The organism is Roseateles sp. P1_C6, assembly GCF_056406315.1.
The window spans coordinates 1-51,961 of the sequence record NZ_JBFUAK010000004.1; the positions used below are offsets into that span (position 1 = coordinate 1).

The following is a 51,961-nucleotide window of genomic DNA, read 5'->3' on the forward strand; positions in this document are numbered from 1 at the left end:
ATGGCAAAAGGCAAGTTTGAACGGACCAAGCCGCACGTGAACGTGGGCACGATTGGCCACGTTGACCATGGCAAGACGACGCTGACGGCAGCGATCGCGACGGTGCTGTCCAAGAAGTTCGGCGGCGAGGCCAAGGCCTACGACCAGATCGACGCAGCGCCCGAAGAAAAGGCCCGCGGCATCACGATCAACACCGCCCACGTCGAGTACGAGACGGCCAACCGCCACTACGCGCACGTTGACTGCCCCGGCCACGCCGACTACGTCAAGAACATGATCACCGGTGCCGCCCAGATGGACGGCGCCATCCTGGTGTGCTCGGCCGCTGACGGCCCGATGCCCCAGACCCGCGAGCACATCCTGCTGGCTCGYCAGGTCGGCGTGAAGTACATCATCGTCTTCCTGAACAAGTGCGACATGGTCGACGACGCCGAGCTGCTCGAGCTGGTCGAAATGGAAGTGCGYGARCTGCTGTCCAAGTACGACTTCCCCGGCGACGACACCCCCATCGTCAAGGGCTCGGCCAAGCTGGCSCTGGAAGGCGACACGGGCGAYCTGGGCGAGCAAGCCATCATGCGCCTGGCYGACGCGCTGGACACCTACATCCCCCAGCCTGAGCGCGCCGTGGACGGCTCGTTCCTGATGCCGGTGGAAGACGTGTTCTCGATCTCGGGCCGCGGCACCGTCGTGACCGGTCGCGTCGAGCGCGGCGTGATCAAGGTCGGCGAAGAAGTCGAAATCGTCGGCATCCGCGACGTGCAAAAGACCACCGTCACCGGCGTGGAAATGTTCCGCAAGCTGCTGGACCAAGGTCAAGCGGGCGACAACTGCGGCATCCTGCTGCGCGGCACCAAGCGTGAAGACGTCGAGCGCGGCCAAGTGCTGGCCAAGCCCGGCACGATCAAGCCGCACACCCACTTCACGGCAGAAATCTACGTTCTGTCCAAGGAAGAGGGCGGCCGCCACACGCCGTTCTTCAACAACTACCGTCCCCAGTTCTACTTCCGCACGACGGACGTGACCGGTGCCGTGGAGCTGCCCAAGGACAAGGAAATGGTCATGCCCGGCGACAACGTCGGCATCACCGTGAAGCTGATTGCGCCGATCGCCATGGAGACGGGCCTGCGCTTCGCCATCCGTGAAGGCGGCCGCACCGTCGGCTCGGGCGTCGTCGCAACGATCATTGCCTAACCACTGCGTGACGTGCCGGGTGGCCCTGTCGCCCGGCGCTCTCCCCGCTCTTTAAGGAACCGTCATGCAAAAGCAAAAGATCCGCATCCGCCTGAAGGCGTTTGACTACAAGCTGATCGACCAGTCGGCCCTCGAAATCGTCGAGACCGCCAAGCGCACCGGCGCCATCGTCAAGGGCCCCGTGCCCCTGCCGACGCGCATGGAGCGTTTCGACATCCTGCGCTCGCCGCACGTCAACAAGACCAGCCGCGACCAGTTCGAGATCCGCACCCACCAGCGCCTGATGGACATCGTCGACCCGACCGACAAGACGGTTGACGCGCTGATGAAGCTCGACCTGCCTGCGGGCGTCGACGTCGAAATCAAGCTGCAGTAATTCGCCGGCTTCAGTGCCCGCGACCCCAAGGCCCCGGCCCTGTCTTGACAGGCCGGGGCCTTGTCTTTTGGACTGCTGCTGCCCAGAGGCTTGCATCAGGACAATCCCTCGCGCTATACTCGCCAGCTTTCCTGGGTTGGCCTATGCCTGCCCCGGAGGTTCGCGTGGCGATTCGCAAGCGTCGTCACACAAGTCAGCCCGGCCAATCGATGTCGGGTGTTCGCAATAGCTTCGGCAGCGTCAGCGGTCGGGGCTGGAGAAAAACATGAGTCTGAGCAACCGTCTCGGTTTGCTGGGCCGCAAGGTGGGCATGATGCGCATCTTCACGGACGATGGCGATGCCATCCCTGTGACGGTGCTGGACGTGTCCAACAACCGCGTGACCCAGGTCAAGACCGAACAGACCGACGGCTACAGCGCCATTCAAGTGGCGTTCGGTACGCGCAAAGCATCGCGCGTGACCAAGCCCGAAGCTGGCCACCTCGCCAAGGCAGGTGTCGAAGCAGGTCGAATCCTCAAGGAATTCCGCGTCGAAGCCGACGTCGCAGCCCAGTACCAAGCTGGCGCGACCGTGCCGGTGACGTTGTTCGCCGCCGGCCAGCTGGTCGACGTGCAGGGCACGTCCATCGGCAAGGGCTTCGCAGGCACCATCAAGCGCCACAACTTCAGCTCGCAGCGCGCGTCGCACGGTAACAGCCGTTCGCACAACGTGCCGGGCTCGATCTCGATGGCGCAGGACCCGGGCCGTGTGTTCCCGGGCAAGAAGATGACCGGCCACATGGGCGACGAAACCTGCACCACGCAGAACCTGGACATCGTGCGCGTTGACGAAGCTCGTCAACTGCTGCTGGTCCGCGGTGCGGTGCCGGGTTCCAAGAACGGCCACGTCGTCGTTCGTCCCGCCGTCAAGGTCAAAGTCAAGAAGGGAGCCAACTGATGCAGCTCGAGCTCCTGAACGAGCAGGGTCAGGCCACCGCCAAGGTGGACGCGCCTGACACCGTCTTCGCTCGCGACTACAACGAAGCCCTGGTGCACCAGGTGGTCGTGGCCTTCCAGGCCAACGCCCGCCAAGGCACCCGTGCCCAGAAGGACCGTGAACAGGTCCATCACTCGACCAAGAAGCCTTTCCGCCAGAAGGGCACCGGCCGCGCTCGCGCCGGTATGACCTCGTCGCCGCTGTGGCGCGGGGGCGGTCGCATCTTCCCGAACATGCCTGACGAGAACTTCTCGCACAAGCTGAACAAGAAGATGTACCGCGCCGGCATGGCTGCGATCCTGTCGCAGCTGGCCCGTGAAGGCCGCCTGGCCGTGGTGGACTCGATCTCGGTCGAAGCCCCCAAGACCAAGCTGTTGGCCGCCAAGTTCAAGGCCATGGGCCTGGACTCGGTGATGGTCATCTCCGACATCGTCGATGACAACCTGCTGCTGGCTTCGCGCAACCTGGCCAACGTGCTGGTCGTCGAGCCGCGCTACGCCGACCCGCTGTCCCTGGTCTTCTATAAGAAGATCCTGGTGACCAAGGCTGCGGTCGAGCAACTCAAGGAGATGCTGGCATGAGCGCCCCCAAGTATTCCGAAGGCCGTCTGGCCTCCGTGCTGCTCGCGCCCATCGTGTCCGAGAAGGCCACGCAAGTCGCCGAGAAGCACAACCAGGTCCTGTTCAAGGTCCTGCGCGACGCCACCAAGCCCGAGATCAAGGCCGCTGTTGAACTGATGTTCAAGGTCGAGGTCGAGTCGGTCAACGTCGTCCAGGTCAAGGGCAAGACGAAGCGCTTCGGTGGCCGTGCCGGCCGCCGTGACCACGTCAAGAAGGCCTACGTGGCCCTCAAGGCCGGTCAAGAGCTCAATTTCTCCGGGGAGGCCGCGTAAATGGCCATCGTCAAAGTCAAGCCTACCTCGCCCGGTCGCCGTGGCGTCGTCAAGGTGGTGCACAAGCACCTGCACAAGGGCGCGCCCCATGCAGCTTTGCTTGAGCCGCAAATCCAGAACTCGGGCCGTAACAACAACGGTCACATCACGATTCGCCACAAGGGCGGTGGTCACAAGCACCACTACCGCGTGGTCGACTTCAAGCGCAACAAGGACGGCATTCCGGCCAAGGTCGAGACCATCGAGTACGACCCGAACCGCACCGCCCACATCGCGCTGGTGGTGTATGCCGACGGCGAGCGCCGCTACGTGATCGCCCCGCGCGGTCTGGAAGTGGGCGCAACCCTGCTGAGCGGCGCCGAAGCCCCGATCAAGGCGGGCAACACGCTGCCGATCCGCAACATCCCGGTGGGTTCGACCATCCACTGCATCGAGCTGCTGCCCGGCAAGGGCGCCCAGATGATCCGTTCGGCCGGCGCTTCCGCTGTGCTGATGGCTCGTGAAGGCGTCTACGCCCAGGTGCGACTGCGCTCCGGCGAAGTTCGCCGCGTGCACATCGACTGCCGCGCCACCATCGGTGAAGTGAGCAACGAAGAGCACAGCCTGCGCCAGTACGGCAAGGCTGGCGCGATGCGCTGGAAGGGCATCCGCCCGACCGTTCGTGGTACCGCCATGAACCCGGTGGACCACCCGCACGGCGGCGGCGAAGGCCGCACCGGCGAGGGCCAGGCCCCTGTGTCGCCGTGGAACACCCTGACGAAGGGCTTCCGCACTCGCAACAACAAGCGCACGCAGACGTTCATCGTCTCGCGTCGCAAGAAGTAAGGGCTAGGCCATGACGCGTTCGCTGAAGAAAGGCCCCTTTGTTGACCACCACTTGCTGGCCAAGGTCGACAAGGCAGTTGCCATCAAAGACAAGAAGCCCATCAAGACCTGGTCGCGCCGCTCGACGATCCTGCCCGAGTTCATCGGTCTGACGATCGCCGTGCACAACGGCAAGCAACACGTGCCGGTCTATGTGTCTGACCAGATGGTCGGCCACAAGCTGGGTGAATTCGCACTGACCCGCACCTTCAAGGGCCACCCGGCCGACAAGAAGGCCGGGAAGAAGTAAGGATGCCAACGATGGAAACCAAAGCAATCGTTCGTGGCGTTCGCCTTTCGTGTGACAAGGGTCGCCTCGTGGCTGACCTGATCCGCGGCAAGAAGGTGGACCAAGCGCTGAACATCCTGGAATTCACCCAGAAGAAGGCGGCCCTGATCATCAAGAAGGCGCTGGAAAGCGCCATCGCCAACGCCGAGCACAACGACGGCGCTGACATCGATGAGCTCAAGGTCACCTCGATCTACGTCGAGCAAGGTGCCACGCTGAAGCGCTTCTCGGCCCGTGCAAAGGGTCGTGGCAATCGCATCAGCAAGCCCACTTGCCACATCTTCGTGGCCGTCGGCAACTAAGGCGTTAGGAAGAACATGGGACAGAAAATCCATCCGACCGGCTTCCGCCTGCCTGTCACCCGCAATTGGGCTTCGCGTTGGTACGCGAACAACCAGAACTTCGCCACGATGCTGGCCGAAGATCTGCAAGTTCGTGACTACCTGAAGACCAAGCTCAAGAATGCCGCCGTTTCGCGCATCCTGATCGAGCGCCCCGCCAAGAACGCCCGCATCACGATCTTCTCGGCACGTCCGGGCGTCGTTATCGGCAAGAAGGGCGAGGACATCGAAGCGCTGAAGGCTGAGCTGACCAAGCGTCTGGGCGTGCCCGTCGCCGTCAACATCGAAGAAGTGCGCAAGCCCGAAGTCGATGCTCAGCTGATCGCCGATTCGATCACCCAGCAGCTCGAGAAGCGCATCATGTTCCGCCGTGCGATGAAGCGCGCGATGCAGAACGCGATGCGTCTCGGTGCCCAGGGCATCAAGATCATGTCTGCCGGCCGTCTGAACGGTATCGAAATCGCTCGTACCGAGTGGTATCGCGAAGGTCGTGTGCCCCTGCACACCCTGAAGGCGGACATCGACTACGGCTTCTCCGAGGCCAAGACCACCTACGGCGTCATCGGCGTCAAGGTGTGGGTCTACCGCGGTGACCGTCTTGCCAATGGCGAGGCCCCGGTCATCAACACCCCCGCAGGCGCCGAAGACGATCGTCGCCCGCGCCGTAATGCGCGTCCGGGCGCTCCTGGTGGCCGTGGCCGCCCGGGTAGCGACCGTGGCCCGCGTGACGGAGCAGATCAGCCCGCTGCCGCCGCCCCCACGGGTGACGCAGCCAAGCCCGCCGCCAAGCGTGTGGTCCGCAAGGTCCCCGCCGCCGGTGAGGCCAAAGGAGAATAAACATGCTGCAACCCGCTCGTCGTAAATACCGCAAGGAGCAGAAGGGCCGCAACACTGGTGTTGCAACCCGTGGCGCCGCGGTGTCTTTCGGTGATTTCGGCCTCAAGGCCACCGAGCGCGGCCGTCTGACGGCCCGCCAGATCGAAGCGGCTCGCCGCGCGATCTCGCGCCACATCAAGCGCGGCGGTCGGATCTTCATCCGCGTGTTCCCGGACAAGCCCATCTCGCAAAAACCCGCCGAAGTTCGGATGGGTAACGGCAAGGGCAACCCGGAGTACTACGTGGCTGAAATTCAGCCCGGCAAGGTGATCTACGAGGTCAATGGCGTGCCGGAACTGCTGGCTCGTGAAGCGTTCACGCTGGCCGCTGCCAAGCTGCCGCTGCGTTGCACCTTCGTGGCCCGCCAGGTTGGCACCTGAACTGGAGGACACCCATGAAAGCATCTGAACTCCGCGCCAAGGACGTCGCTGCCCTCGAAAAGGAAGTGACCGACCTGCTCAAGGCCCACTTCGGCCTGCGCATGCAAAAGGCGACCCAGCAACTCACCAATCACACGGTGCTGGGCAACACCCGCCGCGACATCGCTCGCGCCAAGACCATCCTGGCCGAGAAGAAGAAGGAGGCCACGAAATGACTGAGGCCCAAGTCCAAGTGAAGAACACGCGCACCCTGGTGGGCCGCGTGGTCAGCGACAAGCGCGCCAAGACCGTCACGGTCCTGGTCGAGCGTCGCGCCAAGCACGAGCTCTACGGCAAGATCGTGGCCCGTTCCCGCAAGTACCACGCCCACGACGAAAAGGGCGAGTACAAGATGGGTGACGTCGTCGAGATCAGCGAAGGCCGTCCGATCTCCAAGACCAAGAGCTGGGTCGTGACCCGCCTGGTCGAGAAGGCCGAGATCGTCTAAAGACACCGGTCGCATGACCGCTGCACAAACCGGCGCGCTGGGCAACTGGCACGCCGGTTTTTTCACTTTCAAGAACCACCGAGGAGCGACACCATGATCAAAGTTGGCGACAAGCTGCCCGCAGGCAGCCTGCAGGAATTCATCGAAGTCGAGGGAGAGGGTTGCAGCCTGGGCCCCAACAGCTTCGACCTCGACAAGCTGACGGCCGCCAAGACCGTGGCCATCTTCGGCCTGCCCGGCGCGTACACGCCGACCTGCTCGGCCAAGCATGTGCCTGGCTACGTCGAAGCCGCCGAGGCGCTGAAAGCCGCCGGCGTCGACGAGATCTGGTGTGTGTCGGTCAACGATGCCTTCGTCATGGGCGCCTGGGGCCGGGATCAGAAGACGGCCGGCAAGGTGCGCATGATGGCCGACGGCAGCGCCCTGTTCGCACAGGCCACCGGCCTGACACTGGACCTGACCGCCAAGGGCATGGGCCTGCGCTCGCAGCGCTACTCGATGCTGGTCAAGGATGGCATCGTGCAGACGCTCAACGTCGAAGGCCCCGGCAAGTTCGAGGTCAGCGACGCGGCGACGATGCTCGCCCAAGCCAAGGCGGCCTGAGTTCTCGCCTGACCGAGTGGGCTGCTTGGCGGCCCGCTCGAACTTTCTCGCAAGAAGGCATTGACGGCCGATCAGTCGGCAATGCATAATGCGCAGCTTCGCCGAACGCCAGTGCACCTTGCTCCGCAAGTGCCCATGCTGGCTTCGGATCCGCCCTCAACCGTTGGGCAGCCCAGGCGCAACGCCTGAGCTGTTTGACTTACGGGCCCAAGACTGACCGACGCGCAGCTCGCTGCAACTCGGGGCAAGTTGGGGACAGACATGATTCAAATGCAATCGCGGCTTGATGTCGCGGATAACACTGGCGCGAAGTCCGTTCAGTGCATCAAGGTGCTGGGCGGCTCCAAGCGTCGCTATGCGCACATCGGCGACATCATCAAGGTCAGCATCAAAGAAGCTGCCCCGCGTGGTCGCGTGAAGAAGGGCGAGGTCTACAGCGCCGTGGTGGTTCGTACCGCCAAGGGCGTGCGCCGCCAAGACGGCTCGCTCGTCAAGTTCGACGGCAATGCCGCCGTGCTGCTCAACGCCAAGCTGGAGCCGATCGGCACCCGCATCTTCGGCCCGGTCACGCGCGAACTGCGCACCGAGCGCTTCATGAAGATCGTGTCGCTGGCGCCCGAGGTGCTTTGAGCCCCCACTGTCTGAGGTAAGCCATGAACAAGATTCGTACCGGCGACCAGGTCATTGTGCTGACCGGCCGCGACAAGGGTAAGCGCGGCACCGTGTCCGCCCGCACCGACGTTGACCACGTGGTCGTTGACGGCATCAATGTCGTCAAGAAGCACGTCAAGCCCAACCCCATGAAGGGCACCACCGGCGGCGTCGTCGACAAGACCATGCCCATCCATCAATCCAACGTGGCGATCTTCAACGCCGCCTCCGGCAAGGCCGATCGCGTGGGCGTCAAGCTCGTCGACGGCAAGCGGGTGCGCGTGTTCAAGTCGACCGGCGAAGAGATCAAGGCTTAAGAGGTCCCTCATGGCTCGTCTTCAAACGCATTACCGCGAAAAAATCGTGCCCGGCCTGGTCGAGAAGTTCGGCTACAAGTCGGTCATGGAGGTGCCTCGCATCACCAAGATCACGCTCAACATGGGCGTGAGCGAGGCCGTCGCCGACAAGAAGGTCATGGACCACGCCGTGGGCGACCTGACCAAGATCGCTGGCCAGAAGCCCGTGGTCACCAAGTCCAAGAAGGCCATCGCAGGCTTCAAGATCCGTGACAGCGTGCCGATCGGCGCAATGGTCACCCTGCGTGGCGTCCAGATGTATGAATTCCTGGACCGCTTCGTGACGATCGCTCTGCCCCGCGTGCGTGACTTCCGGGGTATCTCCGGTCGCTCGTTCGACGGCCGCGGCAACTACAACATCGGCGTCAAAGAACAGATCATCTTCCCCGAAATCGAATACGACAAGGTCGATGCTCTGCGTGGTCTGAACATCAGCATCACGACGACTGCCAAGACGGACGACGAAGCCAAGGCTCTCCTGGCTGCGTTCAAGTTCCCGTTCAAGAACTGAGGTGATCTGTGGCTAAAACTTCCATCAAGCAACGTGAACTGAAGCGCGAAGCACTCGTCGCCAAGTTCGCGAAGAAGTACGCAGAGCTGAAGGCCATCATCGACGACGGCAAGAAGTCGGATGAAGAGCGCTACGCCGCTCGCCTGGAGCTGCAGAAGCTGCCCCGCAACGCCTACCCGACCCGCCTGCGCAACCGCTGCGAGTTGACCGGTCGTCCGCGCGGCACGTTCCGCAAGTTCGGCCTGGCCCGTAACAAGATTCGTGAACTGGCCTTCAAGGGCGACATCCCCGGTGTCGTCAAGGCCAGCTGGTAATCGGCCGATAGGAGAAATCGCAAATGAGCATGAGTGATCCCATCGCCGATATGCTGACCCGGATTCGCAACGCGCAAATCGTTGAGAAGCCCAGTGTCGTCATGCCGTCGTCCAAGCTGAAAGTCGCGATCGCCAAAGTCCTGAAGGACGAAGGCTACATCGATGAATTCGCCGTCCGCGGCGACGCAGCCCGCCCCGAGCTGGAAATTTCGCTGAAGTACTACGCTGGCCGTCCGGTCATCGAACGTATCGAACGCGTCAGCCGCCCTGGCCTGCGTATCTACAAGGGCCGCCACGACATCCCTCAGGTCATGAATGGCCTGGGCGTCGCGATCGTCACGACTCCGCAAGGCGTCATGACCGACCGCAAGGCGCGCGCTGCCGGTATCGGCGGCGAAGTGCTCTGCTACGTCGCCTAAGCGAAGGAGAGACGAACAATGTCCCGCGTAGGAAAAATGCCGGTCGCCGTCCCGCAAGGCGTGGATGTGACCGTGTCCGCTGAGGCAATCAGCGTCAAGGGCTCGCTCGGCACGCTGGTGCGTCCGGCGAACAAGCTCGTCAGCGTCAAGAACGAAGCCGGCAAGCTGAACTTCGTCCCCGCCAACGAATCGGCCGAAGCCGATGCGATGAGCGGCACGATGCGCGCGCTGGTGGCCAACATGGTCAACGGCGTCAGCAAGGGCTTCGAGAAGAAGCTGAACCTGGTCGGTGTGGGTTTCCGCGCCCAGGCCCAGGGTCAGAAGCTCAACCTGCAGATCGGTTTCTCTCACCCCGTGGTGAAGGACATGCCGGCCGGCATCAAGGTCGAGTGCCCGACGCAGACCGAAATCATCATCAAGGGCGCTGACCGTCAGGTCGTCGGCCAGATCGCCGCCGAGGTGCGTGCCTTCCGTCCGCCCGAGCCCTACAAGGGCAAGGGCATCCGTTATTCGGATGAGAAGGTCTCCCTCAAAGAGACCAAGAAGAAGTAAGGAGCAGCGCCATGATGACCAAGAAAGAACAACGCCTGCGTCGTTCGCGCCAGACCCGCGCTCGCATTGCGATCCAGCGCGTGGCCCGTCTGACGGTGTTCCGCTCCAACCTGCACATCTACGCCCAAGTCGTGTCGGAAGACGGCGACAAGGTGCTGGCCGCTGCGTCCACCGCCGAGAAGTCGGTGCGCGAGCAGCTCGGCGCCGATGGCAAGGGTGGCAACGTCGCTGCCGCCACGCTGGTGGGCAAGCTGATCGCCGAAAAGGCCAAGGCTGCTGGCGTCGAGAAGGTCGCTTTCGACCGCTCGGGTTTCGCCTACCACGGCCGTGTCAAGGCACTGGCCGAGGCCGCTCGCGAAGCCGGCCTGCAGTTCTGACGCATCAAGGAATAAGAAATGGCAAAGTTTCAACCCCGCGCGCAGACCGAAGGCAATGACGACGGCCTGAAGGAAAAGATGATCGCGGTGAACCGCGTGACCAAGGTGGTGAAGGGCGGCCGTACGCTGTCCTTTGCAGCGCTGACCGTGGTCGGTGACGGCGATGGCCGCATCGGCATGGGCAAGGGCAAGGCCAAGGAAGTGCCGGTCGCCGTGCAGAAGGCCATGGAGTCGGCTCGCCGCAACATGGTCAAGGTCAGCCTGAAGAACGGCACCATCCACCACAACGTGGTGGGCGAGCACGGTGCGGCTCACGTCATCATGGCTCCGGCACCTGCCGGTACTGGCGTGATCGCCGGCGGCCCGATGCGCGCTGTCTTCGAAGTGATGGGCGTGACCGACATCGTGACCAAAAGCCACGGTTCGACCAACCCGTACAACATGGTCCGCGCCACGCTGGACGCTCTGAAGCGTTCGACGACGCCGGCCTCTGTCGCAGCCAAGCGCGGCAAGACGGTTGAAGAAATCTTCAACTGATCGCCACAGCGGAGCACAACATGTCTGACAAGAAAACCGTGACGGTCAAGCTGGTGCGTAGCCCCATCGGCTGCCGCGCCTCGCACCGCGCCACCGTGGTCGGCCTGGGTCTGCGTCGGCTGAACAGCCAAAGCACCCTGGAAGACACGCCCGCCGTGCGCGGCATGATCAACAAGATCGCCTATCTGGTGCAGGTGCTGTAAGCGCCGCGCACACCGAGGACAAGACGATGGAACTCAACACGATCAAGCCCGCAGAGGGCTCCAAGCATGCCAAGCGCCGTGTCGGCCGCGGCATCGGCTCGGGCCTGGGCAAGACCGCAGGTCGTGGCCACAAGGGCCAGAAGTCCCGCGCCGGTGGCTACCACAAGGTCGGCTTCGAAGGCGGCCAGATGCCGCTGCAGCGTCGCCTGCCCAAGCGTGGCTTCAAGTCGCTGACGCTGAAGTACAACGCCGAGATCACGCTGTCGGACCTGCAAGGTCTGGCCGGCGAAGAGATCGACGTGTCGACGCTGAAGGCCGTCGGCCTGGTGCCCCAGCTGGCCAAGTCGGTCAAGCTGATCCTGTCCGGCGCCATCGAGCGCAAGGTCACGCTGAAGGGCGTGAACGTCACGAAGGGCGCCAAGGCGGCCATCGAGGCGGCAGGCGGCTCGGTCGCTTAAATCCAGCGCACAAGGAACTGACTCAGCGTGGCTACCAACGCGAATCAGCTGGCCAAGAGCGGCAAGTTCGGCGACCTGCGTCGCCGGCTTGTGTTCTTGCTGCTGGCTCTGGTCGTGTACCGCATCGGGGCGCATATCCCCGTGCCCGGTATTGACCCGAACCAGCTCGCCCAATTCTTCAAGGGTCAGGCCGGTGGCATCCTGAGCCTGTTCAACATGTTCTCGGGCGGCGCGCTGTCGCGCTTCACCGTGTTCGCGTTGGGCATCACGCCGTACATCTCGGCTTCCATCGTCATCCAGCTGATGACCTACGTCGTGCCGACGCTGGAACAGCTGAAGAAGGAAGGCGAAGCGGGTCGTCGCAAGATCACCCAGTACACGCGCTACGGCACGCTGGGCCTGGCCTTGTTCCAGAGCCTGTCGATTGCGCTGGCACTGGAAGGCTCCGCAGGTCTGGTGATCAATCCGGGCTTCGGCTTCCGCCTGACCGCGGTGTCCAGCCTGGTGGCCGGCACGATGTTCCTGATGTGGCTGGGTGAGCAGATCACCGAGCGTGGTCTGGGCAACGGCATCTCCATCCTGATCTTCGGCGGTATCGCTGCGGGTCTGCCGGGTGCGATCGGTGGCCTGTTCGAACTGGTGCGTACCGGTGCGATGGGTTACGGCTCGGCGCTGGTCGTGATCTCGCTGGTCGTGCTGGTGACCTTCGCCGTCGTGTTCGTCGAACGTGGTCAGCGCAAGATCCTGGTGAACTACGCCAAGCGCCAGGTCGGCAACAAGGTCTACGGTGGCCAGTCGTCGCACCTGCCGCTGAAGCTGAACATGTCGGGCGTGATCCCGCCGATCTTCGCGTCGTCGATCATCCTGCTGCCGACGACGGTGGTGAGCTGGTTTGCGACCGGTGACGGCCTGCGCTGGTTGAAGGACCTGGCCGGCATGGTCAGCCCGGGCCAGCCGATCTATGTGTTGCTGTATGCGGCGGCCATCATCTTCTTCTGCTTCTTCTACACGGCGCTGGTGTTCAACAGCCGCGAGACCGCAGACAACCTGAAGAAGAGTGGCGCGTTCATCCCGGGCATTCGGCCGGGTGAGCAGACCGCCAAGCACATCGACAAGATCCTGTCGCGGCTGACGCTGGCTGGTGCGATCTACATCACGCTGGTCTGCCTGCTGCCCGAGTTCCTGACGCTGAAGTACAACGTTCCGTTCTACTTCGGTGGCACGTCCCTCTTGATCATCGTCGTCGTCACGATGGACTTCTGGGCCCAGGTGCAGAGCTACATCATGAGTCAGCAGTACGAATCACTGCTGAAGAAGGCCAGCTTCAAGCCCAATTGAGGGCCAAGCTGTACTAAGGAAATATTTGATTTAACCCACACGACACGTTGGCATGGCGAAAGACGACGTCATTCAGATGCAGGGTGAGATTGTTGAAAACTTGCCCAACGCAACGTTTCGTGTGAAGTTAGAAAACGGGCATGTCGTCCTCGGGCACATCTCCGGCAAGATGCGGATGCACTACATCCGTATCCTCCCCGGCGACAAAGTGACTGTGGAATTGACACCCTACGATTTGAGTCGTGCTCGCATCGTGTTCCGGGCGAAGTGAGCTGTTTGAACCCCCGGACGCGTGTGAGCGCAAAAGAAGTTAGGCCAAGGAGCAGACCATGAAAGTTTCGGCATCCGTGAAGCAGATGTGCCGCAATTGCAAGATCATCCGCCGCAAGGGCGTGGTGCGTGTGATCTGCACCGACCCGCGCCACAAGCAGCGCCAGGGCTGAGCCCCAGAGCACGCACGACAGGACTAGAGGACAACCATGGCACGTATTGCTGGTATCAACATTCCGCCGCAAAAGCACACTGAGATCGGTCTGACCTCGATCTACGGCATTGGCCGTACGACCGCCCAGAAGATCTGCACCACGTGCGGCATTCCGTTCGACAAGAAGGTCAAGGATCTGACCGACGGCGATCTCGAAAAGATCCGTGACGTCGTCAACCAGATGACCATCGAGGGCGATCTGCGCCGTGAGATGTCCATCAACATCAAGCGCCTGATGGACCTCGGCTGCTACCGCGGCTTCCGTCACCGCCGTGGCCTGCCGATGCGTGGTCAGCGTACCCGTACGAATGCCCGCACCCGCAAGGGTCCGCGCAAGTCGGCGGCGACCGGCAAGAAGTGATCGCTGCACCGAACTGAAAGAAGGTCAATATGGCAAAAGCACCCAATAATTCGGCTGCCCAGCGCGTCCGCAAGAAGGTCCGCAAGAACGTTGCCGACGGCATTGCGCACGTCCACGCCTCGTTCAACAACACCATCATCACCATCACCGACCGTCAAGGTGGCGCCCTGTCCTGGGCTTCGTCGGGTGGTCAAGGCTTCAAGGGCTCGCGCAAGTCGACCCCCTTCGCAGCCCAGGTGGCGGCTGAAGTGGCTGGCCGTGCAGCGCAAGAACAAGGCATCAAGAACCTCGACGTCAAGATCAAGGGCCCCGGCCCGGGTCGTGAGTCGTCGGTGCGTGCCCTGGCTGCCCTCGGCATCCGCATCAACTCGATCTCTGACGTGACGCCCGTGCCGCACAACGGCTGCCGTCCGCAGAAGCGCCGTCGCATCTAAGCTGGCTCGCCGCCAGTTGATGACAGGCCTATTGCAGAATCGGATGACGGTGCGATAATCGCGCGTTTTCCCGGAGCCGGCGGGCACTCATGTGCCGCGCCGGCTTCAGTCTTGAGTCCGCTTCATTTTGCGGCGGCTCACAAGCCCACCGTCCAAGCCCACAAAAACACCGGCTGGACTCGCGCCAGGCAGCGACGGCTGCAGGCGTCAGATTGAACAAGGACACGCAAAGTGGCACGTTACCTCGGCCCCAAGGGCAAACTTTCCCGCCGTGAAGGCACCGACCTGTACCTGAAGAGCGCCCGCCGCGCCATCAGCGACAAGGTCAAGTTCGACAGCAAGCCCGGCCAGCACGGCCGCACCTCTGGCCAGCGCACGTCCGATTTCGGTCTGCAGCTGCGTGAAAAGCAGAAGGTCAAGCGCATGTACGGCGTGCTGGAGCGTCAGTTCCGCCGCTACTTCGCCGAAGCCGAGCGCCGCAAGGGCTCGACCGGCGTGAACCTGCTGCAACTGCTGGAATCGCGCCTGGACAACGTCGTCTACCGCATGGGCTTCGGCTCCACCCGCGCAGAAGCCCGCCAGCTGGTTTCGCACAAGGGTGTGACGGTGAACGGCGAGGTCGTGAACATCGCTTCCTACTCGGTCAAGGCTGGTGACACCGTCGCCGTGCGCGACAAGGCCAAGAAGCAGCTGCGCGTCACCGAGTCGTTCAAGCTCGCCGACTCCATCGGCCTGCCGGCCTGGGTGACGGTCGACGGCACCAAGCTCGAAGGCGTGTTCAAGAAGGCTCCGGACCGCGACGAGTTCGGCGCCGAGATCAACGAATCGCTGATCGTCGAGTTGTACTCGCGTTAATGTTTTCCCCCGCCGATCACGCCCACTGCGGGCGCGGTCGGCGTTTCCTCGTCCGGGTTTCCGCCTCATCGGGGCCCTTCGAAGGCTCAACCCGGCTGGTCCTCAGCCTTATCGGTGTAACGAACCGAGGGTATTGAAAGAAAGACCTCATGCAAACCAACTTGCTCAAACCCAAGTCCATCAACGTGGAGCCCCTGGGCGGTCATCGCGCCAAGGTCACGCTGGAGCCGTTCGAACGCGGCTACGGTCACACCCTGGGCAACGCCCTGCGCCGTGTGCTGCTCTCGTCGATGGTGGGGTATGCGCCGACGGAAGTAACGATTGCCGGCGTGCTCCACGAGTACTCGGCCATCGACGGCGTGCAAGAGGACGTGGTTCACATCATGCTGAACCTCAAGGGCGTCGTCTTCCGCCTGCACAACCGTGAAGAAGTGACCCTCGTCCTGCGCAAGGAAGGCGAAGGCCCCGTCACCGCGGCCGACATCCAGACCCCGCACGACGTCGAGATCATCAATCCCGAGCACGTCATCGCCCACCTGTCGCAAGGCGGCAAGCTGGACATGCAGATCAAGGTCGAGAAGGGCCGTGGCTATGTGCCCGGCACGATGCGCCGCTTCGGCGACGAGCCGACCAAGAGCATCGGCCGCATCGTCCTCGACGCGTCGTTCGCACCGGTCAAGCGCGTCAGCTACGCCGTCGAGAACGCCCGCGTCGAGCAGCGCACCGACCTGGACAAGCTGGTCATGGAAATCGAGACCAACGGCGCCATCTCGCCCGAGGAAGCGATCCGTGCTTCGGCCAAGATCCTGGTCGAGCAGCTCGCCGTGTTCGCGCAGCTGCAGGGCACCGACCTGGTCGACGCCTTCGACCAGCCGGCCCAGCGCTCCAGCAGCTTCGACCCGATCCTGCTGCGCCCGGTCGACGAGCTCGAACTGACCGTGCGTTCGGCCAACTGCCTGAAGGCCGAAAACATCTACTACATCGGCGACCTGATCCAGCGCACCGAGACCGAGCTGCTGAAGACCCCCAACCTGGGTCGCAAGTCGCTCAACGAAATCAAGGAAGTGCTGGCTTCGCGCGGCCTGACTCTGGGCGCCCGCCTGGAAAACTGGCCGCCGCAAGGTCTGGACAAGCGCTGATCCAGCGCCGTGAATTGAAGGAATGGGTGGCGCGCTGACCAACGCCACCCGGTGCACCCCCCAGTACCTGATACGGCTGGGGGCATTAACGAAGTGAAAGGAATAGCACCATGCGTCACCGTAACGGCCTCCGTAAACTCAACCGCACCAGCGCCCATCGCCAGGCGATGCTGCGCAACATGTGCAACTCGCTGCTGCAGCACGAAGCCATCAAGACCACGGTCCCGAAGGCCAAGGAGCTGCGTCGCGTCGTCGAGCCGCTGATCACGCTCGCCAAGGAACCCACGCTGGCCAACCGCCGCCTGGCTTTCGACCGCCTGCGCGACCGCGACATCGTCACCAAGCTGTTCAACGTGCTGGGCCCGCGCTTCGCGGCTCGTCCGGGCGGCTACACCCGCATCCTGAAGATGGGCTTCCGCGTCGGCGACAACGCGCCCATGGCTTTCGTTGAACTGGTGGATCGCGCCGAAGGCGAGACCGCTGGCGAAGCCGTCGAATAAGTTCAGCCCGCGCTGAATTGCTAAGCCCGCCTTGTGCGGGCTTTTTTCATGGCCGAGTCGGCGCCGGCCTACGGCAGCGGGTCGCGCAGCCCGACGGCGGCAAAGCGCTTCGGGGCGCACATTGGGCGGACATCGCGCTGGACCCGGCGGGCGGGCCGCCCGGCCAGAGCGAGGAAGGAACTCCCATGCCCAAGACCCATGGCAATCGCGCCGGCCCGGTGGAACACAAGGTCAGCGATTTCGCGACCAGCAAGGCCACGCAAGGGCAGACGCTGACCAAGCAGGCCAAGGCCCCGGCCCGGCAGGACGACGGCACGGCGCGCGACGCGCCCAAGGGCCCGCCGCAGCACAAGATCTGAAGCGTGTGCTCGGCTGCTCAGCGGCCCCGTGGCAGCCAGTGCAGCTCGCCGTCACCCAGCACGGCAACCTCGGCGCGCTGCCGCGCCAAATCGCTGCGCCGCAAGGTCAGCGCCCCCGTCAGGCCGCCGAACGCCGGCAGCACCAGCGCGTGCGGGTAACGCACGAAGCAGGGCCGCCGCAGGCGGTCGCCCGCGCGGCTGCGGACGGTGACGGCGGGATGCCAGTGCCCGGCCAGCGTGAAGCCCGCCGTGCCTGGCGGTGGCGGCTCGTGCGCCGCGGTCAGCGGCCCTAACGACAAGGCCGTGCTGACCGCGCTCAGCGGCAGGTCCGGCGGATGGATGCGCCGGTCGTGGTTGCCCAGCACCAGCGTGGTGTCGACCCGCCGCGCGAACGCTGTCACCGCTGCCAGCAGCGATGGCGTCAGCCCCTGGGCGCCATGCCAAAAGTCCCCCAGCACGACGAGTCGCGCCGCGTCGTGCCGGGCGGCGAGCGCCTCCAGCCGTGCCAGCGTGCGTTCACTGTCACCGGCCGGTACCGGCTGGCCTTGCGCGCGGAACGCAGCGTCCTTGCCCAGATGCAGGTCCGCTGCGAACAGCGTGCGCCCGGCCGGCCACCAGGCGGCAGCTTCCGGCAGCAGCCACAGCGTCTCGCCCGCGGCATCCATGCACAGGCTCACCGGCGCCTCCGTCGCGGCCGGTGCGCTGCCTTCTGGCCGTCCTTCTCGAACGCCAGGCGTGCATCCAGGTCCGGCGGCACCTCGCCACCTGCCGCCGTCTCCAGCTCAGCCAGCATGCGCGCCAGCCGCTGCTTCAGCGACTCGGTCGACACGCGCTCGCGCAGCCGCTCCACCAGCAACGGGAAGGCCAGCGGCGGCGGGCGCACCGGGTGCTGCAGGTCCAGCTGCTGCGCGGCCAGGCGGGTCAGCGTGCGCGCCAGCGCATCCACATCCAGCTCCGCGGACAGCAGCTCGGCCTCGGCCTGGCGCAGCAGCTGGTTGCCGGGATCGTGCTGGCGGAACACGTCGAAATACAGCGACGCCGACGCCTGCAGCTGCCGCTGGCTGCGCGCTTCGCCGGGGTGGCTCTGGAAGATCAGGCCTGCGATGCGCGCGATCTGGCGGAAGCGCCGGCGCGCCAGTTCGCTGGCGTTCAGGCTCGCCAGCACCTCGTCGCGCAAGGTCTCGCGGTCGACCGGCGCGAGCAGGGCGGGCAGTTGTGCGGCCCAGTCGATCTCGGTCGCGCTGAGCAGTTCCAGCCCGTAGTCGTTCATGGCCATCGTGAACGTCGCCGGCGTGTCGCAGCCGATGCGCCAGGCCAGCAGCGACGCGAGGCCCAGGTGCACCGTGCGGCCCGCGAAGGGATAGAGGAACAGGTGATACCCGTCGGACGTCTGCAAGGCCTCGGCCAGCAGCCGCTGCGGCGCCGGCAGCGCCGACCACTCGGCCTGCAGCTTCAGCAGCGGCGCGATGAACCGCATCTCGGCATCGCCGTACCGGCCGTGCGCGGCCTCGTCGAAGCGTTCCAGCATCGCCCCGGCCAGCGTGTCCGAGATCGGGAACTGCCCGCCGTCCCAGCGCGGCAGCAGCGGCCTGCCGGTCTTGGCCACGCGAACGTAGGCGGTCAGCCCCTCCACGCGCACCAGCTCCAGCGCGCGGCCCCCCAGCAGGAAGACATCGCCGGTGCGCAGCCGCGCGATGAAGCTCTCCTCCACGGTGGCAATGCGGCCGCCGCCCAGGAACTGCACGCTCATCACCGCGTCCGACACGATGGTGCCGATGTTGCTGCGGTGGCGCCGCGCCAGCCGCGCATCGGGCACGCGCCAGACGCCGTCGTCATCGGGCACCACGCGTTGGAAGTCCGGGTAGGCGCGCAGGCTCTCGCCGCCGTGGCGCACGAAGGCCAGCGCCCATTGCCAGACCTCGTCGCTGAGCCGCCGGTAGCTCGGCGCGCTGCGCACCTCGGGCAGCAGCGCCTGCGGCCTGAATCCACCGCCCAGCGCGACCGTGACGAGGTGCTGCACCAACACGTCCAGCGGCGCTTCGGGTGGGCGGCGCGGCTCGATGTGGCCGGCATTCACGGCCGCGCGCAGGGCCGTGGCCTCGACGATCTCCAGGCTGTGCGTGGGCACCATCGTCACGCGCGAGCGCCGCCCCGGCGCGTGACCGCTGCGGCCCGCGCGCTGCAGCAGCCGCGCCACGCCCTTGGCCGAGCCGATCTGCAGCACCTGCTCCACGGGCAGGAAGTCCACGCCCAGGTCCAGGCTCGCCGTGCAAACGACGCACTTGAGCTGACCGGCCTTCATCGCCGCCTCCACCCAGCGGCGCATGTCCGCGTCCAGCGAGCCGTGGTGCAGCGCGATGAGACCGGCCCAGTCGGGGCGCGCCTCCAGCACGGCCTGGAACCAGCGCTCGCACTGCGAGCGCGTGTTCGTGAACACCAGCGTGCTGGCCGCGGCCTCGATGCGCGCGATGACGGCCGGCAGCATCGCCAGGCCCATGTGCCCCGCCCACGCAAAGCGCTCGATGCGCTCGGGCAGCAGCGTGTCGATGGCAATCTTCTTGTCCTGCGCGCCTTGCATCAGCACGGCACCGGGCGCGAGCGTGTCGCGCGCCTCGTCCAGGTTGCCGAGCGTGGCGGACAGGCCCCAGGTCATCAGGCCCGGGTGCCAGCGCCGCAGCCGCGCCAGTGCCAGTTGCACCTGCACGCCGCGCTTGCTGCCCAGCAACTCATGCCACTCGTCGACCACCACCAACCGCACGCGCTTGAGCACCTCGGGCGCATCGGCGCGCGACAGCATCAGGCTCAGCGATTCGGGCGTCGTGACGAGCGCGGTGGGCCAGCGGCGCTGCTGCGCGGCCCGTTCGCCGGAGGTGGTGTCGCCGGTGCGCGCGGCCAGCGTCCAGTTCGGCGCGAGCGTGGCAGCGGCGTCCTGCAGAGCCAGCAGCGTGTCGTGGCTGAGCGCGCGCATCGGCGTGATCCACAGCGCCGTCAGCGGCGCTTCGACATCGCCCAGCGCCTGCAGCGCGCCCAGCCAGACGGCCAGTGTCTTGCCCGAGCCGGTGGTCGCGTGCAGCAGGCCCGACTGGCCCGCGGCCATCGCGCGCCACACGGCGCGCTGGAAGGGGAAGGCCTTCCAGCCGCGTGCGGCCAGCCAGTCATTCGTCGGCGAGGTCTTCACCGGCATTCGGTCCGATCTCCATCAGCTCGCGCAGTGTGTCCAGCGTATCGGCCTCGTGCAGCGGTTTGTCGTCGCGGATGCGCAGCATGCGCGGGAAGCGCACGGCGATGCCGCTCTTGTGCCGCGTGCTGGCCTGGATGCCCTCGAAGCCCAGCTCGAACACCATGGACGGCCGCACGCGGCGCACCGGCCCGAACTTCTCCACCGTGGTCTTGCGGATCACGCGGTCCACACCCTTGATCTCCTCGTCCGTCAGTCCGGAGTAGGCCTTGGCAAACGGCACCAGTGTCAGCTCGCCGCCGGTCGCGTCGAGCGCGGCCTCGGCCTCGGCGGCATCCCGCGGCGCACGGCTCCACACGGCGAAGCTGTAGTCGGTGTACAGGTTGGCGCGCCGGCCGTGCCCGGCCTGGGCGTAGATCAGCACGGCGTCCACGCTCAGCGGCGCGACCTTCCATTTCCACCAAGCGCTGCCGGTGCGGCCGATGCCGTAGGGCGACTCGCGGTGCTTCAGCATCAGGCCCTCGACGCGCCGTTCGCGCGACTGCTCGCGAGCGTTGGCGAGGCCGGCCCAATCGCTGGCGTCCAGCAGTGGCGACGTCGCGATGCCCAGCCGCTCCAGCCGCGCGCGGCGCATCTGCATGGGCTCCTGCCGGCGGTCCGCGCCCTCGCTCTCCAGCAGGTCGTAGGCCAGCAGGCGCACCGGCGCTGCGGCCAGGATGGCCTTGGACAGCTTGGTGCGGCCGATGCGCTTTTGCAGCAGCGCGAAAGGGGCGGGCTCGGCCTCGTCGGGCAGCCAAGCCAGCAGCTCACCGTCAACGACCGTGCCGTCCGGCCACGTGCTCGCCGCTGCGTCCACCTCGGGGAAGCGCTCGGTCACCAGTTCCTCGCCGCGCGACCAGATCCACACCTGGCCGTCGCGCTTCACGACCTGCGCGCGGATGCCGTCGTACTTCCATTCCGCCAGCCAGTCGCCGCGCGCGCCCAAGGCCGCCGGCTCGCCCGGCAGCGCATGCGCCAGAAAGAAAGGGTAGGGCTGGCCGCCGCGCGTGCCGCTGGTGTCGTCGGCCAGCAGCGCGTGAAAGCGTGCCGCCGTCGGCGGCGTGTCGATGTCGGTGTAGCCCATCATGCGCTGCGCCACGCCCGCCGCATCTACCTTGGCCCACTCCGCGATCGCGCGCTGCACCAGCAGCTTGCTGACGCCGACGCGAAAGCCACCCCCCACGAGCTTGACGAACATGAAGCGCTCGTCCGCCGACAACCCCCGCCACGCGGCCAGCACCGCATCACGGCGCCCATTCGCATCCAGCGCACGCAGTGGCAGGATGCGCTGCTCCATCCAGGCGGCCAGCGGCTCGTCGAGCTTGTCCTCGGGGTCGGGCAGCACATAGGCGATGGCCTCGGCCAGGTCGCCGGTGACGGCATAGCCGGCCTCGAACAGCCACTGCGGCAGCCCCGCGGCCTCGCAGGCCAGCGCGCGCAGCTCGCTGGTGGGCACCGCGCGGCGCGGCCGGCCGCCGGCCAGCAGGTAGACGGCCCAGGCGGCGTCGCTCGCGGGTGCGTCGGCCAGGTAACGCTTCAGCGCCGCCACCTTGGCCAGCGTCGACGTGCTCGCATCCAGCGCGAGGTAGAGCGCCACGAAGCGCTTCATTCGGCCGCCTCCACGCCATGCGTCTCGTCGCCGTACTCGGTCGCGAACGCCTCCGCCTGCAGGCCCAGCTCACCGAGGTAGCGCACCAGCGTGCCCTCGTCGCCATGCGTGACGATGACGCGCTGCGCGCCGGTGGCGGCGATGGCGCCGAGCAGGCCTGGCCAGTCCGCGTGGTCGCTGAAGACGAAGCCGCGGTCAACGCCCCGGCGCCGGCGTGCGCCGCGCAGCCGCATCCAGCCGCTGGCAAAAGCGTCACTGTGCGGCCCCAGCGCCTTGGCCCAGCGGCTGCCCTGCACGGCGGGCGGCGCGATGACCAGCGCACCGCGCAGCGACTTGAAGTTCGTCTCCGGCGTCACCGTGGCCACGTCGGCCAGTGCCACACCGGCCTCCCGGTAGGCCGCGCTCAGCCGTGCCACGGCGCCGTGCGCCAGCACCGGTCCCGGCGCATCCGCAGTGGCCAGGCCGGCGATCAGCCGCTGCGCCTTGCCCAGGCTGTAGCCCATCAGCAGCGCGTGCCTGCCCTGCGCCGCGCAATCGACCCACCAGGCACGCATCTCGTCGAACACCTCGGTCTGCGGCGCCCAGCGGTAAATGGGCAGGCCGAAGGTGCTTTCGGTGACGAACACGTCGCAGCGCACCGGCTCGAACGGCGCGCAGGTGGTGTTGCAGTCGCCCGCGCCGCTGACGAAGTAGTCGCCCGCCACCACCCACACCTCGCCGCCGTGCTCGATGCGCAACTGCGCCGAGCCCAGCACGTGGCCGGCGGGGTGCAGGCTCAGCGTCACGTCACGGATGCGGCGCGTCTCGCCATAGGCCAGGCCTTCCAGCGGCGCGTCGTCCCCCAGCCGCGCGCGCATCAGGCCCAGCCCGTCGCGCTGCGCGAGGTAGGTGCCGTGGCCGGGCCGGCAATGGTCCGCATGCGCGTGCGTGATGACGGCGCGCTCCACCGGCAGCCAGGGATCGATGAAGAAGCCGCCTGGCTCGCAGTACAGGCCTTGCGGGCGGCGCGTGACCAGATCAGGCATGGCCGCAGTGTGCCCAAACGGGCGGCGGGCGCACGCGGATTGCGCCGCCCGCCGGCAGGGCATGAGGGGTGGGGATGACCGCGCGTGGCGTCGTTCGCCTACACGGGGCCCGCCGTGCGCGCTGCTTTGCGCATATCCATCTGCGCAAAGCAGCGTTCCCTCTTCGCGAGGCGCTGCCTAGAGTCGCGGGCAATGACTCGCCTGCTCACCTTCCCCGACTCCCAGCACCAGATCCTGTCGATCCGCGCCAAGGCGTTGGTGTTCGACGATCCGGCCTCGCGTGCGCTGCTGGCCCAGGCCGAGCGCGTCGCGGCGAGTGACGCGACCGTCCTCATCATCGGCGAGACCGGCACCGGCAAGGAGCTGATCGCGCGCCACATCCACAACAGCAGCGGCCGGCGTGGCCCCTTCCTGGCGGTGAACTGCGGCGCCTTCACGGAGCAGCTCGTCGAGGCGGAACTGTTCGGCCACGAGGCGGGCGCCTACACGGGGGCGACCAGCGCGCGCGCCGGCTGGTTCGAGGCCGCGGCCGATGGCACGTTGTTCCTCGACGAGGTCGGCGACCTGCCGCTGTCCGTGCAGGTGAAGCTGCTGCGGGTGCTGCAGGAGCGCCAGGTCGTGCGCATCGGCTCGCGCAAGCCCATCGACGTGCGCGTGCGCCTGGTGGCCGCCACCAACGTTCGGCTGGAGCAGGCCGTGGCCGCGGGCCACTTCCGCGCCGACCTCTACTACCGCCTCAGCGTCGCCACGCTGCAGCTGGCGCCTCTTGCGCAGCGGCCGGGCGACATCCTCGCGCTGGCCGAGCACTTCATCGGCGTCTACAGCCGTCGCCTGGGCCTCACCGACGTGCGGCTCAGCGGCGAGGCCAGCGACGCGCTGCTGGCCTATGCCTGGCCCGGCAACATCCGCGAGCTGGAAAACGTCATCCACTACGCGCTCATCATCTGCCGCGACGGCCGCATCGCACGGGAGGACCTGCAGCTGCATGCGGTCGCGCGGCCCAACCTAGCGCCGGTGGAATTGCCCGCGGCGGCGGGTGACGACGATGCGCTTGAGCGCGTGTTCGAACGCCTCTTCGACGAGCCGCCGCACGAGCTGCAGGCGCGCGTCGAGGCGGCGCTCATCCGCAGCGCCTACCGCCATTGCCACCACAACCAGGTGCACACGGCGGCGCTGTTGGGCATCACGCGCAACGTGCTGCGCACGCACCTGAAGCGCCTGGGCCTGCTGCCGTTGCCGCGGGCTGCGCTGCGCGCGCCGGTGCGCATCCACGCGGTCGCATGAGCTAAGACGAAAAGCTTCGTTCCGCACCGCACCGGGTGCTGCGCACACTGACCCGGTCCTCCAGATCACTGTCCATCAGCCATGAAAACATTCACCCGCGCCGTCGCACCGCTTGCCCTGCTTCTGATCGCCACGGCCGCCCAGGCGCAAGGCGACAACCCCTACGGCATCGGCTCCGTCTGGGAGAAGAGCGATGCCGTCACCAAGGCCGTGCTCTTCATCCTCGTCGCGATGAGCGCCGGCAGCTGGTACGTCATCATCACCAAGCTGCTGCAGCAGGCCAAGCTGGGCGCGCAGGCGCGCGCCGCGCAGAAGGACTTCTGGAACGCCGGCACCGTCAAGGCCGGTGCCGAGGCGCTGGCCGCCAACAGCCCCTTCCGCTACATCGCCGAAGCCAGCCTGGAGGCCACGCAGCGCCACCACGGCCTGCGCGCCAAGGTGGACTTCGCCGACTGGGTGGACCTGTCCCTGCACCGGGCCACCGAGCGCGCGCAACGCCAGCTGTCCACCGGCCTGAGCCTGCTCGCCACGGTCGGCTCCACGTCGCCCTTCGTCGGCCTGCTGGGCACGGTCTGGGGCATCTATCACGCGCTGACCGCCATCGGCGTGGCCGGCCAGGCGTCCATCGACAAGGTGGCCGGCCCGGTGGGGGAGGCGCTGATCATGACGGCCATCGGCCTCGCGGTCGCCGTGCCCGCCGTGCTGGGCTACAACGCACTGCTGCGCCGCAATGCCCTGGTGCTGGATGAGGTGCGCGACTTCTCCGGCGAACTGCACTCCGTGCTGCTGGGCTCGGGCCATGAAGAAGCCCCGGCCGCCGCCGCCGCGCAACAGCCGGTCGGCCTGAGCCCGGCGCTCGCCTGATCGCACCATGGCCATCCAGATCGCACAGGGCGCCGACGAGGCCGTCTCGTCCATCAACACGACGCCGCTCGTCGACGTCATGCTGGTGCTGCTCATCATTTTCCTGATCACCATCCCGGTGGTGAACTTCTCGGTGCCCGTGGACCTGCCGCAGCAGCGCAACGAGGTGCGCGAGAGCCAGCCGCAGGACATCGTCATCACGGTCGACAAGGCCGGCCGGCTGTTCTGGTTCGACGCCCCCGTGTCGGGCAGGCAAGCCTTGCTCGAACGCCTGAAGGCGGTCGCGCTGCAGCAGCCCCAGCCCGAGGTGCATGTACGCGGCGACGCCGGCAGCGACTACGCGCCGGTGGGTCGCGTGCTGCTGGCCGCCCAGCGTGCCGGCATCGCCAAGGTTGGCTTCATCACCGAGCCGCCGGCTCGTTCGCCATGACCGCCGGACCGCTGCGCAAGGCGGCCCGCGCGCGCCGCCAGATCACGTCGGCGCTGCCGGTGCCCGACATCAACACCACGCCGCTGATCGACGTGATGCTGGTGCTGCTGGTGATGCTCATCATCACCATCCCGGTCCAACTGCACAGCGTCAAGCTCAACCTGCCGATCGCGCCACCCCAGGAGGCGCCGCCCGCGCCGCCCGAGGTCGTGCGCATCGACGTCGACGCGACGAACGCCATCTTGTGGAACGGCAGCCCCATCGCCGACGAGGCCGCGCTGCGCGAGCGCCTCAATGCGGCGGGCCAGCAGGCCACGCAGCCCGAGGTGCATGTGCGCCCGCAGCCGGGTGCCAGGTACGACCGTTTCGCCGCCGTCATGACGGCCGCCCACCAGGCGGGGCTGACCAAGCTCGGCGTGACGGGCAGCGAGCAGTTCCTCGACGAGCAATAGCCAGTAGCTCCCCCAGGAGATTTCCATGAGTGCAGTTCTCTTGCCCGGCGGCCTGACGCTGGATGACGCCCGCCCCGCGCCGCGCCGCCTCGTGTCGCCCGCACCGCTGCCCGCGTCCACGCAGGCGCGCAGCCGGCTGCAGCCCCCGCCCACGGGCCACCGCGGCACTGGCATCGCGGTCGTCATCGGCCTGCACATCGTGCTGGGCTGGGGCTTGAGCACGGGCCTCGCCTCCAAGGCCATCGAGGCCATCAGAAAACCCATCGACATGGCCTTGCTGCCCGAGGTGGCGCCGCCGCCCCCGCCGCCCCCGCCCAAGGTCGTCAAGATCGAGCCGGTGCAGAAAGTCGTGCCGCCCCCGGCCTACGTGCCGCCGCCCGAGGTCGTGCCGCTGGTCGCACCGCCGCCGCCCATCCAGGTCGTGCAGGCCACGCCGCCCAAGGAGCCCGTGGTCATCGCGGCCGCGCCTGCACCGGTCGTGGCACCGCCCGCGCCGCCGCCGGCACCGGCCATCGTCAAGCGCGAGATCAGCCTCGCCTGCCCCGGCTACGAAGCCGTGCTGGCCTCGGCGCTGGAGGAAGCCATCGACCGCGTGGGCCTCAAGGGCACCGTGCAGACGTTGATCAAGATCCGCGGCAACCAGGTCGTCGACGTGCTGCCGCAATCCGGCCCCAAGGAGTACCACAAGTACGTGCAGGCCGCGGTCAAGCGCATGCGCTGCACGGCGGGCGGCGCCGATGAAGTCCAGGTCTCTCTCCCGGTCATCTTCTCCTGAATGAGCTCTCCTTCCCGACGCGACCTGCTGCAAGGCCTGGGCGCACTCGCGCTGCTGCCGGCCACCGCCCGCGCGGCCGATGCGCCGCCCAACATCCTTTTCATCCTGGCCGACGACATGGGGTACGCGGACCTCGGCGTCTACGGGCAGCGCGACTTCGCCACGCCCAACCTCGACCGACTGGCAGGCCAGGGCATGCGCTTCACGCAGGGCTATGCCAATTCGGCCGTCTGCTCGGCCACGCGCTTTGGCCTCATCACCGGGCGCTACCAGTACCGGCTGCGTGGTGGGCTGGAAGAGCCCATCGGTGGCAACGCGCTGGGCCTGCCGCCTGAGCACCCCACGCTGCCATCACAGCTGAAGGCGCGCGGTTACCGCACGGCACTGTTCGGCAAATGGCACCTGGGCGCGCTGCCCAAGTACGGTCCGTTGAAGAGCGGCTATGACGAGTTCTTCGGCAACACCGGCGGTGCGGTCGACTACTTCACGCACAAGGCCGGCGTCGGCAAAGATCTGCCCTCGGACCTGTTCGAAGGCGAGGTGCGTGTCGACAAGGCGGGCTACTACACCGACCTCATCGCCGAGTACGGCCAGGCCTTCCTGCGCAAGCAGACGGCCGCCCAGCCTTTCCTGCTGTCGCTGCACTTCACCGCGCCGCACTGGCCCTGGGAAGGCCCGGGCGACGAGCCCGTGTCGCGCGAGCTGAAGAACCTGAACCACAGCGACGGCGGCAGCCTGAAGAAGTACGGCGAGATCGTCGGCGCACTGGACGCGGCTGTGGGCCGCGTGCTGGCCACGCTGGAGGCGCAAGGCCTGGCACAGAACACCATCGTCGTCTTCACCAGCGACAACGGCGGCGAGCGCTTCTCCAACACCTGGCCCTTCAGCGGCCAGAAGTCCGAGCTGCTGGAAGGCGGCATCCGCGTGCCCACGCTGCTGCGCTGGCCCGCGCGCGTGAAGGCGGGCCAGGTCAGCGAGCAAGTCGTCATCAGCATGGACTGGCTGCCCACGCTGCTGGCCGCGGCCGGCACCGCGCCGGCGACCGACTACCCCAGCGACGGCGCCAACCTGCTGCCGCAGCTTCTCGGCCAGGCCAGGCCCGTGCAGCGCAAGCTCTACTGGCGCTACAAGTCGCTGGCCCAGCGGGCGCTGCGCGATGGCGACTGGAAGTACCTGCAGATCAACGGCAACGAGTTCCTGTTCAACCTGGCGCAGGACCAGCGCGAACGCGCCAACCTGGCGGAGCGCGAGCCCGAGCGACTGGCCAGGCTGCGCGACGACTGGGTCGCATGGAACGCGGGCATGCTGCCCATCACCGAAGAGGTGAGGAGTTATCGCATCAGCCCCAAGGTGCAGGCGGACCGGCCGGGCGGTTGATCCGCGCGGCGGACGCGCTTGAGGGCATCCCCTCGTGTGGCGGGCAAGGCGACTTCCTAAGATTCATCGCTTCCTTGTCCGACCGTTGGGGAATCTCATGCGCCGTGTCTTGACGATCGCTGTGGCCGGATTGGTATCCGGCGCGCTCGACATCCTGGCCGCGTTCGCGAGCTATGCCTCGCAGGGCGCCACGGTGCAAGGCATCTTGAAGTACATCGCCAGCGGGCTGCTCGGTGCCGCGGCGATGCAGGGTGGCATGGCGATGGTGTGGCTCGGGCTGGCGTGCCACTTCGCGCTGACGATGGCGATGGCGGCGGTCTTCCTGGCGGCGGCGCTCAAGCTTCGCGCCCTGACCGCCCGGCCCTGGTTCTGGGGCAGCGTCTACGGCGTGCTGACCTGGGTGGCCATGGTCTACGTCGTCGTGCCGCTGTCTGCCGTCACCGGCTGGAAGCTGCCTTCAGGGTGGAACATTGTCAGCGGCCTGCTGTCGCACATCTTCTACGTCGGGGTGCCGATTGCGCACATCACGCAATATGGCCTGCGCGGCCCGCAGCGATCGGCCTGACCCCTCGACGGCGCTGCGCGTTATCGCGGCGCTTGCGCTTGCGTCTGCCGGGTTGACCACAGGGGTTGTCGCGCCAGTTCCGCCGCGGTGACGTCGTCGGCGGTCACTGCATATTCGTTGCTGCTGCATTCCACGAAGTAGGCCGAGCGGTAGCGCTGCAAGAGCCCCCCGAGCGCCTTGCGGGCCTGGCTGGGAGGGCCGTTGAAGGTGAGAGTCAGCGTGGTCATGGTCGGTGCTTCCGTCAAAAAAGCCTGGCGATCGTTGCCGCCGGCCTTTCTTGAACGCCCGCGCGCGGGCGCGGTTGACCAGTGAAGTTGATACAGCTTGTGAGCGTCAGGCAGTGGGTCGCGATCCAGCAGGCATTCGGCGCAGGCCTGCTCAGGCTGCCAGCGACAGCAGCCGACGGTCCGCGCTCCTGAGGCTGCGCGGCGAACAGCCGAACTCGCGGCGGAAGGCCTTGTTGAAATTCGACAGATCGGCCCAGCCGGTCTCGTAGGCGACGTCGGTCACCGGCAGGCGGGTGTCGCGCAGCAGGCGCAGCGCATGCATCAGCCGCATGCGCATCAGGTACTGGTGCGGAGTCACACCGATGGACTGGCGAAACACCCGCAGCAGGTGGAAAGGGCTCAGGCCGGCGACCTGCGCCACCTCGTCCAGCGTCAACGCGTCGGCGCTGCGCGTCTCGATGCAATGCGCCGCTGCGCGGGCGCGATCGTCCTGCCGAGGCACTGCGGCCGGGGCCTCGCCATCGCCCAGCGCACGGCGCACCTGCGCCACGATCGCCAGGGTGGCCTCCTCGAGCGCGAAGCCGTCGCCATCGCCGGCGTCCAGCCCCTGAAAAAGGCCCGCCACGCGCGGCAGCGGTGGCAGGCAGGCGCGCGCGAAGCGGCCCGGCCAGGTGGCTGCGCCGAGGGCGCTCAGCGTCTCCTCAAGCAGCGGCGCCGACAGCGACAACACCGTGCAGTCGTCACCCGAGCCGTCGCTGTCCTCGTGCGAACAGGCATAGCCCTCGCCGACGTTGCCCAGCATCAGCCAGCCGGGGGCGAGCAAGGCGCCGCCGGCGCGCGTGCGGTACGTGAACTGGCCGCGCTCCACCAGCGTGATCGAGAAGGCCTGGTGCTCCTCGTCCACAGGCCGCTCGTGCCGGCCCGCGTGGCACTGGCAGCGCATCAAGCGCAGGCCGGCGCCGCGCTGCAGCGGGCGATAGCGGCGCTCGGCCTCGGCCTCGGTGCGGGCGGGCAGGGGTGTGGACATGGCGGCCATCGTAGGCAGGGCCGGCGCACGGGTCTGTCAGCAGGCATCGCAGTTTTTGCCAAGTTTTCTTCGCCCTGCTTCCCTAGGCTTCGCCCCATGAAACCTCTTCACACATCCCTGCGCCGCCTCTGCTGGCTGGCCGCCCTCGTCGCCGCGCCCGCGCTGGCCGCTGACCACCTGGACACGCCCACCGTCACGGCCGACCCGGCCGCCGACATCGGCGATCTCTTTGCCTGGACCTCGGCCGATGGCAAGCGACTCAACCTCGTCATGGACATCGTCGGCAAGCGCTTTTCCGACCAGGTCCAGTATGTTTTCAACGTCGACAGCGGCCAGCGCTTGGGCCACACGACGGCCAGCACGCGGCTGCTGTGCCAGTTCGACGCCGCGGGCGCCGCGCGCTGCTGGGCCGGGCACGAGCACCGGCTGCAGGGCGATGCCGGCACGCCCCAGGGGCTGGCCAGCCGCGGTGAGCGCGTGCGCGTCTTCGCCGGCTTGCGCGACGACCCCTATTTCAACAATGTGCGCGGCACCCGCAGCGCACTGAACGCCGCTGGCGACGCCGTCCGGGCCGCCCAGGCACCCGAGGACGCCAGCGGCTTCCGGCGCTTCGACGCTGCGACGCTCAAGCGCATCCCTGCGCTGTGGAGCCAGACCCAGGGCGGCCCCGCACGCAATTTCCTGGCCGGCTGGACGACCTCGGCCCTGGTCGTGTCGGTGGACCTCGACCTCGTCAATACCGGTGGGCCGCTGCTGGCGGTCTGGGGTCGCACGGAGCGCCGCCAGGCCATGCCTGCCGATCAAAGCCCGCCGCCGCCCGGCCCGCCCATCGACCGCATGGGCCGAGCACTCACCGGCAACGCCCTGCTGGCCACCGTCGGCACGGACGACATCGCCGATCTGCTGAAGGAGGCCTACAACCGGGCCGACCCGGCCGGCTGGCCCGGCTTCGCCACCGAGATCGGCCGCAACCTGGCCTTGTACGACAGCTTCGACGGCGTGGCCGGCAACCAGTGGCTGTCCGATGCCGGGGACGCGTCGCCCGCCCGCTACCGGCGCCTGGCCGAGCTGCTGGCAGACGATCGCCTCTGGGTGGACAGCCGCCAGACGCGCTGCCTGCATTACCTCGCCGTCGAGCGCAGTGCCTTCGGCGCCCCTTTGCCGGACTGTGGCGGTCGCACGCCGCTGCACAACGTCAACGCCGTGTTCCGCTCGCTGCTGATCCGTGGCACGCCGGACGTCGCCGATGACGGCGTCACGGGCGACGACCACGAGCACTCCACCGTCGACTTCCCCTTCCTGTCCGCGCCATGAAAACCTTGTCCGTGATCGTCATCACCGCCCTGCTGGCCGGCTGCGCCACGCCGCCATCGCCGGCCACGACGTTGAGCACCATCGCGCTGGCCAACCTCGACCAGCAGATCCAGCAGCAGGCCGACGACCCCGCTGCGCTGGACCTGTGGCTGCTGCGCCTGCAGTTGCTGGCCGACTACCGCATGCTGGACCGCACTGCAGCGCTGGCCGAAGCGAACGCCGACAGCGCCACCGACAGGTTGCGCCGCGCGCGTGCGCGCATGGCCGCCCATCGCTTCACGGCCGCCCAGGCGGACCTTGACGCCGCCCAGGCCACGCCCCTCCAGCGCGGCGCGCTGCTCGTCGCGACCGGCCGTGCCGCCGAAGCGCTGCCGGCCTTGCAGGCGGAGGTGGCGCGCAGGCCCGGCTTTGCCAGCCTGTGCGCCCTTGCCCGTGCCCAGGCTGCCGTGGGTCGGCTCGACGAGGCCGACCGGCGCTATGCCCAAGCCCTGCGCGAACTCGACACCACCTCACCTTTTCCGGCCGCTGCCATTGCCTTCGGGCGTGGGCTGATGTGGGCGGAGCAGGGCGGCGACGCGGCGCGAGGCGCGGCCTTCTACGCCGAGGCGCTGCGCCTGGTGCCCGGCTACGCGGCGGCTGGCATCCACCTGGCCGAACTGGATCTGGCCCGCGGCGACGAGGCCACCGCCGAGGCCAGGCTGCTGCAGGTCGTCATCCACACCGACGAGCCCGAAGCCATGGCCTTGCTCGGCGAGCTGCATGAACGCCAGGGCCAAGCAGCGCGGGGCCGGGACGAGATCGATGGCGCGCGCCGGCGCTACGAACTGCTGCTGAGCCGGCACCCCGAGGCCTTTGCCGACCACGCGGCCGAGTTCTACCTTGGCCCGGGCCGAAACCCGCAGCGCGCCTGGACCTGGGCGCTGGCCAACCTGCGCGAGCGCCCGACGCGGCGCGCCCACCAGCTGGCCATCCGCGCGGCCGAAGCCCTTGGCCACGTCGGCGAAGCGCGGGCGCTGCGCGAGCGCATGAACGCACTTCACGCGCCGCAGGCGGCCAGAGGGCCGCAGCCGACCAGGCCTAGTTGAAGAACGCCAGCAGGATGGGCGCCAGGACCTTCGGGCTGACATCATGGGCCTGGCCCTCGACCACCCGGCGCTGCGCACCCGGGATGGCCCGCGCCAGCTTGTCCGCCGTCGGCCGCATGAAGGGCATGGGCCCCAGGCTGGCGCTGCCGTCCATCACCAGGGTGGCGGCCTTCACCTGGGCCGCGACACCCATGGGAACGGATCTGTCGTCACCCAGGACCGCGTTGTCGTAGGCCAGCGTGGGCGCCATCGCCAGCATGCCCGGCCACGCGGGTGACGCCTTCATCTTCGCCACCGCTGCGTCAGGTGCACCGACGAATTTCATGAACTGCGTGATGGCGTCGGCGCGACGGTCAGCGGCAAGCAGACCATCCACCTCCGCCGTGAATGTTTTCCATGCCTGGGCGGCGCCTTCCGCCTCGCTGTAGGGCGGCTCGTAGAGGGCGAGCTTGCTGACCTTGCCGCCGAGCGCCGAGGCGGCCTGCAGCGCCAGGCCCGCGCCCGAAGATTTGCCATACACATAGGCCGAACCACCGGCGCTGTCGATGAGCGCCTCGATGTCTTCGACCTCGCGCTTGACCGAATAGGGCTTGGTGTCGGTGCTGCCGCCACGGCCGCGGCGGTCATAGCTGTAGACCGTCAAACGGGCGGCCAGGAGCTGCGCCAGTTCAGTGCTGCCCGCGCGGTCCGACAGCGCGCCATTGACCACGATGACTGCGGGGCCCTTGCCCCACTTGTCATACGTGATTTGGGTTCCGTCTCGCGACTTCACGACCTGCGTGGTCTTTGCGTTGCCGACACCGGCGGCCTCTGCTGCCGCCTGGCCGTTTGCAATGGCAGCCAGTGACAGCAGTGCGGCCACACCGGCCGATCGAAACAGCGTGAATGCGGTGCGTTGCGCACGAGGGGCGGTACTCATGTCAATTCTCCATTTCAAGTCCGTTCCACACGCCTGACCTTGGTCGGGCGCAACCGATGGGAATGTCACGAGAAATGCCGGCAATCCGCGTGCCGGTGGCGTTCGCTCGAAGTGCCTGAACGCTAGAGGTGCGCGGCCCGGCGCTGATGCTCAAGCCCCCAGTCCCCCATGGCATCGAGGACAGACACCAACCCTTGACCGTAGGCCGAGATCGCGTACTGCGACGTAATCACCTTGCCCAGCGGCACGACGGTGCGAGTGATGACGCCATGTGCTTCCAACTCACGCAAGCTGCGACTGAGCATGCGTTCGGACGCCGCGGTTGCGCGCTGCAGTTCGCCAAAGCCGGCGGCCTGTGAGCGCAGGTGCCAAAGGATGCGCGGCTTCCAGCGGCCTCCGATGACCTCCACCGTGGTCATGACGGGGCAGTCACGCATCTTGTCAATGTCAGGTTCGTCGGTCGACCTGCTTACATCGATGTCAGTCATTGAAGCGTTTGGGATCGACCCATATAGTTTTTTGACTCACTCACCGAAGGTCCTATGTCGAGCAAGTATCGTTGTTGGGTCGCCGTGCTGGCCACCGTGCTTCTGGATGGCTGCGCTGCGCCGGACGCGCCCTCCGCCACGAATGCGCTCACCGCGTTGATGGCGCGTTCGGACCTCGTCGATCTCACGCACACGTTGGACGCGGACTTTCCGTACATACCCGTCCCTGGCGTCACGTTCGGCTTCGCGCTCGAGCCCATTGCCACCATTGACAAGATGGGCGTGGCGGCGAATGCGTGGCGCATCCACGAGCACATTGGCACGCAGATCGACGCGCCCAACCACTTCAGCGCGGGTGGGCTGAGCTTGGAAGCGCTGCGCGCGCAGGCACTGGTTGCGCCGGTGGTGGTCATCGACTTCCGACGCGAGAGCGCGCTCGATCGCGACGCGGTGATCCTGCCGGAGCACATCCAGGCCTGGGAGCGTGCGCATGGCCGGATTCCGGCGGGCGCCGTGGTGGCGCTCTACACGGGCTGGGACCGCAAGATTCACGAGCCGTCCTTCATCGGCCTGGACGAGAAGCACGTGAAGCACTTTCCCGGATTCGGCCCTGACGCGATCCGCTTTCTCGTTGGTGAGCGCAGCGTCTGGGGCGTCGCCGTGGACACGATCTCATTTGACGTCGGCGTTGACGGCACCTACGCGGCGCATCGCGAATTGCTGGGCGCGGGCAAGTGGGCACTGGAGGCGCTGAAGAACCTGGACCAGCTGCCACCGCAAGGCGCGGTGCTGTTCATCGGCGCGCCAAAGGTCAGGGGCGCGACCGGTGGCCCGGTGCGTGTCATCGCCTTCACGCCCAAGGCGCCACCCCCACAACTGCCGCTTGGCGGCACCTGGCGCAGTGTCGGCATCGAGACCCTCCATGGGCCGCGACCCACGCACCTGAGCCGCGCCTTTCGATTTGACGGGGATCGGTGGGCGGTGGACTTCACCGTCTATGCCGATGCACAGGGCCAGGTGCCCCTGATGCGCGGTCGAAACGAAGGCTCATTCACGCTGGGCAGAGCGCTTGCGCTGGCCGATGCCGTTGAGGCCGACTTCGTGTTCGAGCGGCGATCGCTGACGCCATTGACTGAAGAGTTGGCTGCGGCCTTGTCGACGGCCAAGTGTGGCAACGGCGCCTGGCGGGTCGGGCAGTCGCAAGATGTCACCTCAGCCGGATGCGCCGCATTCCGAGTGCCAATGGCAAGCCAGTGCCCGCGTGAATTCGACGTGGTCAGCATCGATGCCGGCCACCTCCGCCTGGGCCCTCGTCCGCAGCAAGGCGATCTGTGCGCGCAGGAGCGGCGACCGGCCTACGCCGAAGGCGGATTGCCGCGCCGGCAATGAGTTCCGAGTCTCCTCGCCGCTGGCGCAAGTGCGCGCGGCAGCCACGCAAGCAGGCGCCAGCGCTGCGGATTTGGGCGACGTCAAGCCCGCGCCCGCTGCAGTTGCATGCCGATGCGCCGGATCTCGGCCTCACCCTGGATGAGCGTCGCCACACTGGTGTGTACCGAATAGCGACCCATGACCAGTTCATGCGGGTGCTTGACCGCGGAGCCCAACACGAACTGCGTGTCTCCCTGCGCCACGAAGTCGATGGCGCCATTCGACTCCTCGAACACCGCGAGCTCGCCGGCGTCGATCGTGCTGCCCAGATCCAGGCGGCCCGTGCTCACCGCGACCCATGCCACCGTGTGGCCTTCTGGCGGCGCGTAGCGCCAATGCTGTTGGTCACTCAAGTGCACTGCCAGGTAGTTGATGGGCGCGGGCGCCGTGATGGCGCTGCGGGCCTGGCCATAACGGCCCAACAGCACGCGTGCCGGCCCATGTTCGGGGATCTCCTCGGGCGCAAGGTACTGGCTTTGCGCCGGCGCATTTTCTGTCGCGGCGGGCAAGGCCACCCACAGTTGAAAGCCGCGCAACGGCGACCCTTCGATCGGCCCGCCCGTGTGCCAAACGCCATTGCCGGCGCGCATCCATTCCAAGCCGCGCGCCCGCAGCACGCCGCGCTGGCCCGTCGTGTCCTCGTATGAAGAATCGCCCTGCATCGGATAGGTCAGCGTGGCGATGCCTGAGTGGGGATGCATGCCAAAGCCTGACAAATCCGTCGCGCGATCGGCGACAAAGTGATCCAGGAACACGAAGGGCTTGATCAGTTGCCCCAGATCGCCCGGGCTCACGAGCCGGGTGATGGGGCCGTGGACGGTGCCGCGCGTGCGGTGGGCAATGGCACGCACCGGCATGGGCAGGGTCGGCGCCGCGGCTGCGTTCATGGCGGCGGCGCTCATGCAGATTGCCTCGCGGTCTTGAGCGCCTGGCCCCACCAGGACAACTCGTCCAGCAGTCCGTTGGCCGCCTGCAGCAGATGAGGAAAGTCTTCAAAGCGCTTGCCCTGTTGACGCACGCCCACGAACTCCACCATGCCGATGTGCACCGCGTTGCGCACCGGGGCCATCTGCATCTCGATGGCCACCAGGCGCAACTGCTCGACCGCGCGGGCGGCGCCGACTCCGCCATAGCCCACGAAGCCGATGGGCTTGCGGTTGAACTCCTTGTACGCGTAGTCGAAGGCGTTCTTGAGCACGGCCGGCGGCGCGTGGTTGTATTCGGGCGTGACAACGATCAGCCCGTCCAGCCCTGCGAGTTTGGCGGCCCAGGCTTGCGCGGCCTCGTTCTTCACGGGTGTCCAGGCCGGCGACGCCGGTTCGTCGAAGAACGGCAGAGGGTGGTCGCGCAGATCGATCAGTTCGACGTTCAGATCCGTGCGCTGACCGGCAATACCGTGGATCCATTGCGCGGGCGTGTCGCCAAAGCGGCCTTCACGGGTCGAGCCGATGACGATGCCGATGCGCGGGTTCGAAGATGCGGTCATGGTTGATTTCCTTTGGTGCATCAAATGGAAGCAGGACGGGAGAAAAGCGGGGGTCGGCCGGCCATCAGGCCGCTGCAGCCGGGCGGGCAGCAGGTCTCAGCCGCCAGGTCACGAAAGCCGCCAGAAGGCCCAGCACCAGCGCGGGCACGGCGCTGCCGCCGATGAGCACGAGATGTGTCAAGGCAGCGAACAGCATGGTGGTGGCAAGCAAGAGGCCGCCGAAGAAGCCGGTGGCAGGCACGAGCAGCAGCAGCGCGCCACCCACCTCGACCACACCGGTCACATAGCGGAACCACTGGCCGAAGCCGACGGCATCGAACACTTGCACCATCTGTGGCACACCGGCGAGCTTGGCGCCGCCTGCGGCGCCGAACGCCAGCGCGAGCAGGATGCGGATGCCCCACACCAACCGGCGCTGGGCGATGGAGGGGGCGGGCGACGGGTTGGCGGGAGCGGTCATTCGAGCGGCTTTCCGGGCATGGCCCTGGGGAGTGGAGGAACAAACGGGGCTTGAGTACCCGATGCATGCAAGGTTAGGGAGATCGTCATTGCTTGATAAGATGGCGCAATCTGATCTGACTAATCCATTTTTTGAAGGTATCTGGGCTTGTGCTGGACCTGAACGACATCGCCCTGTTTGTGCAAGTCGTGCGCTGCGGCAGCTTTGCGGAGGCTGCGCGGCGGCTGGGCCTGCCTTCCAACACCGTGAGCCGGCGCGTGCAGCAGCTCGAAGCGCAGCTGGGCACGCGGCTGCTGCAGCGCTCCACCCGCAAGCTCACGCTCACCAGCGCAGGCCAGGCATTCCACGAGCGCTGCGCAGGCGCCGTCGACGGCTTGGTGGAAGCAGGGCAAGAAGTGCTGACTGGCGCCGGGGAGCCGGCAGGCCTCGTGCGGGTCGCGATGCCGGCAGACTTTTTCGACTTCTTTCTTGTGGAATGGGTGGCCGACTTTCTGGCCGCGCACCCGCGCGTGCGGCTGGACTTCGTGCTGAGCGATGCCAAAGCCGATCTGATCGCGGAGCGCATCGACGTGGCGTTTCGAGGCGGGGACGTCGGCGATGTGGGCTACATCGGCCGCCAGCTGCTGCCGCCCCGTGGAGACGGCCTGATGGCCAGCCCAGCCTACCTGGCTGCGCGTGGGGTGCCTGGCACGCCTGCGGACTTGGCGGGCCACGATTGCGTCACCGTCGGGCACCCCAGCGGCCGCACGCCCTGGCGGCTGACGGGGCCGGACGGCCTGGCGCACGAGGTGCTGGTCACGGGCCGCTTCAACGCCAATACGGCCCAGGCGCTGCGCAAGGCCGCGGTCGCGGGCCTTGGCATCGTGCTGCTGCCATCGAACATGACCCGGCGGGATGTGCGGGACGGGCTGCTGGTGCCGGTGCTGCCTGGTTACCAGCGCATGGGCCAGGGCCTGACGGTGCTGTATCCGAGCCGTCGGCACCTGCCGCCGGCGGTGTCCGCCTTCATTGCCTTGATGACGGAAAAACTAGCTGACTTGGAGTCGGCAACCGCCGAGTAGCGGCGGTCGAACCGCGCGTGGCGACCGACTCAGCCCGGCGGCATCGCCAGTCTGACCGCGGCCTGCAGCACCATCGCCGCAGCCCGGTCGTCGCGCCCGCGCAGGATGGGACGCTGCAGATAGAACGCCAGCGTCGGTCCGGCCGGCGTGCTGGCGCAGACGTCGGTGAACAAGCCTGCGGCGGCGTCGACGCGGCTCTGCACGGCCGTCCAGGCTGGTGCAATGGCCGCGTCGGCCAGGCCGGCAGGCAGCCAGCCGCGCGAGCGGGCCAGCGTCAGCGCATTCAGCGCCATCGCGGTCACGGTCAGCTCGGCGGGCGCCGCGGGCTGATCCAGCACCTGCCGCCACGCGCCGTCCGCACCCTGCCGCGCCAGCAGCGCATGCAGATGAGCCTGCAGCCGTTGCAGCAACTGCGCAGCGACGGGCGAGGCTTGTGGGGGCAGTAGGCCTGCCAGCGCCTGCGCGAGGGCCAGCGCCGCAAATCCGTTGCCGCGGCCCCAGGCGACCGGCGAGCCGTCGGCGTGGTGGAACAGGCCGTCGGGCCGCTGCAAGGTCTCGGCGTGCGCCAGCAGCGCGGCGCCCAGCGCCTCGGCGGCGCGCTGCCGGTCGGCGGCGGGCAGCAGCGGCCCTGCGCGGTCCAGCAGCAGCGTGGCCATGAACATGTCATCGGTCCAGCGGCGCAGGCCGGTCAGGCGCGGGCCTTCGGGCGTGTCCGTGATGACGGCGGCGACAGCCTGCCGCGCGAGTTCGCGTGAGGCTGCGTCGCCCTCGGCGGTGGCGGCATCGGCAAACGCCGCATAGCCGGCGCGCTGCGGCCAGTCGGCTGGCACGGCGGTGCCGCTGGCCACCTGGCGCAGCGCCAGCAGCGCCTGCTGGCTGCGCGCGGGCAGCGCCCCGGTGGGCGAGAGGCGGCGCTGGGCCTGCCAGATCAGTGCGCTGACATAGCCCAGCGGGGCGTTGACCGGGTCGTGCGCTGAAAGGATTTGCGCGACCTGCAGCGCCGGGCTGGCAAGGCCGCCATCCACAGCCGCCGCGGCGGCGAGCCGAGGCGAGGCCAGAGCCATCAGCAGCGTGTCACGGCGCGTGGGCATCTCAGCGCGGTTGCAGCCTGGCGATGCTGTCGCGCAGCGATGCGGCGATGTCGCTGTCCTCGGGCACCTGGACCAGCGCGCGGCGCCAGTAGCCGCCGGCGGCCGCGGCGTCGCCGCGTTCGACGGCCGCACTGCCCAGCAGGGCCAGCGTGGGCACGTGGCGCGGGTCGAGCCTGAGCGCGCGTTGCAGCAGCGCCTCGGGCTCGCCGTTCAACCCCTCGCCCCGCACCAGGGCCAGCGTGACGGCATGCTGGCTTAGCGGCTGCGGATCGTCGGGGCGCAGGCGTTCCAGCTGTCCGTAGGCGGGCAGCGCGTCCTGCGGGCGGCCCAGCTGCTCGTAGGCGCGGGCCAGCAGCGCCCAGCCGTCGGCGTCGTCAGGCGTGCGCTGCAGGCGGTCCGCCAGGCGCTGCACCATCTGCTGCACGGGGTTCGTCGGTGGCGGTGCGGCGATGGCGTCGGGGCGACCCAGCTGGGCGTAGAGCGCGCCGGCTGCCAGCGGCAAGGCCAGGCCCAGCGCCGCGGCCGTGCGCCATGCGCGCGGGGCACTGTTGCCGCCCAGCAGCGCGGGCGCGAGTGGCAGCAGCGCGGCCAGCGTCAACGCGGCCGCGGCGAGCAGGAACAGGTTCATGGTGGCCCCCCGCGCTGCCGGCCGTGGCGCAGGTAGACCAGCAGGCCGACGGCCAGCAGCGCCAGCGGCCCGAACCACAGCGGCGCGGTGCCGGCATGCAGCGCGGGGCGGTACAGCACCTGCTCGCCGTAGCGCTGCACGAGCTCGGCGCGCAGCTCGTCCTCGCTGCGGCCGGCGGCCAGGCCTTGGCGCAGGTGGCGCTTCATGTCGACGGCCAGCGGCGCATTGGACTCGGCCACGCTCTGGCTCTGGCAGACGACACAGCGCAGCTCCTGCGCCAGGCGCTCGACGCGCTCGTCCAGGCTGTCGGCCTGCGCGGTGAGCGCGGCGGCCAGGCAGGTCGCGGCGATGAGGCTACGCACGCTTCAACCTTTCGATCAGCGGCAGCAGGCGCTTGTTCAAGTCGTCCGCCGTCACCGGCCCCGTGTGGCGCAGGCGCACGACGCCGCGGCGGTCAATGACGAAGGTCTCGGGCACGCCCGTGACGCCCCAGGCCAGGCTGCCCTTGCCCTCGGGGTCGCGCCAGGTCAGCGCGTAGGGGTTGCCGTGGCGCTTCAGGAAGGCCAGCCCCAGCTCGGGCGTGTCGCGGTAGTCCAGCCCGACGACGCGCACGCCGCTCTGCTGCGCCAGTTCGCCCAGCACCGGCAGCTCCGCGCGGCAGGGCGCGCACCAGGACGCGAACACGTTCAGCACCCAGACCTGCCCTTGCAGCGGCTCGGCCGTGCCGTCCAGGCGCTCGAGATCCAGCGTGGGCGCGGGCTTGCCGATCAGCGGCGACGGGGTCTCGGCCTGCGCGTCGCGCTGCAGGCCGCGCGCGAGCAGCGCGACCAGCGCGACGGTGGCCAGCAGGGGCAGGAGGGCGGCGAGACGCAGCTTCATGGCGTGGACAGCGTGGGGACGATGAGGGGCGACGAAGGCTCGTCGGCGACGGCTGCCGCGCGCGGGCGGCGGCGGTGGGCCAGCGCGCCCCACAGGCCACCGGCGGCCATCAGCAGCGCGCCTGCCCACACCCAGGCCATGAAGGGCTTGATCTGCACGCGCAGCGCCCAGCGGCCGTCGGCATCGGCCTCGCCGAGGCTCACGTAGACGTCGCGCCACGGGCTGCGTGCGATGGCCGCCTCCGTCATCGCCACCTGGCGGCGGCCGTAGACGCGCTTCTCGGGCGAGAGCTGCAGCGGCTTGCCGCCCACCTGCCAGGTCAGTGACGCCCGCGCGGCCTGGTAGTTGGGGCCGGGCGCGGCCTCCAGCTTGTCGAAGCGCAGCACATGGTCGGCGACGACGGCCTGCTCGCCGGGCGCCAGCTGCAGGTCATGCGCCTGCTCCAAGCTGCGCACCAGCGTCACGCCCAGCACGAAGACGGCGATGCCGCCATGCGCCAGCCACAGCGGCAGGCCTTGTCGCCAGGCTGCGCGCTGGCGCCAGGCCAGCGACAGCGTGCCGCCCAGCGCCCACAGGCCGGTGGCGACACCGGCGGCCAGCCACAGCGAGCTTTGCAGCGCGAACGCCAGCACCGCCGCACTGGCCAGTGCCGCCAGCGCCAGCGGCAGCAGCGGCCTGACGGCGCCCAGCGCCACGGCCAGACCGCCGCGCCAGCGCGCCAGCGGCCCGACGACCAACAGCGCCACCAGCGGCAGCATCAGGGGCGGGAAGACGGTGTCGAAGTAGGGCGCGCCGACCGACAGCTTGGTGCCACTGATGACCTCGGCCGCCAGCGGGTACAGCGTGCCCAGCAGCACAGTGCCGGTGGCCGTGGCCAGCAGCAGGTTGTTCAGCAGCAGCAGCGATTCGCGCGAGCCCAAGGCGTAGCCCTCGGCCGCGGGCAAGCGCCCGACGCGCAGCGCATACAGCGCCAGCGACCCGCCCACGGCCATGGCCAGCAGCGCCAGGATGAACAGGCCGCGTGCGGGGTCGCTCGCGAACGCGTGGACCGAGCTGACCACGCCCGAGCGCACGAGGAAGGTGCCCAGCAGAGACAGCGCGAAGGCGAGCAGCGCCAGCAGCAGGCTCCAGCGCAGGAAGCCCGGCCGCTTGTCGGCAACGGCCAGCGAGTGGATCAGCGCGGTGCCCAGCAGCCAGGGCATGAAGGCGGCGTTCTCGACCGCGTCCCAGAACCAGAAGCCGCCCCAGCCCAGCTCGTAGTAGGCCCAGAAGCTGCCCAGCAGGATGCCGGCCGTCAGCGCCGACCACGCGCCCAGGACCCAGGGCCGCGCCCAGCGCGTCCAGCGCGTGTCGGGCTCATCGTCCAGCAGTGCGGCGACGGCGAACGCAAAGCCCACCGCGAAGCCGACATAGCCCATGTAGAGCAGCGGCGGGTGGGCGGCCATGCCCGGGTCTTGCAGCAGCGGGTTCAGGTCGCGCCCATCGGCCGGCGCCGGCAGCAGGCGCGCGAACGGGTTGGACGTGAACGCGATGAAGGCGATGAAGCCCGCGGCCACCGCGCCCAGCACGGCCTGCACGCGCGCGGCAAACGCCGCCGGCAACGCGCGCCCGCGCCAGGCCACGGTCGCGCCCCAGGCCGACAGCATCCACACCCACAGCAGCAGCGAGCCCTCGTGGCCGCCCCAGGCGGCCGTGATGCGATAGCCCAGCGGCAGCTCGCGGCTGGCATGCCCGGTGACGTAGGCGACCGAGGTGTCGAGCTGGATGAAGCTGGCCACCAGCGCGGCAAAGGAGAAGCTGAGCAGCGCAAAGCCCAGGCCAGCCAGCGGCCGTGCCAGCGCGATCCAGCGTGCGTGGCCCGCGTGGGCACCCCACAGCGGCAGCAAGGTCTGCGCGACGGCGAACGCCAGTGCGAGCAGCAGTGCGAAGTGGCCCAGCTCCGCCGTCATCGTGCCGATGCCTGCTTCAGCGCCGCCGCGGCCTCGGGCGGCATGTAGTTCTCGTCGTGCTTGGCCAGCACCTCGTCGGCGATGAACTGCAGGCCGGTCAGCCGCCCCTGCGCGACGACACCCTTGCCCTCGCGGAACAGGTCGGGCAGCGGGCCGCGGTAGTTGACGGCGACGTCGCGCGCACCGTCGGTGACCGTGAAGTGCAGGCCGCCGGCCTCGCGCCGCACCGAGCCCGGCGCGACCAGGCCGCCCAGGCGAAAGCGCGTGCCCGCCGGTGCCTCGCCGCGCGCGATCTCGCTGGGCGTGACGAAGAAGACGAGGTTCTGCCGGAAGGCCTGCAGCGCCAGCCCGCCGGCGACGGCGAGCAGGGCCAGCATGGCCAGCAGGCCGAGCAGGCGCTGATGGCGCGGCTTCATCGCCCGGCCCGCCTGCGCAGCGACCACAGTTCGACGGCGATGCCGATGGCCACGGCCGCCAGCGAGGCCCAGACGAAGGGCGCCTGCTCACCAAAGAGACCGTTCATGCCAGGCTCCCCAGCGGGCTGGGCCAGCGCGCTTGCGCCTCGATGCGCGCCTGCAGCATCAGCCGCGCGCGCGTCAGCACGGCGGCCGCGGCATAGGCCCAGAAGCCCACGGTGGCCAGCAGCAGGCCGGCCAGCATCTCCGGTGCGATCTGGCTGCCGCGCGCCGTGATGGACGCGCCCTGGTGCAGCGTGTTCCACCAGCTGACCGAGAAGTACAGCACCGGCAGGTTGAGCGCGCCGATGAGGGCCAGCAGCGCGCCGGCCTGGTCGCCGCGCTGGGGGTCGTCGGGCGTGTCCACGGCGGCCGTCAGCGCGATGAAGCCGACGTACAGCAGCGCCAGCAGCAGCGCCGACGTCAGGCGCGCATCCCACACCCACCAGGTGCCCCAGGTGGGCCGGCCCCACAGCGAACCGGTCAGCAGCGTCAGCACCGCGAACAGCGCGCCGGTGGGCGCCAGCGCGCGCAGCAGCACGAAGGCCACGCGCGTCTTCCAGGCCAGGCCCCACAGCGCCCAGAAGGCCATCGCGGCGTAGCAGACCATCGCGATCCACGCGGCCGGCACGTGCACGTAGAGGATGCGGTAGGCCTCGCCCTGCTGGGCGTCGGTCGGCGCGATGAACAGGCCCAGCACCAGGCCGGCCGCGATGCCGACGGCGGCCAGCCCCCACAGCGCGGGCAGCAGCCGCGCGATCAGCGGCAGGAAGTGGGCGGGGCTGGCGTAGCGCCAGAGGGGGTGTGGAGTCGTCATCAGTCGAGCATCAAGGAGAGGGCGGCCGAGGTGGCCCAGGGGGCGAGCGCCAGCAGCACGGCCAGCCAGGCGCCCAGCAGCAGCAGCGCGGCCTGCGCGTTGGCGCCGCCGTTGGCCGCCGCCGTGCCGAAGACGAGGATGGGCACGTCCAGCGGCAGCAGCAGCAGTGCCAGCAGCCCTGCGCCGGCGCGCGCGTGCAGCACCAGCGCCGCGCCCAGGCCGCCGATCAGCGCGAGGGCCGGCGTGCCCAGCAGCAGGCTCAGGGCCAGCCGCGCCGGCTCCTCGACGCCGAAGGCCAGCGCCAGCATGGGCGCCAGCAGCACCAGCGGCAGGCTGCTCAAGCCCCAGTGCACGGCCAGCTTGAGCGCCACGGCCAGCGGCCGCGGCAGCGGTGCCAGCCACCATTGCTCCAGGCTGCCGTCGGCCAGGTCGGCTGCGAACAGGCGGGGCAGCGACAACAGGCTGGCCAGCAGTGCCGCGATCCACAGCAGGCCCGGCGCGACCTCGCGCAGCCGTGCCGGCTCGGGCCCCAGGCCCAGCGGGAACATCACCGCCACGCCGACGACGAAGCCCAGCGGCGTCAGCCACTCGGCCGGCTGCCGCAAGGTGCTGGCCCACTCCCGCCGCGCGAGTGCTGCGGCGGCCTGCAAGGTCGGGCCCATCAAGGCCTCCCGAGCGACAGCGTGCGAACGGGCCACTTCAGCGGCAAGGCCTGGTGGCTGGTGAAGACGGCGCTGCCGCCCTCGTCGGCATGCCGGTCCAGGCGCTGCGCGAGGCGGTCGGCCATGGCGGCGTCCAACGCCGCCAGCGGCTCGTCCAGCACCCACAGCGGCGCCACCTGCGGCAGCCACAGCTGCGCCAGCGCGGCACGGCGGCGCTGGCCTTCGGACAGCAGCGCCTGGCGCAGGCCTGCGGCGTCTTCCAGGCCCACGGGCGCGAGCGCGGCCAGGGCCTCGCCTTCGGTACAGGGTCGCCCGCTGAGCGCGGCGCTGCTGCGCAACTGCTCGATGACCGACAGCACGTCCTTCAGCCCGGGCCGGTGGCCGATGTAGAGCAGTTCGCGCTCGACATGCACGCGGCCGGCACGCGGCGCGCTGAGGCCACTGATCAGGCGCAGCAGGCTGGTCTTGCCGCTGCCGTTGGCGCCTTGCACCCACAGCAGCTGGCCGGGGTGCAGGGCCAGGTCCAGCCCGTCGAACAGCGGCCGGCCGCCACGCGACTGGCCCAGGCGCTGCAGGATCAGCGTGGGCGTGGTGGTGGAGAAGGCCGGCGTGGTGGACATGCCGGCACTCTAGGCAGCGGCCTCACGGCCGCCAACGAAGCAAAACGAGTGAGCTTCTTCAGTTGGCGGCTGAGCCTGCGGCCCGGCGTCGTGCCGCGACGCCGACCAGCGCCAGCCCCCCCACCAGCAGTGCCCAGCTCGACGGCTCCGGCACCGCCGTCACCGTGAAGTTGTCGAAGGTGGCGTCCATGCCCTGGCCGAACAGTCGCTCCGACAGCGGGATGGACACGGCCAGGTCGGGCCGGTCGGGGTGCTGGAAGGGGTAGGCGTCGAGCAGGCTGAACAGGCCGTGGCCGATGGTCAGGTTGCGGATCTTGCCGGCCAGCGCCTCGCCAGGGCCGTAGGACGGGTAGACGCCCGACCAGGCCACGCCCTGCTGGTCCAGCGGGATGCCGACGTTGTCGACCTTCGAGACGAGCGTGCCGTCCATGAAGTAGCTGACGCTGCCCGCATCGCTGTAGGTGATGGACACCTCGTGCGGGCCGGCGCCGATGGGCACCTGCTTGATGATCTGCGTGTACATCTTGCCGATGCCCACATAGCCCGGGTCGCCGGGCAGCAGCGTGGGGTTGGTGACGGCCGAGGGCAGCCGCTCGATCAGCGTGAACGCGGTGGAGCCCGACACGAACCAGTCGAACAGCTGGCCCGTGGAGAAGTCGATCATGTTCATGACCGCACCGGCCTGCTGGCCTTCGAGCGCCATCGCTGAATAGGGAAGGCCGCTCTGGATGTAGTTGCCGCTGATGACGCGGCCGGCGGCCTGCGTGTTGTGGGCCGTGGCGCTGATGGTGGACGAGAAGGTCAGCGCGCCGCCGGTCGGCACGGCGAAGGTCTGCGCGCTGGTGGCGATGTACTTCAGGTGGTCGTAGACGCTGAAGTCGAAGCCGGTCTGGAAGACGGGCGCCTTGATGGCGAAGTTGCCGGCGGAGAAGTCGCGCGTGTCGGCGAGGGCCATCTCACCCAGGCCGTAGGGGTTGACCCATTTGGCGTTGTAGTCGGCGAGCGAGTAGCCGGGCTTGTTGAAGGCGTCGTACACGGCGGTGTCCGCGGTCGCGGGGCCGTGGGCCGCCGCGAGCCCGGCCGCCAGCGCGAGTGCCGTGAAACCGAAGCGCGCGCCGGGCCGGATGGTCGTCGTCGGATCGAGTCGATGCATGTCAATTGCCCCTTGGTTGAGTTCCCCGCCTGCATTGGCCGGTCGCTCGGCGGGGCCTGACATCCCCGGGGCGGCGACTTGTTGTGCGGTCGATGCTACGGCTGGGGTGAAGGGCGGCTCTAAGGCTTTCACTAGCTGGGGCGCGCGGGTCCGTCCGATTGAGGACGGCACCCCCCTGTCCGTTCAGCGTCCCATGCGCGCGGGCCTTGCGGTATGTTTGCCTTCCCTTGGTGCGCCACCACGAGACCGCATGAACACCCGCCGTGCGCTGCTTGCCCTGTCCGCCCTCTGTGCCCTGCTCGCGCTGCCTGCCCTGCATGCGCAGACGCCATCCGCCACGCAGGCGGCGGTGCGGCTGATCCAGGCCACGCCGCCCGCGCAGCGCGCCCAGCTGCTGCTGCCGTTCACCGATGCGGCACGCAGCGACTGGCACTACACACCGCGCCGCCGCGACGGCATCGCCTGGAAGGCCATGTCCGCGGCCCAGCGCGAGGCGACGACCGCGCTGCTGCGCACGGCGCTGAACGAGCGCGGCCTGGACAAGGTGCGCGCGGTCATGGCGTTGGAGATCACGCTGCGGCAGCTGGAGTCGTCCGGCCCGTCGCGCGACGCCGAGAACTACGCGGTGGCCGTCTACGGCCAGCCCGGCGTCGGTGGCTGGGGCTGGCGCATCGAGGGCCACCACCTGTCGCTGCATTTCAGCCTGGACGGCGACCGCCATGTGGCCACGCTGCCGCAGTTCTTCGGCGCCAACCCGGCCGTGGTGCCGCGCGACGTGGGCGGCGGCGCGCCGCGCGAGGGTTTCCGGCTGCTGGGCAGCGAGGAGGACCTGGCGCGCCAGTGGCTGGCCAGCCTCAGCCCCGCGCAGCGGGCGCGCGCGGTCTTTGACACACGGCCGTTCGGCGACATCGTCAGCGGCAACGCGGCGCGCGCCAGGCCGCCGGAGGCAGCGGGCTTGCCGTTCGCCGACATGGATGCCGCGCAGCAGGCCCAGGTGCTGAAGCTGATCGGCGCCTTCGCGGACCACCTGCAGCCCGAACTCGCGCAGGCGCGGCTGACCCGCGTGCAGGCGGCGCCGCTGGACGCCATCCGCGTCGGCTGGGCCGGCTCCACGCAGCCGCGCCAGCCGCACTACTTTCGCATCCAGGGCGCCGGCTTCCTCATCGAGTTCGACAACTCCGATGGCAACCACGTCCATTCGGTGTGGCGCGACTTCGATGGCGACTTCGGTCGCGACGTGCTGGGCGAGCACTACCGCCAGGCCGAGGGTGGCGGTCACCGCCACCGGCCGGCTAACGCACCTTGACCACCACCTTGCCCTTGGCCCGGCCCGTCTCGACATGGGCCAGCGCCTCGTTGGTCGACGCGAACGGAAACACGCGGTCCACGACGGGGCGGATGGCGCCGGCGTCGATCAGCGCGGTGATCTCGCCCAGCTGCTGCCCGCTGGCGCGCATGAAGAGGAACGCATAGTTCAAGCCGAGGCGGGTCGCCGTCCTTCTGACCTTGGCGCTCAGCAGCCGGACGACGAGCTTCACGAACCAGGGCGCGGCGATGCCCTTGGCGAAGGCGGGATCGGGCGGGCCGGAGATCGAGATCAGCGTGCCGCCGGGCTTGAGCACGCGCAGCGACTTCTCCAGCGCCCCGGCGTCCTGGCTGTGCAGCACCACGTCGTAGCCGTGCAGCAGCTTCTCGAAGTCGTCGGTCCGGTAGTCGATGACGACGTCGGCGCCCAGCCGCTTCACCAGCTCGGTATTGGCGCTGCTCGTCGTCGTGGCGACGATGGCCCCGATGTGCTTGGCCAGCTGGATGGCAAAGCTGCCGACGCCGCCCGAGCCGGCCTGGATGAAGACCTTCTGCCCCTTCTTCAGCTGCGCCTTCTCGACGAGGGCCTGCCAAGCGGTCAGCCCCACCAGCGGGATGGAGGCCGCCTCTTCCATGCTGAGGGCCTTCGGCTTGAGGGCGAGCGACGCCTCCTTGACCGCGACGGCCTCGGCGAACGTGCCGATGCGGAAGTCGTCCGGCCGGGCATAGACCTCTTCGCCCGGCTTGAATTGCCGCACGCGAGAGCCGACCCGGGTCACGACACCGGCCACGTCATGGCCCAGCACCAGGGGCAGGCGGTAGGGCAGGATCAGCTTGAACTCGCCGTTCCTGATCTTGACATCCAGCAGGTTCACGCTGGCGGCATGGACCTGCACGAGCACCTCGTCATCGCGCAAGGTCGGCTCGGGCATCTCTGCCGACCGCAGTGCACGGTTCTTGCCGTAGCTGTCGAGGAGAAATGCTTTCATGATGGGCTCGCCAACGATACCGCGTCGAGTTGCAGATCGCGCCGAATCCCGGCGTCCACCAGGCTGGCAGGCGCGAACCTGCGCAGCCATCGCAGGCGGCTCGCGAGCCCGCCCGCCGTGTAGCGGAGTTGGGGTTGCATGGCGCTGGCAGCCTTCAGCACGACGTCGGCCACGACGCCCGGCTGGTCCGCAGTCGCCATCACGGCCTTGACTCTCTCGCTCACGGCGGCGCGAGCCTCGCGGTACTCGTCGAGCATGGCGTCGGGCGCCAGGAAGTTCGCGTCGAAAGGCGTCTTGGTGTAGGCGGGTTCGACGACCGAGACCCGGATGCCCCGGGTGCGCAGCTCGTGGTCGAGCGACTCGGAATAGCCTTCGATCGCGTGCTTGGTGGCGGCGTAGAGCGCGCCGTAGGGCATGGGCAGGAAGCCCAGCACCGAGCCGATATTGATGATGCGACCGCTCTGGCGGCGGCGCATGTGCGGCACGACGGCCCGGGTCATGCGGACGATGCCGAAGAAGTTGGTGTCGAAGATGGCCTGGGCCTGCGCCATGGAGCTTTCCTCCGCGCCGGCCGGGGCGACGCCGAAGCCGGCGTTGTTGACGAGCAGATCGATGCGGCCTTCCCGCTCGATGACCTGCTGCACGGCGGCCTTCACGGAGTCTTCCAGCGTCACATCCAGCGCCAGCATCTCGAACGCACGCGGCTCCGCCTGGCGGCCCTGGCGACTGGTGCCGTAGACGCTGTAGCCTGCTTTCGCGAGCCGCTCGGCGGTCGCCTGGCCGATGCCTGAGGAGGCGCCCGTCACGAGGTCGACCTTGCTGTTCATGTTCATGGGGCTTCTCCGTCCGCGTGTGAGGTGAGTGAACTCGTCGGCTGACGCGGCGCGCAGCGAGTCCGGGTGATGCCGCGAGGGGCTCGGAAATAATTTGGCATGATGATCGTCATACTTAAAGGCGAGCGAAAAGCCGGCTGTCATCCGTGAGGGTTCAGCGGCCGGCGGGGATCAGTTGCTTCAACGCGGTTTCGCGCAGGCTGTCCGACAGCGCGGGCTCGTCCACGGCGCGCGCCAGCACCAGGGCGCCGACCATGGTGGCCATGGTCGCGAGCGCGCGTTCGTGGGCGGTGGGTCGGCCCCAGTCCGGCAACTGGCGCGCGATGAGGTCCACCATGGCCTTGATGTGCTGGGTGGTCACGCGGCGCACCTCGGGGGCCTGGCGCGACGTCTCCGAGCCGAGCGCGGCCAGTGGGCATCCCAGTTCCGCCTGCTCGACGTGGGCCTGGGAGAGGTAGGCGGTGAGCATGGTCGCCAGCGCCTGGTCGGGCGGCATGCGGGCCACGACGTCGGCTGCGGCGGCCGCCGATTCGGCGCAGGCCTGGCCAGCGGCTTCCGCCAGCATGGCCTCCCGGGAGGCGAAGTGTGCGTAGAAGGCGCCATGCGTCAGGCCGGCCTCCTTCATGATGTCGGCGACGCCCGTGCCGTCATAGCCACTGCGACGGATGGCCCGCGCGGCGGCGGACACGATGCGCTCGTGCGAGGCCTGCTTGGCGGCGGCCCTGGCGTTGGATGTCGTTGATCGCATGACGGTCATCATATTATATTTTGACTGCCGCTGTCGTGATGGATTCGGCACGCCGCCGACCGGCGCCTGCCCGCATGAGCTCATGCGCAAACCTCACTTCGCGCCGCGCCGGCATCCCCTTAGCCTGTCATGCCGCTTGACCGAGGAGAGCCCCATGACCCAGCCCGCAGCGCCTGCCTGGCGTTTTGAAACCGTCTCCGTCCATGGGGGCTACTCGCCCGAGCCGACGACCAAGGCCGTGGCCGTGCCCATCTACCAGACGGCCGCTTTCGCCTTCGACAGCGCGCAGCACGGCGCCGACCTGTTCGACCTCAAGGTGCCCGGCAACATCTACAGCCGCATCATGAATCCGACCAACGACGTGCTGGAAAAGCGCGTCGCTGCGCTCGAAGGCGGCATCGGCGCACTGGCCGTGGCATCGGGGCAGGCGGCCGTCACCTACGCCATCCTGACCATCGCCGAGGCGGGCGACAACATCGTCGCGTCCAGCGCGCTGTACGGCGGCACGTACAACCTGCTGGCCCACACGCTGCCGCAGTACGGCGTGCAGTCGCGCTTCGCGAACTACCGCCAGCCCGAGAGCTTCGCCGCGCTGATCGACGAGCGCACCAAGGCCGTCTTTGTCGAGTCGCTCGGCAATCCGCAGGGCAATGTCACCGACATCGAGAAGCTCGCCAGGATCGCGCACGACCACGGCGTGCCGCTGATCGTCGACAACACGGTGCCCACGCCCTACCTGAGCCGCCCCATCGAGCATGGCGCCGACATCGTCGTGCACTCGCTGACCAAATACCTGGGCGGCCACGGCACCAGCATCGGTGGGGCCATCGTCGACTCCGGCAAGTTCCCCTGGGCTCGACACAAGGCGCGCTTCAAGCGCCTGAACGAGCCCGACCCCAGCTATCACGGCGTGGTCTACACCGAGGCCCTCGGCCCGGCGGCCTACATTGGTCGTGCGCGCGTCGTGCCCCTGCGCAACACAGGTGCCGCGCTGTCGCCGTTCAACGCCTTCCTGATCCTGCAAGGCATAGAGACGCTGGCGCTGCGCGTGGACCGCATCAGCGACAACGCGCTGGCGCTGGCCCGGCACCTGCAACAGCATGCCAAGGTCAGCTGGGTCAACTACCCCGGGCTGGAGGACCACCCCGACCATGGCCTGGTGCGCAAATACCTGTCGGGCAAGGCCTCGGGCGTGCTGACCTTCGGCTTGAAGGGTGCGGCGGGCGAAGGCCGCGAGCGCGGCGCGCGCTTCCTCGATGCGCTGCAGCTGTTCACGCGCCTGGTCAACATCGGCGACGTGAAGTCGCTGGTCACGCACCCGGCGTCAACGACGCACCGGCAGCTGTCGCCCGCGGAGCTGGACAAGGCGGGCGTGTCCGAGGACAGCGTGCGGCTGTCGGTGGGCATCGAGCACATCGACGACCTGAAGGCCGACCTGGACCAGGCGCTGGCGGCCGCCTGAGCGTGGCGGTGGGCAGCTCATGGCATTTCGTCATGAGTTCAGTCGAAAACATGATTGGTTTCGCGGCCGTTCTGGCGCTAATGTCGTGCCTGTTCCTCTTGTCTCCTCCTCCCGCAAGGGTGGATTTCAACCCTTCGGGCGCCTGCCGGCCGAA

General features: G+C 68.3%; 69 protein-coding genes. 45 read left to right on the top strand and 24 right to left on the bottom strand.

The annotated features are described in order from the left end of the window. The 32 genes from tuf to AC1D29_RS08805 all read left to right on the top strand — a co-directional run bounded on the left by tuf (position 1) and on the right by AC1D29_RS08805 (position 17,123). Positions 1 to 1,191 (top strand): elongation factor Tu, encoded by a 1,191-nt coding sequence (gene tuf, locus AC1D29_RS08650; protein WP_477896231.1) that lies wholly within the window; start codon positions 1 to 3, stop codon positions 1,189 to 1,191. Positions 1,192 to 1,255: 64 nt separating this feature from the next. After that, positions 1,256 to 1,567, top strand: a complete 312-nt coding sequence (rpsJ, locus tag AC1D29_RS08655) for a 30S ribosomal protein S10 (protein ID WP_056194266.1) — start codon at positions 1,256 to 1,258, stop codon at positions 1,565 to 1,567. A 265-nt stretch (positions 1,568 to 1,832) separates the two neighbouring features. Continuing rightward, a complete protein-coding gene (gene rplC, locus AC1D29_RS08660; protein ID WP_477896233.1) occupies positions 1,833 to 2,504 on the top strand; it encodes a 50S ribosomal protein L3 in 672 nt (223 codons plus the stop codon). Further along, positions 2,504 to 3,124: a 50S ribosomal protein L4 gene (gene rplD, locus AC1D29_RS08665; protein WP_477896235.1), complete on the top strand. Its 621-nt coding sequence runs from the start codon at positions 2,504 to 2,506 to the stop codon at positions 3,122 to 3,124. The genes rplC and rplD overlap by 1 nt, the downstream gene beginning before the upstream one ends. Continuing rightward, on the top strand, positions 3,121 to 3,435 hold the full coding sequence (rplW, locus tag AC1D29_RS08670) for a 50S ribosomal protein L23 (protein WP_056194256.1): 315 nt from the start codon (positions 3,121 to 3,123) through the stop codon (positions 3,433 to 3,435). Before rplD ends, rplW begins: the two co-directional genes overlap by 4 nt. Continuing rightward, positions 3,436 to 4,260: a 50S ribosomal protein L2 gene (rplB, locus tag AC1D29_RS08675; protein WP_477896237.1), complete on the top strand. Its 825-nt coding sequence runs from the start codon at positions 3,436 to 3,438 to the stop codon at positions 4,258 to 4,260. A 10-nt stretch (positions 4,261 to 4,270) separates the two neighbouring features. Then, entirely contained in the window at positions 4,271 to 4,549 is a 279-nt protein-coding gene (gene rpsS / locus AC1D29_RS08680) for a 30S ribosomal protein S19 (protein WP_056877737.1), read from the top strand. Positions 4,550 to 4,560: 11 nt separating this feature from the next. Further along, entirely contained in the window at positions 4,561 to 4,890 is a 330-nt protein-coding gene (gene rplV / locus AC1D29_RS08685) for a 50S ribosomal protein L22 (protein ID WP_057297242.1), read from the top strand. Between the two features lie 15 nt (positions 4,891 to 4,905). Further along, positions 4,906 to 5,766, top strand: a complete 861-nt coding sequence (rpsC, locus tag AC1D29_RS08690) for a 30S ribosomal protein S3 (RefSeq protein ID WP_477896240.1) — start codon at positions 4,906 to 4,908, stop codon at positions 5,764 to 5,766. A gap of 2 nt (positions 5,767 to 5,768) precedes the next feature. Further along, positions 5,769 to 6,185: a 50S ribosomal protein L16 gene (rplP, locus tag AC1D29_RS08695; RefSeq protein ID WP_477896242.1), complete on the top strand. Its 417-nt coding sequence runs from the start codon at positions 5,769 to 5,771 to the stop codon at positions 6,183 to 6,185. 14 nt (positions 6,186 to 6,199) lie between these two features. Next, complete coding sequence (gene rpmC, locus AC1D29_RS08700; protein WP_477896244.1) at positions 6,200 to 6,400, top strand: 50S ribosomal protein L29; 201 nt, start codon at positions 6,200 to 6,202, stop codon at positions 6,398 to 6,400. Next, on the top strand, positions 6,397 to 6,672 hold the full coding sequence (gene rpsQ / locus AC1D29_RS08705; protein ID WP_057297239.1) for a 30S ribosomal protein S17: 276 nt from the start codon (positions 6,397 to 6,399) through the stop codon (positions 6,670 to 6,672). Before rpmC ends, rpsQ begins: the two co-directional genes overlap by 4 nt. Positions 6,673 to 6,765: 93 nt before the next feature. Beyond that, a complete protein-coding gene (locus AC1D29_RS08710; protein ID WP_477896246.1) occupies positions 6,766 to 7,275 on the top strand; it encodes a redoxin family protein in 510 nt (169 codons plus the stop codon). Between the two features lie 261 nt (positions 7,276 to 7,536). Beyond that, the gene (gene rplN / locus AC1D29_RS08715; protein WP_056194233.1) at positions 7,537 to 7,905 is read left to right on the top strand and encodes a 50S ribosomal protein L14; all 369 of its coding nucleotides are present in this window, start codon (positions 7,537 to 7,539) and stop codon (positions 7,903 to 7,905) included. Positions 7,906 to 7,928: 23 nt separating this feature from the next. Continuing rightward, positions 7,929 to 8,243: a 50S ribosomal protein L24 gene (gene rplX / locus AC1D29_RS08720; protein WP_056264780.1), complete on the top strand. Its 315-nt coding sequence runs from the start codon at positions 7,929 to 7,931 to the stop codon at positions 8,241 to 8,243. Between the two features lie 10 nt (positions 8,244 to 8,253). Then, positions 8,254 to 8,793: a 50S ribosomal protein L5 gene (gene rplE / locus AC1D29_RS08725; protein ID WP_439467387.1), complete on the top strand. Its 540-nt coding sequence runs from the start codon at positions 8,254 to 8,256 to the stop codon at positions 8,791 to 8,793. Between the two features lie 8 nt (positions 8,794 to 8,801). Continuing rightward, the gene (rpsN, locus tag AC1D29_RS08730; RefSeq protein WP_477896250.1) at positions 8,802 to 9,107 is read left to right on the top strand and encodes a 30S ribosomal protein S14; all 306 of its coding nucleotides are present in this window, start codon (positions 8,802 to 8,804) and stop codon (positions 9,105 to 9,107) included. A gap of 23 nt (positions 9,108 to 9,130) precedes the next feature. Continuing rightward, positions 9,131 to 9,526 carry a 30S ribosomal protein S8 gene (gene rpsH / locus AC1D29_RS08735; protein WP_477896252.1) on the top strand — a complete coding sequence of 132 codons (396 nt, stop codon included), beginning with the start codon at positions 9,131 to 9,133 and terminating at the stop codon, positions 9,524 to 9,526. Positions 9,527 to 9,544: 18 nt separating this feature from the next. Next, positions 9,545 to 10,078, top strand: coding sequence for a 50S ribosomal protein L6 (gene rplF / locus AC1D29_RS08740; protein WP_477896254.1), 534 nt, complete (start codon positions 9,545 to 9,547; stop codon positions 10,076 to 10,078). A gap of 11 nt (positions 10,079 to 10,089) precedes the next feature. Then, positions 10,090 to 10,455, top strand: coding sequence for a 50S ribosomal protein L18 (rplR, locus tag AC1D29_RS08745; protein WP_477896256.1), 366 nt, complete (start codon positions 10,090 to 10,092; stop codon positions 10,453 to 10,455). A gap of 18 nt (positions 10,456 to 10,473) precedes the next feature. Continuing rightward, positions 10,474 to 10,992, top strand: a complete 519-nt coding sequence (gene rpsE / locus AC1D29_RS08750) for a 30S ribosomal protein S5 (protein ID WP_422009895.1) — start codon at positions 10,474 to 10,476, stop codon at positions 10,990 to 10,992. Between the two features lie 20 nt (positions 10,993 to 11,012). Beyond that, the gene (gene rpmD, locus AC1D29_RS08755) at positions 11,013 to 11,195 is read left to right on the top strand and encodes a 50S ribosomal protein L30 (protein ID WP_056194210.1); all 183 of its coding nucleotides are present in this window, start codon (positions 11,013 to 11,015) and stop codon (positions 11,193 to 11,195) included. A gap of 26 nt (positions 11,196 to 11,221) precedes the next feature. Then, on the top strand, positions 11,222 to 11,653 hold the full coding sequence (rplO, locus tag AC1D29_RS08760) for a 50S ribosomal protein L15 (protein ID WP_477896259.1): 432 nt from the start codon (positions 11,222 to 11,224) through the stop codon (positions 11,651 to 11,653). A 27-nt stretch (positions 11,654 to 11,680) separates the two neighbouring features. Continuing rightward, complete coding sequence (gene secY / locus AC1D29_RS08765; RefSeq protein WP_477896261.1) at positions 11,681 to 12,991, top strand: preprotein translocase subunit SecY; 1,311 nt, start codon at positions 11,681 to 11,683, stop codon at positions 12,989 to 12,991. 52 nt (positions 12,992 to 13,043) lie between these two features. Then, positions 13,044 to 13,262, top strand: coding sequence for a translation initiation factor IF-1 (infA, locus tag AC1D29_RS08770; RefSeq protein ID WP_114403589.1), 219 nt, complete (start codon positions 13,044 to 13,046; stop codon positions 13,260 to 13,262). 58 nt (positions 13,263 to 13,320) lie between these two features. After that, on the top strand, positions 13,321 to 13,434 hold the full coding sequence (gene rpmJ / locus AC1D29_RS08775) for a 50S ribosomal protein L36 (RefSeq protein ID WP_056194202.1): 114 nt from the start codon (positions 13,321 to 13,323) through the stop codon (positions 13,432 to 13,434). A gap of 36 nt (positions 13,435 to 13,470) precedes the next feature. Further along, the gene (gene rpsM / locus AC1D29_RS08780) at positions 13,471 to 13,836 is read left to right on the top strand and encodes a 30S ribosomal protein S13 (RefSeq protein WP_477896263.1); all 366 of its coding nucleotides are present in this window, start codon (positions 13,471 to 13,473) and stop codon (positions 13,834 to 13,836) included. A gap of 29 nt (positions 13,837 to 13,865) precedes the next feature. Next, positions 13,866 to 14,270, top strand: coding sequence for a 30S ribosomal protein S11 (rpsK, locus tag AC1D29_RS08785; protein ID WP_056194196.1), 405 nt, complete (start codon positions 13,866 to 13,868; stop codon positions 14,268 to 14,270). Between the two features lie 231 nt (positions 14,271 to 14,501). Beyond that, positions 14,502 to 15,125, top strand: coding sequence for a 30S ribosomal protein S4 (gene rpsD / locus AC1D29_RS08790; protein ID WP_477896265.1), 624 nt, complete (start codon positions 14,502 to 14,504; stop codon positions 15,123 to 15,125). Positions 15,126 to 15,274: 149 nt separating this feature from the next. Continuing rightward, positions 15,275 to 16,264, top strand: a complete 990-nt coding sequence (locus tag AC1D29_RS08795; protein WP_056264815.1) for a DNA-directed RNA polymerase subunit alpha — start codon at positions 15,275 to 15,277, stop codon at positions 16,262 to 16,264. Positions 16,265 to 16,374: 110 nt separating this feature from the next. Further along, entirely contained in the window at positions 16,375 to 16,764 is a 390-nt protein-coding gene (gene rplQ / locus AC1D29_RS08800) for a 50S ribosomal protein L17 (RefSeq protein WP_477896267.1), read from the top strand. A 185-nt stretch (positions 16,765 to 16,949) separates the two neighbouring features. Then, positions 16,950 to 17,123, top strand: coding sequence for a hypothetical protein (locus AC1D29_RS08805; RefSeq protein ID WP_477896269.1), 174 nt, complete (start codon positions 16,950 to 16,952; stop codon positions 17,121 to 17,123). A gap of 17 nt (positions 17,124 to 17,140) precedes the next feature. Here the strand turns inward: AC1D29_RS08805 and pdeM are convergent, their stop codons facing one another. From pdeM to AC1D29_RS08825, 4 genes are read right to left on the bottom strand one after another with little or no spacing between them, the layout of a single operon-like run. Beyond that, entirely contained in the window at positions 17,141 to 17,800 is a 660-nt protein-coding gene (gene pdeM / locus AC1D29_RS08810; protein ID WP_477896271.1) for a ligase-associated DNA damage response endonuclease PdeM, read from the bottom strand. Beyond that, positions 17,797 to 20,307: a ligase-associated DNA damage response DEXH box helicase gene (locus tag AC1D29_RS08815; RefSeq protein WP_477896273.1), complete on the bottom strand. Its 2,511-nt coding sequence runs from the start codon at positions 20,305 to 20,307 to the stop codon at positions 17,797 to 17,799. The genes pdeM and AC1D29_RS08815 overlap by 4 nt, the downstream gene beginning before the upstream one ends. After that, positions 20,279 to 21,949: an ATP-dependent DNA ligase gene (locus AC1D29_RS08820; RefSeq protein ID WP_477896275.1), complete on the bottom strand. Its 1,671-nt coding sequence runs from the start codon at positions 21,947 to 21,949 to the stop codon at positions 20,279 to 20,281. Before AC1D29_RS08820 ends, AC1D29_RS08815 begins: the two co-directional genes overlap by 29 nt. Further along, complete coding sequence (locus AC1D29_RS08825; protein WP_477896277.1) at positions 21,946 to 22,974, bottom strand: ligase-associated DNA damage response exonuclease; 1,029 nt, start codon at positions 22,972 to 22,974, stop codon at positions 21,946 to 21,948. The genes AC1D29_RS08820 and AC1D29_RS08825 overlap by 4 nt, the downstream gene beginning before the upstream one ends. Positions 22,975 to 23,166: 192 nt before the next feature. Here AC1D29_RS08825 and AC1D29_RS08830 point away from each other — a divergent pair, with 192 nt between their 5' ends. The 7 genes from AC1D29_RS08830 (at position 23,167) to AC1D29_RS08860 (ending at position 28,721) form a co-directional block, all read left to right on the top strand. After that, on the top strand, positions 23,167 to 24,258 hold the full coding sequence (locus AC1D29_RS08830) for a sigma-54 interaction domain-containing protein (protein WP_477896279.1): 1,092 nt from the start codon (positions 23,167 to 23,169) through the stop codon (positions 24,256 to 24,258). A gap of 81 nt (positions 24,259 to 24,339) precedes the next feature. Then, on the top strand, positions 24,340 to 25,122 hold the full coding sequence (locus AC1D29_RS08835; RefSeq protein ID WP_477896280.1) for a MotA/TolQ/ExbB proton channel family protein: 783 nt from the start codon (positions 24,340 to 24,342) through the stop codon (positions 25,120 to 25,122). Between the two features lie 7 nt (positions 25,123 to 25,129). Further along, positions 25,130 to 25,552: an ExbD/TolR family protein gene (locus tag AC1D29_RS08840; protein WP_477896282.1), complete on the top strand. Its 423-nt coding sequence runs from the start codon at positions 25,130 to 25,132 to the stop codon at positions 25,550 to 25,552. Next, the gene (locus AC1D29_RS08845; RefSeq protein WP_477896284.1) at positions 25,549 to 26,004 is read left to right on the top strand and encodes an ExbD/TolR family protein; all 456 of its coding nucleotides are present in this window, start codon (positions 25,549 to 25,551) and stop codon (positions 26,002 to 26,004) included. Before AC1D29_RS08840 ends, AC1D29_RS08845 begins: the two co-directional genes overlap by 4 nt. Positions 26,005 to 26,029: 25 nt before the next feature. Continuing rightward, positions 26,030 to 26,779, top strand: coding sequence for a hypothetical protein (locus tag AC1D29_RS08850; RefSeq protein ID WP_477896286.1), 750 nt, complete (start codon positions 26,030 to 26,032; stop codon positions 26,777 to 26,779). After that, positions 26,780 to 28,156 carry a sulfatase family protein gene (locus tag AC1D29_RS08855; RefSeq protein ID WP_477896288.1) on the top strand — a complete coding sequence of 459 codons (1,377 nt, stop codon included), beginning with the start codon at positions 26,780 to 26,782 and terminating at the stop codon, positions 28,154 to 28,156. 109 nt (positions 28,157 to 28,265) lie between these two features. Further along, positions 28,266 to 28,721 (top strand): hypothetical protein, encoded by a 456-nt coding sequence (locus tag AC1D29_RS08860; RefSeq protein WP_477896290.1) that lies wholly within the window; start codon positions 28,266 to 28,268, stop codon positions 28,719 to 28,721. 20 nt (positions 28,722 to 28,741) lie between these two features. Here AC1D29_RS08860 and AC1D29_RS08865 read toward each other — a convergent pair whose 3' ends face one another. Then, a complete protein-coding gene (locus AC1D29_RS08865) occupies positions 28,742 to 28,948 on the bottom strand; it encodes a hypothetical protein (RefSeq protein ID WP_477896292.1) in 207 nt (68 codons plus the stop codon). 151 nt (positions 28,949 to 29,099) lie between these two features. Beyond that, positions 29,100 to 29,975: a helix-turn-helix transcriptional regulator gene (locus AC1D29_RS08870; RefSeq protein WP_477896294.1), complete on the bottom strand. Its 876-nt coding sequence runs from the start codon at positions 29,973 to 29,975 to the stop codon at positions 29,100 to 29,102. A gap of 96 nt (positions 29,976 to 30,071) precedes the next feature. Here AC1D29_RS08870 and AC1D29_RS08875 point away from each other — a divergent pair, with 96 nt between their 5' ends. Continuing rightward, entirely contained in the window at positions 30,072 to 31,289 is a 1,218-nt protein-coding gene (locus AC1D29_RS08875) for a hypothetical protein (protein ID WP_477896296.1), read from the top strand. Continuing rightward, positions 31,286 to 32,374, top strand: coding sequence for a tetratricopeptide repeat protein (locus AC1D29_RS08880; protein WP_477896298.1), 1,089 nt, complete (start codon positions 31,286 to 31,288; stop codon positions 32,372 to 32,374). Before AC1D29_RS08875 ends, AC1D29_RS08880 begins: the two co-directional genes overlap by 4 nt. On the opposite strand, the gene AC1D29_RS08885 is transcribed toward AC1D29_RS08880, so the two are convergent. Both AC1D29_RS08885 and AC1D29_RS08890 read right to left on the bottom strand, forming a co-directional pair. Next, complete coding sequence (locus AC1D29_RS08885) at positions 32,367 to 33,236, bottom strand: alpha/beta fold hydrolase (RefSeq protein WP_477896300.1); 870 nt, start codon at positions 33,234 to 33,236, stop codon at positions 32,367 to 32,369. The two genes, AC1D29_RS08880 and AC1D29_RS08885, sit on opposite strands and share 8 nt — an antisense overlap. A 179-nt stretch (positions 33,237 to 33,415) precedes the next feature. Then, on the bottom strand, positions 33,416 to 33,781 hold the full coding sequence (locus AC1D29_RS08890) for a winged helix-turn-helix transcriptional regulator (RefSeq protein WP_477896302.1): 366 nt from the start codon (positions 33,779 to 33,781) through the stop codon (positions 33,416 to 33,418). 54 nt (positions 33,782 to 33,835) lie between these two features. Between AC1D29_RS08890 and AC1D29_RS08895 the strand changes: the two genes are divergently transcribed. Further along, the gene (locus tag AC1D29_RS08895; protein WP_477896304.1) at positions 33,836 to 35,170 is read left to right on the top strand and encodes a cyclase family protein; all 1,335 of its coding nucleotides are present in this window, start codon (positions 33,836 to 33,838) and stop codon (positions 35,168 to 35,170) included. Positions 35,171 to 35,250: 80 nt separating this feature from the next. Here AC1D29_RS08895 and AC1D29_RS08900 read toward each other — a convergent pair whose 3' ends face one another. The 3 genes from AC1D29_RS08900 to AC1D29_RS08910 form a co-directional block, all read right to left on the bottom strand. Beyond that, positions 35,251 to 36,111 carry a pirin family protein gene (locus AC1D29_RS08900; RefSeq protein ID WP_477896306.1) on the bottom strand — a complete coding sequence of 287 codons (861 nt, stop codon included), beginning with the start codon at positions 36,109 to 36,111 and terminating at the stop codon, positions 35,251 to 35,253. Further along, positions 36,108 to 36,695 carry an NADPH-dependent FMN reductase gene (locus AC1D29_RS08905; protein ID WP_477896308.1) on the bottom strand — a complete coding sequence of 196 codons (588 nt, stop codon included), beginning with the start codon at positions 36,693 to 36,695 and terminating at the stop codon, positions 36,108 to 36,110. The genes AC1D29_RS08900 and AC1D29_RS08905 overlap by 4 nt, the downstream gene beginning before the upstream one ends. A gap of 64 nt (positions 36,696 to 36,759) precedes the next feature. After that, a complete protein-coding gene (locus AC1D29_RS08910) occupies positions 36,760 to 37,155 on the bottom strand; it encodes a DoxX family protein (protein WP_477896310.1) in 396 nt (131 codons plus the stop codon). A 149-nt stretch (positions 37,156 to 37,304) separates the two neighbouring features. Between AC1D29_RS08910 and AC1D29_RS08915 the strand changes: the two genes are divergently transcribed. Continuing rightward, a complete protein-coding gene (locus AC1D29_RS08915) occupies positions 37,305 to 38,216 on the top strand; it encodes a LysR family transcriptional regulator (protein ID WP_477896312.1) in 912 nt (303 codons plus the stop codon). Positions 38,217 to 38,245: 29 nt separating this feature from the next. On the opposite strand, the gene AC1D29_RS08920 is transcribed toward AC1D29_RS08915, so the two are convergent. The 10 genes from AC1D29_RS08920 to AC1D29_RS08965 form a co-directional block, all read right to left on the bottom strand. Continuing rightward, positions 38,246 to 39,307, bottom strand: coding sequence for a glycoside hydrolase family 88 protein (locus tag AC1D29_RS08920; protein WP_477896314.1), 1,062 nt, complete (start codon positions 39,305 to 39,307; stop codon positions 38,246 to 38,248). Position 39,308: 1 nt separating this feature from the next. Continuing rightward, positions 39,309 to 39,935, bottom strand: coding sequence for a tetratricopeptide repeat protein (locus AC1D29_RS08925; protein ID WP_477896316.1), 627 nt, complete (start codon positions 39,933 to 39,935; stop codon positions 39,309 to 39,311). Then, entirely contained in the window at positions 39,932 to 40,297 is a 366-nt protein-coding gene (locus AC1D29_RS08930; protein WP_477896318.1) for a cytochrome c-type biogenesis protein, read from the bottom strand. Before AC1D29_RS08930 ends, AC1D29_RS08925 begins: the two co-directional genes overlap by 4 nt. Continuing rightward, positions 40,290 to 40,814 (bottom strand): DsbE family thiol:disulfide interchange protein, encoded by a 525-nt coding sequence (locus AC1D29_RS08935; protein WP_477896320.1) that lies wholly within the window; start codon positions 40,812 to 40,814, stop codon positions 40,290 to 40,292. Before AC1D29_RS08935 ends, AC1D29_RS08930 begins: the two co-directional genes overlap by 8 nt. After that, positions 40,811 to 42,763: a heme lyase CcmF/NrfE family subunit gene (locus AC1D29_RS08940; RefSeq protein ID WP_477896322.1), complete on the bottom strand. Its 1,953-nt coding sequence runs from the start codon at positions 42,761 to 42,763 to the stop codon at positions 40,811 to 40,813. The genes AC1D29_RS08935 and AC1D29_RS08940 overlap by 4 nt, the downstream gene beginning before the upstream one ends. Then, positions 42,760 to 43,179: a cytochrome c maturation protein CcmE gene (gene ccmE / locus AC1D29_RS08945; protein ID WP_477896324.1), complete on the bottom strand. Its 420-nt coding sequence runs from the start codon at positions 43,177 to 43,179 to the stop codon at positions 42,760 to 42,762. Before ccmE ends, AC1D29_RS08940 begins: the two co-directional genes overlap by 4 nt. Positions 43,180 to 43,282: 103 nt before the next feature. Continuing rightward, on the bottom strand, positions 43,283 to 44,035 hold the full coding sequence (ccmC, locus tag AC1D29_RS08950; RefSeq protein ID WP_477896326.1) for a heme ABC transporter permease CcmC: 753 nt from the start codon (positions 44,033 to 44,035) through the stop codon (positions 43,283 to 43,285). Beyond that, on the bottom strand, positions 44,035 to 44,697 hold the full coding sequence (gene ccmB, locus AC1D29_RS08955; protein WP_477896328.1) for a heme exporter protein CcmB: 663 nt from the start codon (positions 44,695 to 44,697) through the stop codon (positions 44,035 to 44,037). Before ccmB ends, ccmC begins: the two co-directional genes overlap by 1 nt. Then, positions 44,697 to 45,317, bottom strand: coding sequence for a heme ABC exporter ATP-binding protein CcmA (ccmA, locus tag AC1D29_RS08960; RefSeq protein ID WP_477896330.1), 621 nt, complete (start codon positions 45,315 to 45,317; stop codon positions 44,697 to 44,699). The genes ccmB and ccmA overlap by 1 nt, the downstream gene beginning before the upstream one ends. Before the next feature lie 58 nt (positions 45,318 to 45,375). Beyond that, positions 45,376 to 46,533, bottom strand: coding sequence for a DUF6081 family protein (locus AC1D29_RS08965; protein WP_477896332.1), 1,158 nt, complete (start codon positions 46,531 to 46,533; stop codon positions 45,376 to 45,378). Positions 46,534 to 46,720: 187 nt separating this feature from the next. Here AC1D29_RS08965 and AC1D29_RS08970 point away from each other — a divergent pair, with 187 nt between their 5' ends. Beyond that, positions 46,721 to 47,776, top strand: coding sequence for a DUF3500 domain-containing protein (locus AC1D29_RS08970; protein ID WP_477896334.1), 1,056 nt, complete (start codon positions 46,721 to 46,723; stop codon positions 47,774 to 47,776). Here the strand turns inward: AC1D29_RS08970 and AC1D29_RS08975 are convergent. The 3 genes from AC1D29_RS08975 to AC1D29_RS08985 form a co-directional block, all read right to left on the bottom strand. Next, the gene (locus AC1D29_RS08975) at positions 47,763 to 48,764 is read right to left on the bottom strand and encodes an NADP-dependent oxidoreductase (RefSeq protein WP_477896336.1); all 1,002 of its coding nucleotides are present in this window, start codon (positions 48,762 to 48,764) and stop codon (positions 47,763 to 47,765) included. The two genes, AC1D29_RS08970 and AC1D29_RS08975, sit on opposite strands and share 14 nt — an antisense overlap. Then, on the bottom strand, positions 48,761 to 49,597 hold the full coding sequence (locus AC1D29_RS08980; protein ID WP_477896338.1) for an oxidoreductase: 837 nt from the start codon (positions 49,595 to 49,597) through the stop codon (positions 48,761 to 48,763). Before AC1D29_RS08980 ends, AC1D29_RS08975 begins: the two co-directional genes overlap by 4 nt. Before the next feature lie 154 nt (positions 49,598 to 49,751). Next, positions 49,752 to 50,357, bottom strand: coding sequence for a TetR/AcrR family transcriptional regulator (locus AC1D29_RS08985; protein WP_477896340.1), 606 nt, complete (start codon positions 50,355 to 50,357; stop codon positions 49,752 to 49,754). A gap of 142 nt (positions 50,358 to 50,499) precedes the next feature. On the opposite strand from AC1D29_RS08985, the gene AC1D29_RS08990 reads away from it, so the two are divergent. Continuing rightward, positions 50,500 to 51,807, top strand: coding sequence for an O-acetylhomoserine aminocarboxypropyltransferase/cysteine synthase family protein (locus AC1D29_RS08990; protein WP_477896342.1), 1,308 nt, complete (start codon positions 50,500 to 50,502; stop codon positions 51,805 to 51,807). The last annotated feature ends 154 nt before the right edge of the window (positions 51,808 to 51,961 follow it).

Excerpts from the sequence above, each read along its gene's own strand:
- rpsJ (WP_056194266.1), top strand. The coding sequence starts at position 1,256 with ATGCAAAAGCAAAAGATCCGCATCCGCCTGAAGGCGTTTGACTACAAG.
- rplC (WP_477896233.1), top strand. The coding sequence starts at position 1,833 with ATGAGTCTGAGCAACCGTCTCGGTTTGCTGGGCCGCAAGGTGGGCATG.
- rplD (WP_477896235.1), top strand. The coding sequence starts at position 2,504 with ATGCAGCTCGAGCTCCTGAACGAGCAGGGTCAGGCCACCGCCAAGGTG.
- rplW (WP_056194256.1), top strand. The coding sequence starts at position 3,121 with ATGAGCGCCCCCAAGTATTCCGAAGGCCGTCTGGCCTCCGTGCTGCTC.
- rplB (WP_477896237.1), top strand. The coding sequence starts at position 3,436 with ATGGCCATCGTCAAAGTCAAGCCTACCTCGCCCGGTCGCCGTGGCGTC.
- rpsS (WP_056877737.1), top strand. The coding sequence starts at position 4,271 with ATGACGCGTTCGCTGAAGAAAGGCCCCTTTGTTGACCACCACTTGCTG.
- rplV (WP_057297242.1), top strand. The coding sequence starts at position 4,561 with ATGGAAACCAAAGCAATCGTTCGTGGCGTTCGCCTTTCGTGTGACAAG.
- rpsC (WP_477896240.1), top strand. The coding sequence starts at position 4,906 with ATGGGACAGAAAATCCATCCGACCGGCTTCCGCCTGCCTGTCACCCGC.
- rplP (WP_477896242.1), top strand. The coding sequence starts at position 5,769 with ATGCTGCAACCCGCTCGTCGTAAATACCGCAAGGAGCAGAAGGGCCGC.
- rpmC (WP_477896244.1), top strand. The coding sequence starts at position 6,200 with ATGAAAGCATCTGAACTCCGCGCCAAGGACGTCGCTGCCCTCGAAAAG.
- rpsQ (WP_057297239.1), top strand. The coding sequence starts at position 6,397 with ATGACTGAGGCCCAAGTCCAAGTGAAGAACACGCGCACCCTGGTGGGC.
- AC1D29_RS08710 (WP_477896246.1), top strand. The coding sequence starts at position 6,766 with ATGATCAAAGTTGGCGACAAGCTGCCCGCAGGCAGCCTGCAGGAATTC.
- rplN (WP_056194233.1), top strand. The coding sequence starts at position 7,537 with ATGATTCAAATGCAATCGCGGCTTGATGTCGCGGATAACACTGGCGCG.
- rplX (WP_056264780.1), top strand. The coding sequence starts at position 7,929 with ATGAACAAGATTCGTACCGGCGACCAGGTCATTGTGCTGACCGGCCGC.
- rplE (WP_439467387.1), top strand. The coding sequence starts at position 8,254 with ATGGCTCGTCTTCAAACGCATTACCGCGAAAAAATCGTGCCCGGCCTG.
- rpsH (WP_477896252.1), top strand. The coding sequence starts at position 9,131 with ATGAGCATGAGTGATCCCATCGCCGATATGCTGACCCGGATTCGCAAC.
- rplF (WP_477896254.1), top strand. The coding sequence starts at position 9,545 with ATGTCCCGCGTAGGAAAAATGCCGGTCGCCGTCCCGCAAGGCGTGGAT.
- rplR (WP_477896256.1), top strand. The coding sequence starts at position 10,090 with ATGATGACCAAGAAAGAACAACGCCTGCGTCGTTCGCGCCAGACCCGC.
- rpsE (WP_422009895.1), top strand. The coding sequence starts at position 10,474 with ATGGCAAAGTTTCAACCCCGCGCGCAGACCGAAGGCAATGACGACGGC.
- rpmD (WP_056194210.1), top strand. The coding sequence starts at position 11,013 with ATGTCTGACAAGAAAACCGTGACGGTCAAGCTGGTGCGTAGCCCCATC.
- rplO (WP_477896259.1), top strand. The coding sequence starts at position 11,222 with ATGGAACTCAACACGATCAAGCCCGCAGAGGGCTCCAAGCATGCCAAG.
- infA (WP_114403589.1), top strand. The coding sequence starts at position 13,044 with ATGGCGAAAGACGACGTCATTCAGATGCAGGGTGAGATTGTTGAAAAC.
- rpmJ (WP_056194202.1), top strand. The coding sequence starts at position 13,321 with ATGAAAGTTTCGGCATCCGTGAAGCAGATGTGCCGCAATTGCAAGATC.
- rpsM (WP_477896263.1), top strand. The coding sequence starts at position 13,471 with ATGGCACGTATTGCTGGTATCAACATTCCGCCGCAAAAGCACACTGAG.
- rpsK (WP_056194196.1), top strand. The coding sequence starts at position 13,866 with ATGGCAAAAGCACCCAATAATTCGGCTGCCCAGCGCGTCCGCAAGAAG.
- AC1D29_RS08795 (WP_056264815.1), top strand. The coding sequence starts at position 15,275 with ATGCAAACCAACTTGCTCAAACCCAAGTCCATCAACGTGGAGCCCCTG.
- rplQ (WP_477896267.1), top strand. The coding sequence starts at position 16,375 with ATGCGTCACCGTAACGGCCTCCGTAAACTCAACCGCACCAGCGCCCAT.
- AC1D29_RS08805 (WP_477896269.1), top strand. The coding sequence starts at position 16,950 with ATGCCCAAGACCCATGGCAATCGCGCCGGCCCGGTGGAACACAAGGTC.
- AC1D29_RS08815 (WP_477896273.1), bottom strand. The coding sequence starts at position 20,307 with ATGCCGGTGAAGACCTCGCCGACGAATGACTGGCTGGCCGCACGCGGC.
- AC1D29_RS08820 (WP_477896275.1), bottom strand. The coding sequence starts at position 21,949 with ATGAAGCGCTTCGTGGCGCTCTACCTCGCGCTGGATGCGAGCACGTCG.
- AC1D29_RS08825 (WP_477896277.1), bottom strand. The coding sequence starts at position 22,974 with ATGCCTGATCTGGTCACGCGCCGCCCGCAAGGCCTGTACTGCGAGCCA.
- AC1D29_RS08830 (WP_477896279.1), top strand. The coding sequence starts at position 23,167 with ATGACTCGCCTGCTCACCTTCCCCGACTCCCAGCACCAGATCCTGTCG.
- AC1D29_RS08835 (WP_477896280.1), top strand. The coding sequence starts at position 24,340 with ATGAAAACATTCACCCGCGCCGTCGCACCGCTTGCCCTGCTTCTGATC.
- AC1D29_RS08840 (WP_477896282.1), top strand. The coding sequence starts at position 25,130 with ATGGCCATCCAGATCGCACAGGGCGCCGACGAGGCCGTCTCGTCCATC.
- AC1D29_RS08845 (WP_477896284.1), top strand. The coding sequence starts at position 25,549 with ATGACCGCCGGACCGCTGCGCAAGGCGGCCCGCGCGCGCCGCCAGATC.
- AC1D29_RS08850 (WP_477896286.1), top strand. The coding sequence starts at position 26,030 with ATGAGTGCAGTTCTCTTGCCCGGCGGCCTGACGCTGGATGACGCCCGC.
- AC1D29_RS08855 (WP_477896288.1), top strand. The coding sequence starts at position 26,780 with ATGAGCTCTCCTTCCCGACGCGACCTGCTGCAAGGCCTGGGCGCACTC.
- AC1D29_RS08865 (WP_477896292.1), bottom strand. The coding sequence starts at position 28,948 with ATGACCACGCTGACTCTCACCTTCAACGGCCCTCCCAGCCAGGCCCGC.
- AC1D29_RS08870 (WP_477896294.1), bottom strand. The coding sequence starts at position 29,975 with ATGTCCACACCCCTGCCCGCCCGCACCGAGGCCGAGGCCGAGCGCCGC.
- AC1D29_RS08875 (WP_477896296.1), top strand. The coding sequence starts at position 30,072 with ATGAAACCTCTTCACACATCCCTGCGCCGCCTCTGCTGGCTGGCCGCC.
- AC1D29_RS08880 (WP_477896298.1), top strand. The coding sequence starts at position 31,286 with ATGAAAACCTTGTCCGTGATCGTCATCACCGCCCTGCTGGCCGGCTGC.
- AC1D29_RS08890 (WP_477896302.1), bottom strand. The coding sequence starts at position 33,781 with ATGACTGACATCGATGTAAGCAGGTCGACCGACGAACCTGACATTGAC.
- AC1D29_RS08895 (WP_477896304.1), top strand. The coding sequence starts at position 33,836 with ATGTCGAGCAAGTATCGTTGTTGGGTCGCCGTGCTGGCCACCGTGCTT.
- AC1D29_RS08900 (WP_477896306.1), bottom strand. The coding sequence starts at position 36,111 with ATGAGCGCCGCCGCCATGAACGCAGCCGCGGCGCCGACCCTGCCCATG.
- AC1D29_RS08905 (WP_477896308.1), bottom strand. The coding sequence starts at position 36,695 with ATGACCGCATCTTCGAACCCGCGCATCGGCATCGTCATCGGCTCGACC.
- AC1D29_RS08910 (WP_477896310.1), bottom strand. The coding sequence starts at position 37,155 with ATGACCGCTCCCGCCAACCCGTCGCCCGCCCCCTCCATCGCCCAGCGC.
- AC1D29_RS08920 (WP_477896314.1), bottom strand. The coding sequence starts at position 39,307 with ATGCCCACGCGCCGTGACACGCTGCTGATGGCTCTGGCCTCGCCTCGG.
- AC1D29_RS08925 (WP_477896316.1), bottom strand. The coding sequence starts at position 39,935 with ATGAACCTGTTCCTGCTCGCCGCGGCCGCGTTGACGCTGGCCGCGCTG.
- AC1D29_RS08935 (WP_477896320.1), bottom strand. The coding sequence starts at position 40,814 with ATGAAGCTGCGTCTCGCCGCCCTCCTGCCCCTGCTGGCCACCGTCGCG.
- AC1D29_RS08940 (WP_477896322.1), bottom strand. The coding sequence starts at position 42,763 with ATGACGGCGGAGCTGGGCCACTTCGCACTGCTGCTCGCACTGGCGTTC.
- ccmE (WP_477896324.1), bottom strand. The coding sequence starts at position 43,179 with ATGAAGCCGCGCCATCAGCGCCTGCTCGGCCTGCTGGCCATGCTGGCC.
- ccmC (WP_477896326.1), bottom strand. The coding sequence starts at position 44,035 with ATGACGACTCCACACCCCCTCTGGCGCTACGCCAGCCCCGCCCACTTC.
- ccmB (WP_477896328.1), bottom strand. The coding sequence starts at position 44,697 with ATGGGCCCGACCTTGCAGGCCGCCGCAGCACTCGCGCGGCGGGAGTGG.
- ccmA (WP_477896330.1), bottom strand. The coding sequence starts at position 45,317 with ATGTCCACCACGCCGGCCTTCTCCACCACCACGCCCACGCTGATCCTG.
- AC1D29_RS08965 (WP_477896332.1), bottom strand. The coding sequence starts at position 46,533 with ATGTCAGGCCCCGCCGAGCGACCGGCCAATGCAGGCGGGGAACTCAAC.
- AC1D29_RS08970 (WP_477896334.1), top strand. The coding sequence starts at position 46,721 with ATGAACACCCGCCGTGCGCTGCTTGCCCTGTCCGCCCTCTGTGCCCTG.
- AC1D29_RS08975 (WP_477896336.1), bottom strand. The coding sequence starts at position 48,764 with ATGAAAGCATTTCTCCTCGACAGCTACGGCAAGAACCGTGCACTGCGG.
- AC1D29_RS08980 (WP_477896338.1), bottom strand. The coding sequence starts at position 49,597 with ATGAACATGAACAGCAAGGTCGACCTCGTGACGGGCGCCTCCTCAGGC.
- AC1D29_RS08985 (WP_477896340.1), bottom strand. The coding sequence starts at position 50,357 with ATGATGACCGTCATGCGATCAACGACATCCAACGCCAGGGCCGCCGCC.
- AC1D29_RS08990 (WP_477896342.1), top strand. The coding sequence starts at position 50,500 with ATGACCCAGCCCGCAGCGCCTGCCTGGCGTTTTGAAACCGTCTCCGTC.